This is a genomic window from Streptomyces sp. NPDC055966 (genome assembly GCF_042269865.1).
Classification (GTDB): Bacteria; Actinomycetota; Actinomycetes; order Streptomycetales; family Streptomycetaceae; genus Streptomyces.
This window is the reverse complement of sequence record NZ_JBHJYK010000001.1, coordinates 849673-906902: the sequence shown is the minus strand read 5'-3', so window position 1 is coordinate 906902 and position 57230 is coordinate 849673. Positions and strand designations below refer to the sequence as shown.

Annotated in this window: 49 protein-coding genes, 1 tRNA gene, 1 other RNA gene and 1 pseudogene (2 of these 52 only partly in view); 36 read left to right on the top strand and 16 right to left on the bottom strand. The window is 71.9% G+C overall.

Features of this window, described 5'->3' with window-relative positions:
- A protein-coding gene (locus ACFC8N_RS04225) for an FtsK/SpoIIIE domain-containing protein (protein ID WP_376286174.1) crosses the window boundary here: on the bottom strand, positions 1–3507 show its 5' portion. 54 nt of this gene lie to the left of the window's left edge; the window shows 3507 of its 3561 coding nt (coding positions 1–3507); the start codon lies at positions 3505–3507; its stop codon lies beyond the left edge, outside the window.
- Between the two features lie 316 nt (positions 3508–3823).
- On the opposite strand from ACFC8N_RS04225, the gene ACFC8N_RS04220 reads away from it, so the two are divergent.
- The 4 genes from ACFC8N_RS04220 (at position 3824) to ACFC8N_RS04205 (ending at position 9297) form a co-directional block, all read left to right on the top strand.
- Positions 3824–5485: a protein kinase gene (locus ACFC8N_RS04220; protein WP_356031685.1), complete on the top strand. Its 1662-nt coding sequence runs from the start codon at positions 3824–3826 to the stop codon at positions 5483–5485.
- Between the two features lie 143 nt (positions 5486–5628).
- Complete coding sequence (locus tag ACFC8N_RS04215) at positions 5629–6849, top strand: serine/threonine-protein kinase (RefSeq protein WP_356031683.1); 1221 nt, start codon at positions 5629–5631, stop codon at positions 6847–6849.
- A gap of 45 nt (positions 6850–6894) precedes the next feature.
- Positions 6895–8001, top strand: coding sequence for a peptide chain release factor 2 (gene prfB, locus ACFC8N_RS04210; protein ID WP_356031681.1), 1107 nt, complete (start codon positions 6895–6897; stop codon positions 7999–8001).
- 297 nt (positions 8002–8298) lie between these two features.
- Positions 8299–9297: a hypothetical protein gene (locus tag ACFC8N_RS04205; RefSeq protein ID WP_376286169.1), complete on the top strand. Its 999-nt coding sequence runs from the start codon at positions 8299–8301 to the stop codon at positions 9295–9297.
- Between the two features lie 120 nt (positions 9298–9417).
- On the opposite strand, the gene ACFC8N_RS04200 is transcribed toward ACFC8N_RS04205, so the two are convergent.
- Positions 9418–9609, bottom strand: a complete 192-nt coding sequence (locus tag ACFC8N_RS04200) for a hypothetical protein (protein ID WP_356031677.1) — start codon at positions 9607–9609, stop codon at positions 9418–9420.
- 261 nt (positions 9610–9870) lie between these two features.
- On the opposite strand from ACFC8N_RS04200, the gene ftsE reads away from it, so the two are divergent.
- The 5 genes from ftsE (at position 9871) to ssrA (ending at position 13855) form a co-directional block, all read left to right on the top strand.
- Complete coding sequence (ftsE, locus tag ACFC8N_RS04195; RefSeq protein ID WP_071377746.1) at positions 9871–10560, top strand: cell division ATP-binding protein FtsE; 690 nt, start codon at positions 9871–9873, stop codon at positions 10558–10560.
- 42 nt (positions 10561–10602) lie between these two features.
- Positions 10603–11520 (top strand): permease-like cell division protein FtsX, encoded by a 918-nt coding sequence (ftsX, locus tag ACFC8N_RS04190; protein ID WP_356031675.1) that lies wholly within the window; start codon positions 10603–10605, stop codon positions 11518–11520.
- A gap of 67 nt (positions 11521–11587) precedes the next feature.
- The gene (locus ACFC8N_RS04185) at positions 11588–12796 is read left to right on the top strand and encodes a S41 family peptidase (RefSeq protein ID WP_356031673.1); all 1209 of its coding nucleotides are present in this window, start codon (positions 11588–11590) and stop codon (positions 12794–12796) included.
- 57 nt (positions 12797–12853) lie between these two features.
- Positions 12854–13396, top strand: coding sequence for an SsrA-binding protein SmpB (gene smpB, locus ACFC8N_RS04180; protein ID WP_356031748.1), 543 nt, complete (start codon positions 12854–12856; stop codon positions 13394–13396).
- 90 nt (positions 13397–13486) lie between these two features.
- Positions 13487–13855: a transfer-messenger RNA gene (ssrA, locus tag ACFC8N_RS04175) on the top strand.
- 62 nt (positions 13856–13917) lie between these two features.
- Here the strand turns inward: ssrA and ACFC8N_RS04170 are convergent.
- Positions 13918–15120 carry an MFS transporter gene (locus ACFC8N_RS04170; RefSeq protein ID WP_376286164.1) on the bottom strand — a complete coding sequence of 401 codons (1203 nt, stop codon included), beginning with the start codon at positions 15118–15120 and terminating at the stop codon, positions 13918–13920.
- An 84-nt stretch (positions 15121–15204) separates the two neighbouring features.
- Between ACFC8N_RS04170 and ACFC8N_RS04165 the strand changes: the two genes are divergently transcribed.
- Positions 15205–16173 (top strand): LysR family transcriptional regulator, encoded by a 969-nt coding sequence (locus ACFC8N_RS04165; RefSeq protein WP_376286161.1) that lies wholly within the window; start codon positions 15205–15207, stop codon positions 16171–16173.
- A gap of 51 nt (positions 16174–16224) precedes the next feature.
- Here the strand turns inward: ACFC8N_RS04165 and ACFC8N_RS04160 are convergent, their stop codons facing one another.
- From ACFC8N_RS04160 to ACFC8N_RS04150, 3 genes are all read right to left on the bottom strand, one after another.
- Positions 16225–17313, bottom strand: a complete 1089-nt coding sequence (locus ACFC8N_RS04160; RefSeq protein WP_356031667.1) for an ABC transporter substrate-binding protein — start codon at positions 17311–17313, stop codon at positions 16225–16227.
- An 85-nt stretch (positions 17314–17398) separates the two neighbouring features.
- Positions 17399–18277, bottom strand: a complete 879-nt coding sequence (locus ACFC8N_RS04155; RefSeq protein ID WP_362821297.1) for an ABC transporter permease — start codon at positions 18275–18277, stop codon at positions 17399–17401.
- Positions 18274–19113, bottom strand: coding sequence for an ABC transporter ATP-binding protein (locus tag ACFC8N_RS04150; protein ID WP_356031663.1), 840 nt, complete (start codon positions 19111–19113; stop codon positions 18274–18276). The genes ACFC8N_RS04155 and ACFC8N_RS04150 overlap by 4 nt, the downstream gene beginning before the upstream one ends.
- Positions 19114–19349: 236 nt before the next feature.
- On the opposite strand from ACFC8N_RS04150, the gene ACFC8N_RS04145 reads away from it, so the two are divergent.
- From ACFC8N_RS04145 to ACFC8N_RS04130, 4 genes are all read left to right on the top strand, one after another.
- Positions 19350–21005: a sensor histidine kinase gene (locus ACFC8N_RS04145; protein WP_362821296.1), complete on the top strand. Its 1656-nt coding sequence runs from the start codon at positions 19350–19352 to the stop codon at positions 21003–21005.
- Positions 21002–21691 carry a response regulator gene (locus ACFC8N_RS04140; protein WP_376286156.1) on the top strand — a complete coding sequence of 230 codons (690 nt, stop codon included), beginning with the start codon at positions 21002–21004 and terminating at the stop codon, positions 21689–21691. Before ACFC8N_RS04145 ends, ACFC8N_RS04140 begins: the two co-directional genes overlap by 4 nt.
- A gap of 139 nt (positions 21692–21830) precedes the next feature.
- Positions 21831–23201 carry a NarK family nitrate/nitrite MFS transporter gene (locus ACFC8N_RS04135; protein ID WP_376286153.1) on the top strand — a complete coding sequence of 457 codons (1371 nt, stop codon included), beginning with the start codon at positions 21831–21833 and terminating at the stop codon, positions 23199–23201.
- A gap of 99 nt (positions 23202–23300) precedes the next feature.
- A complete protein-coding gene (locus ACFC8N_RS04130; RefSeq protein WP_376286150.1) occupies positions 23301–24455 on the top strand; it encodes a uroporphyrinogen-III synthase in 1155 nt (384 codons plus the stop codon).
- Between the two features lie 16 nt (positions 24456–24471).
- Here ACFC8N_RS04130 and ACFC8N_RS04125 read toward each other — a convergent pair whose 3' ends face one another.
- Genes ACFC8N_RS04125 through ACFC8N_RS04115 form a run of 3 tightly spaced genes read right to left on the bottom strand, consistent with a single transcriptional unit; the run spans position 24472 to position 25588 of the window.
- Complete coding sequence (locus ACFC8N_RS04125; protein ID WP_376286147.1) at positions 24472–24723, bottom strand: hypothetical protein; 252 nt, start codon at positions 24721–24723, stop codon at positions 24472–24474.
- A complete protein-coding gene (locus ACFC8N_RS04120; protein ID WP_376286144.1) occupies positions 24720–25076 on the bottom strand; it encodes a hypothetical protein in 357 nt (118 codons plus the stop codon). The genes ACFC8N_RS04125 and ACFC8N_RS04120 overlap by 4 nt, the downstream gene beginning before the upstream one ends.
- A 17-nt stretch (positions 25077–25093) precedes the next feature.
- Positions 25094–25588 carry an ATP-binding protein gene (locus tag ACFC8N_RS04115; RefSeq protein WP_362821291.1) on the bottom strand — a complete coding sequence of 165 codons (495 nt, stop codon included), beginning with the start codon at positions 25586–25588 and terminating at the stop codon, positions 25094–25096.
- Between the two features lie 214 nt (positions 25589–25802).
- Between ACFC8N_RS04115 and ACFC8N_RS04110 the strand changes: the two genes are divergently transcribed.
- The 4 genes from ACFC8N_RS04110 (at position 25803) to ACFC8N_RS04095 (ending at position 29564) form a co-directional block, all read left to right on the top strand.
- Positions 25803–26654: a helix-turn-helix domain-containing protein gene (locus ACFC8N_RS04110; protein WP_376286141.1), complete on the top strand. Its 852-nt coding sequence runs from the start codon at positions 25803–25805 to the stop codon at positions 26652–26654.
- Positions 26655–26664: 10 nt separating this feature from the next.
- Positions 26665–26847, top strand: a complete 183-nt coding sequence (locus ACFC8N_RS04105) for a DUF397 domain-containing protein (RefSeq protein WP_356031646.1) — start codon at positions 26665–26667, stop codon at positions 26845–26847.
- A gap of 412 nt (positions 26848–27259) precedes the next feature.
- Positions 27260–28336 carry a hypothetical protein gene (locus tag ACFC8N_RS04100; protein WP_376286138.1) on the top strand — a complete coding sequence of 359 codons (1077 nt, stop codon included), beginning with the start codon at positions 27260–27262 and terminating at the stop codon, positions 28334–28336.
- 109 nt (positions 28337–28445) lie between these two features.
- On the top strand, positions 28446–29564 hold the full coding sequence (locus tag ACFC8N_RS04095; RefSeq protein WP_376286135.1) for a hypothetical protein: 1119 nt from the start codon (positions 28446–28448) through the stop codon (positions 29562–29564).
- Positions 29565–29733: 169 nt separating this feature from the next.
- On the opposite strand, the gene ACFC8N_RS04090 is transcribed toward ACFC8N_RS04095, so the two are convergent.
- From ACFC8N_RS04090 to ACFC8N_RS04080, 3 genes are all read right to left on the bottom strand, one after another.
- Positions 29734–30228 carry a hypothetical protein gene (locus ACFC8N_RS04090; RefSeq protein WP_376286133.1) on the bottom strand — a complete coding sequence of 165 codons (495 nt, stop codon included), beginning with the start codon at positions 30226–30228 and terminating at the stop codon, positions 29734–29736.
- 240 nt (positions 30229–30468) lie between these two features.
- On the bottom strand, positions 30469–30633 hold the full coding sequence (locus ACFC8N_RS04085; RefSeq protein ID WP_362821286.1) for a hypothetical protein: 165 nt from the start codon (positions 30631–30633) through the stop codon (positions 30469–30471).
- A gap of 71 nt (positions 30634–30704) precedes the next feature.
- On the bottom strand, positions 30705–32066 hold the full coding sequence (locus tag ACFC8N_RS04080; RefSeq protein WP_376286130.1) for a S1 family peptidase: 1362 nt from the start codon (positions 32064–32066) through the stop codon (positions 30705–30707).
- A gap of 259 nt (positions 32067–32325) precedes the next feature.
- Here ACFC8N_RS04080 and ACFC8N_RS04075 point away from each other — a divergent pair, with 259 nt between their 5' ends.
- The 6 genes from ACFC8N_RS04075 to ACFC8N_RS04050 all read left to right on the top strand — a co-directional run bounded on the left by ACFC8N_RS04075 (position 32326) and on the right by ACFC8N_RS04050 (position 39489).
- Entirely contained in the window at positions 32326–32919 is a 594-nt protein-coding gene (locus tag ACFC8N_RS04075) for a CGNR zinc finger domain-containing protein (RefSeq protein ID WP_376286127.1), read from the top strand.
- Positions 32920–33176: 257 nt separating this feature from the next.
- Positions 33177–33764 carry a sigma-70 family RNA polymerase sigma factor gene (locus tag ACFC8N_RS04070; protein WP_079173430.1) on the top strand — a complete coding sequence of 196 codons (588 nt, stop codon included), beginning with the start codon at positions 33177–33179 and terminating at the stop codon, positions 33762–33764.
- Between the two features lie 50 nt (positions 33765–33814).
- The gene (locus ACFC8N_RS04065) at positions 33815–34594 is read left to right on the top strand and encodes a zf-HC2 domain-containing protein (RefSeq protein WP_356031632.1); all 780 of its coding nucleotides are present in this window, start codon (positions 33815–33817) and stop codon (positions 34592–34594) included.
- 92 nt (positions 34595–34686) lie between these two features.
- Entirely contained in the window at positions 34687–37089 is a 2403-nt protein-coding gene (locus ACFC8N_RS04060) for a HelD family protein (protein ID WP_376286124.1), read from the top strand.
- Positions 37090–37444: 355 nt separating this feature from the next.
- Positions 37445–38860 carry an NAD-dependent malic enzyme gene (locus tag ACFC8N_RS04055; protein ID WP_356031628.1) on the top strand — a complete coding sequence of 472 codons (1416 nt, stop codon included), beginning with the start codon at positions 37445–37447 and terminating at the stop codon, positions 38858–38860.
- Between the two features lie 347 nt (positions 38861–39207).
- Positions 39208–39489 (top strand): HU family DNA-binding protein, encoded by a 282-nt coding sequence (locus tag ACFC8N_RS04050; protein ID WP_023550134.1) that lies wholly within the window; start codon positions 39208–39210, stop codon positions 39487–39489.
- Positions 39490–39702: 213 nt separating this feature from the next.
- Here ACFC8N_RS04050 and murA read toward each other — a convergent pair whose 3' ends face one another.
- Positions 39703–41049 (bottom strand): UDP-N-acetylglucosamine 1-carboxyvinyltransferase, encoded by a 1347-nt coding sequence (gene murA, locus ACFC8N_RS04045; RefSeq protein WP_356031626.1) that lies wholly within the window; start codon positions 41047–41049, stop codon positions 39703–39705.
- A 334-nt stretch (positions 41050–41383) separates the two neighbouring features.
- Between murA and ACFC8N_RS04040 the strand changes: the two genes are divergently transcribed.
- Entirely contained in the window at positions 41384–41956 is a 573-nt protein-coding gene (locus ACFC8N_RS04040) for a YqgE/AlgH family protein (protein WP_362693203.1), read from the top strand.
- 29 nt (positions 41957–41985) lie between these two features.
- Entirely contained in the window at positions 41986–42273 is a 288-nt protein-coding gene (locus tag ACFC8N_RS04035; protein WP_356031622.1) for a DUF3039 domain-containing protein, read from the top strand.
- A 146-nt stretch (positions 42274–42419) separates the two neighbouring features.
- Here ACFC8N_RS04035 and ACFC8N_RS04030 read toward each other — a convergent pair whose 3' ends face one another.
- Positions 42420–42632: a hypothetical protein gene (locus tag ACFC8N_RS04030; RefSeq protein ID WP_376286119.1), complete on the bottom strand. Its 213-nt coding sequence runs from the start codon at positions 42630–42632 to the stop codon at positions 42420–42422.
- A 106-nt stretch (positions 42633–42738) separates the two neighbouring features.
- Here ACFC8N_RS04030 and ACFC8N_RS04025 point away from each other — a divergent pair, with 106 nt between their 5' ends.
- The 6 genes and pseudogenes from ACFC8N_RS04025 (at position 42739) to ACFC8N_RS04000 (ending at position 51611) form a co-directional block, all read left to right on the top strand.
- Complete coding sequence (locus ACFC8N_RS04025; RefSeq protein WP_376286116.1) at positions 42739–44373, top strand: beta-N-acetylhexosaminidase; 1635 nt, start codon at positions 42739–42741, stop codon at positions 44371–44373.
- 250 nt (positions 44374–44623) lie between these two features.
- Positions 44624–45517 carry an FAD binding domain-containing protein gene (locus tag ACFC8N_RS04020; protein ID WP_356036908.1) on the top strand — a complete coding sequence of 298 codons (894 nt, stop codon included), beginning with the start codon at positions 44624–44626 and terminating at the stop codon, positions 45515–45517.
- The gene (locus ACFC8N_RS04015; RefSeq protein ID WP_376286113.1) at positions 45514–47574 is read left to right on the top strand and encodes a (2Fe-2S)-binding protein; all 2061 of its coding nucleotides are present in this window, start codon (positions 45514–45516) and stop codon (positions 47572–47574) included. Before ACFC8N_RS04020 ends, ACFC8N_RS04015 begins: the two co-directional genes overlap by 4 nt.
- Positions 47571–49877 carry a molybdopterin cofactor-binding domain-containing protein gene (locus ACFC8N_RS04010; protein WP_356036904.1) on the top strand — a complete coding sequence of 769 codons (2307 nt, stop codon included), beginning with the start codon at positions 47571–47573 and terminating at the stop codon, positions 49875–49877. The genes ACFC8N_RS04015 and ACFC8N_RS04010 overlap by 4 nt, the downstream gene beginning before the upstream one ends.
- A gap of 63 nt (positions 49878–49940) precedes the next feature.
- Positions 49941–50311 (top strand): annotated as a pseudogene (locus ACFC8N_RS04005) (hypothetical protein).
- Positions 50312–50450: 139 nt separating this feature from the next.
- Positions 50451–51611, top strand: a complete 1161-nt coding sequence (locus ACFC8N_RS04000) for an SUKH-4 family immunity protein (RefSeq protein WP_356036902.1) — start codon at positions 50451–50453, stop codon at positions 51609–51611.
- Between the two features lie 19 nt (positions 51612–51630).
- On the opposite strand, the gene ACFC8N_RS03995 is transcribed toward ACFC8N_RS04000, so the two are convergent.
- A tRNA-Cys gene (locus ACFC8N_RS03995) sits at positions 51631–51702 on the bottom strand.
- Between the two features lie 174 nt (positions 51703–51876).
- On the opposite strand from ACFC8N_RS03995, the gene ACFC8N_RS03990 reads away from it, so the two are divergent.
- From ACFC8N_RS03990 to ACFC8N_RS03975, 4 genes are all read left to right on the top strand, one after another.
- Positions 51877–53325, top strand: coding sequence for an MFS transporter (locus tag ACFC8N_RS03990; RefSeq protein ID WP_376286110.1), 1449 nt, complete (start codon positions 51877–51879; stop codon positions 53323–53325).
- A 199-nt stretch (positions 53326–53524) separates the two neighbouring features.
- Complete coding sequence (locus ACFC8N_RS03985) at positions 53525–55333, top strand: DEAD/DEAH box helicase (protein ID WP_356036898.1); 1809 nt, start codon at positions 53525–53527, stop codon at positions 55331–55333.
- Positions 55334–55619: 286 nt separating this feature from the next.
- On the top strand, positions 55620–56261 hold the full coding sequence (locus tag ACFC8N_RS03980; protein WP_356036896.1) for a helix-turn-helix domain-containing protein: 642 nt from the start codon (positions 55620–55622) through the stop codon (positions 56259–56261).
- A gap of 123 nt (positions 56262–56384) precedes the next feature.
- Complete coding sequence (locus ACFC8N_RS03975) at positions 56385–57176, top strand: hypothetical protein (protein WP_356036894.1); 792 nt, start codon at positions 56385–56387, stop codon at positions 57174–57176.
- 18 nt (positions 57177–57194) lie between these two features.
- On the opposite strand, the gene ACFC8N_RS03970 is transcribed toward ACFC8N_RS03975, so the two are convergent.
- Positions 57195–57230, bottom strand: the end of a protein-coding gene (locus tag ACFC8N_RS03970; protein WP_376286107.1) for a glycine betaine ABC transporter substrate-binding protein. Its footprint extends 921 nt past the window's final position; the window shows 36 of its 957 coding nt (coding positions 922–957); its start codon lies off the right edge, out of view — the gene reads right to left on this strand; it ends in the stop codon at positions 57195–57197.

The window sequence follows — 57230 nt, the reverse complement described above, 5'->3', positions numbered from 1 at the left end:
CGCGCTCGCCAGCAGCGCCAGGTCCGTCGGGCCGTTGCCCAGCTCCCGCACCGGACGGCGGGCCGGCGGGTCGCCCATGCGGGCCCAGTCCAGCGGGACGACCGTGGGCCGCTGGGTCGCGGTGCGCGGGATACGGCCCGTCACCCGGCCCGCCTGGAATCCGGTGGCCCGGCCGCCGGGGGCCGCCAACCGGCCGCGCCCCGGCGCCGGTTCGTCCGGACCCGTCGTCGGGGCGTCCAGCACGACCCGCAGCGTGGCCCGGCGCGCCGGCTCCGTCTCCGCCGTACGGCCCCCCGCACCGGCCGCCGCCACCAGGTGCACGCCGAGCCGCTCGCCCTCCCGGGCCACCGCCTCCAGCGCCCGCATCACCGACCCCGCGGCCGGCCGGCCGGGCGAGCCGAGCGCGGGCGAGACCAGCGCGTCCAGATCGTCGACGACCACCACGAGCCGGGGCAACGGCGGTGCCGCCTCGGCCCGCCCGCGCGCGGCGGCGCCCGGCCGCAGCCGCAGGGTGGAGCTGGGCGGGGCCTCTATGTCCCCGGAGGAACCGGCCGAGGCCGTGCGCTGCGCCACGATACGGCCCGACAGCGTGCGCCCCGCGTGCCACTCGGCGAAGTCCGACCGGCCCAGCAGCTCCGCGCGCCGCTTCAGCTCGGCGGCCAGCGACTGGGCGAACTCCCGCATCCGCACGGGGTCGTTGGCGATGAGGTGGGTGGTGACATGCGGTATGTCGGTGCACGCGCGCAGCCCTTCACCGCGCCCGGCGCCGCCCCCGGCCCCGTCCCGCCCGTCGATCAGCACGACGCCCAGCCGGTCCGGCCGCTCGGCGGCGGCCAGCGAGGCCACCAGGGAGCGCAGCAGCTCCGTACGACCGCTGCCGGCCGGCCCCTCGACCAGCAGATGCGGCCCGTCGGCCACCAGGTCGGCGGTGAGCGGCCCGCGCGGCCCGGCACCGAGCACCGCCCGCGCCCGGCCGCCGAGCGCCTGCGTGTCGTCGGCGGCGTCCGCCCAGCGCGCCATCAGCGACGCCGGGGTGGCCCGGGCCAGCCCCAACTCGTCCAGCAGGCGGGCCGACTGGGGCAACGGCGTGGCCACGCGCGCGTGCGGCTCGACGACCGGGCCGTCCGGGCGCAGCGGCGCCAGCGCCCGCGCGAACCGCTCCGCCCAGGCGCCGGAGACGGCGTCGACGGCGGCGAGCACCCCGGGACCCACCGGCCCGCCGGGCGCGACCCGCACCAGATGCAGCGCGGTCGCGACGTCCCCGCCGAGCAGTGCCACGGCACCGCAGTGCCGCAGAGTCGGCGTCGCCGAGCAGGCCGCCTCGTACGTCGCCGCCACGGGGGACTCCGCCGACGCGGGGCCGGTCTCTGCGAGACACACCACGTGCACCCCGACCCGCGGCCCGGCCACGGCCAGCCGCGCGAGAGCTTCCCGCAGGGCGGTCCCGCCGGGGTCGCCGTCCACGACGACGACCGTGTAGGGGCCGGGGAAACCGCCGGCACCGGCGAGATCCGCGCCGTCCTTCGCCCAGGAGGGGCGGCGCTCGGCGGCGGGGAAGCCGGTGTGCCCCGGGACGCCGGGCAGGGGGTGGCCGGCCGCCTGCTCATGGGCGGGCAGGCCGTGGGCCACGGCGGCCGAGCCGTGGGCGGACCGGCGCGGCGCGGGTGAGGGCGAGCCGGACGGGGGGAAGCCCGGGGCGTCCGGCGCGGCGTCCCGGACCAGGGCGGCGGACGTACCGGAGGCGCCGGGTGCGGCCGGGCCGCCGGGGCGGGCCGCGGTGCCTGGGGCTGCGGGCGCGCCCGCCGGGGTGCTCCGGGCGGGCGGACCCGCCGGTGAGGTCGTGGCGAGGGGCTCCGGGAGCGTGGCGCGCACGGCTGCGGCGCCCGGCGCTGTGCCGCCGGTGCCGGGCGCCGGGGCACCGGCGGGGTGGGCCGCGCTTCTGCCGGTGGCCGTGTGGTCGTCCAGCCGGCGCAGCAGTTCCTCCGCGCGGGCCGCGGCCTGCTCGCGGTCGTAGGCCAGCAGGAGGCGGCAGTCCTGGCCGTGGCCCGGCCGTACGTGCGGGAGCCAGCCCAGCCAGGACCACTCGGCCGTGCGCTCCTCGACGGGCCGGGAGCGGTCGGCGCTGATCAGCACGATCTCCAGCAGATCGGGGGAGTGCATCGCGGCGAGCTGGGCCAGCACCGCGCGGGCCAGCCCGGACAGCCGGGGGCGCGGACCGGCCAGGCCCAGCGAGCCCGCCTCGCGCAGCGCCGCCGTCACCGGCACGGCAGGCAGCAGGCCCGAGCCGTCCGGCGCGCTCCGGTCGGCCGTGCCGACCCGTACGGTCAGCGCCTCCGGGTGGCCCGGCCCGCGCTCCCACAGCCGGGGCCCGGGACCGAGCGCCGTCAGCAGCAGGGCGGCGGGATCCGGCCAGGTCTCCGGCTGCCGCGGGGCGTCGGCCACGGGGGCGGTGCCGGGGGAGCGGTCCACCTCGGTGTCGTACGACTCCGCGCCCTCCGGGTGCTCCGCGCGGCCCCCGGCCAGGCGCCGGGCCCACTTGCCGAGCCCGCGGCGCCGGGCGCTGTGCGGGGCGTCGGTGCCCCGGACCGGGGTGTTCTTCCGGCCGCCGCCCGGCGGTTCCTCGCCCGCCCCGGCGATGCCGAAGCGCCCCGCGTGCGTGTCCCCGCCGAAAGCCGTGTCGCGCGCGCTCTCGATCCGCGGCGCCCCGCCCTGCCCGGGCACCAGGGGTGACTCCGCACGCCCGTGCTCCGGTCCCGCACCCCCGGAGACACCGCCGTCGGCGCGGGCGCCGCCCGCGTCCGGCGAGGTGTCCGGGGCGCTGTCGTGCGCCGCGTCGCCGGTGACCCGCAGGCACCCCTCCCCGTCCGGCACCGTGTCCACCCGCGCCCCCGGCCCGGCGGCCGGGGTGACCCGCAGGGCCGACTCGCCGATGCGCAGCAGCCCTCCGGCCGGGACCCGCACCGGCCGCTCGCCGATCCGCACGCCGTCGAGCGCCGTGCCGTTCGTGGAGCCGAGGTCGGCGACCGAGACGCGGCCGTCGGCGCCGACCGTGACCGCGCAGTGCAGCCGGGAGACGTCGGGGTCGTCCAGGGGGACGTCGGCGTCGGCCGAGCGGCCCACGCTGATCCGGCCGCCGTGCAGCAGATGGACCCCGCCCGCGTCCGGACCCGCGACGACGTGCAGCTGGGTCGGCGCGTCGTCCAGCTCGGGGTGCGGCTCGGCCGCCGCGGGAGCGCCGAGGGACAGCACGGCGCCGTCGACCAGCGGGGGCTCGCCGAGGGTGCAGCGGCGCGGGTCCAGGCGCTCGGTGCCGGCGTACAGGACGAGGCCCGGGGCGGAGGCGGCCTGGCCCTGGCCGGCCTCCGTGCCGACCGCCCCGGCCAGCGCGGACGCGACCGCGGCCAGATCCGTGCCCGTGGGCGCCGTGACCAGCACGTCGCGGCTCGCGGCGCGGCCCCGCTGCGGGGCCGGGCCCAGCGGGTCTACGACGGTCAGCCGGATCTGCATCCCCACCCCAACACGAGCACGTCGGCCAGTACTGGAAGGCATCCTCGCACCTGCCACTGACACCGCGCCCCGCACCCGGTAACAAGTGATCTTGATTGGTCGGCTCTGCCCCCAAAAGTGCCTGACCAATGGTTCGCCGGCGATCACTTGAGATCGGTCACGTCCGCTCCCCGGCAACCGACACACCGGTGCGCGCGTCTTTCCGTCGAACACATCGAACATCCTCGGGAACGCTTACGTAGTGCCAAGGAAGGCGGCACTACAGTGGGTCGGAACACCGGCAGTGAAGGCAAGCAAGCAGCAGGGAGCGCGTGACGTGCGGCCAGTCGGCAGCAAGTACCTGCTTGAGGAGCCGCTCGGACGCGGCGCCACAGGCACCGTCTGGCGTGCCCGCCAGCGGGAGACCGCGGGCGCGGAGGCGGCTGTGCCCGGGCAGCCCGGCGAGACGCTCGCGATCAAGGTCCTCAAGGAGGAGCTGGCGAGCGACCCGGACATCGTGATGCGCTTCCTGCGCGAGCGCTCCGTGCTGCTCCGGCTCACCCACCCCAACATCGTCCGGGTCCGCGACCTGGTCGTCGAGGGTGATCTGCTGGCCCTGGTCATGGACCTCGTCGACGGCCCCGACCTGCACCGCTACCTGCGCGAGAACGGCCCGCTCACGCCGGTCGCCGCCGCGCTGCTGACGGCCCAGATCGCCGACGCGCTCGCCGCGAGCCACGCCGACGGGGTCGTACACCGCGACCTGAAGCCCGCCAACGTGCTGCTCGCGCAGAACGACGGCCGGATGCACCCGATGCTGACCGACTTCGGCATCGCCCGCCTCGCCGACTCCCCGGGACTGACCCGCACCAGCGAGTTCGTCGGCACGCCCGCGTACGTGGCGCCGGAGTCCGCCGAGGGCCGCCCGCAGACCTCCGCGGTCGACATCTACGGCGCCGGCATCCTGCTGTACGAGCTGGTCACCGGCCGCCCGCCGTTCTCCGGCAGCACCGCGCTCGAAGTCCTGCACCAGCACCTGAGCGCCGAGCCGCGCCGCCCCTCCACCGTCCCGGACCCGCTGTGGACGGTCATAGAGCGCTGCCTGCGCAAGAACCCCGACGACCGGCCGAGCGCCGAGAGCCTCGCGCGCGGGCTGCGCGTCGTCGCCGAGGGCATCGGCGTGCACGCGAACGCGGCGCAGATCGCGGCCGCCGAGGGCGTGGGCATGCTGCTCGCCCCCGACCCGGCGCCGACGGCCGTACCGGGCGTGCCGGGCGCCGCCGATCCCACCCAGGTGCTGCCGACGAACGCCCCGCAGGCGTACGACCCGAGTGCCGCGACGAGCGTCCTGCCGCACACCGGCGGCCCGGCCGGCGCCGCCGACCCCACCGCCGTACTGCCGAACACGGGGGCCCCCGACCCGACGGCGGTGCTGCCCGGCACCGGCCCGCAGGGACAGCAGCCCGACCAGCCGCACCCCTGGCAGAACCAGCTGCGTGCCGCCCGGGACCGCAACGAACAGACGCAGGTCCAGTACCTGGCCCCGGAGGACGACCCGCTGCGCCACCGGCCGCAGCGCCAGGTCGCCCGGCCCCAGCAGCAGCCGCGCCAGGCTCCCCAGGCCCGTCCCCAGCAGCCGCAGCCGCGCGGCCGGCAGCAGGGCTACCAGCAGGGCTACGGCTACGGACAGCAGCAGCCCCAGCAGTACGCCCCGCCGCAGCAGCCGCAGCGGTACGCCCCGGAGCCGCAGCGCCCCGCGCGCGAGCCGCGGGAACCGCGCCGGCGCAGCGCCAACCCGATGAAGATCCCGGGACTCGGCTGCCTGAAGGGCTGCCTGTTCACGATCGTCATCCTGGTCGTGGCGAGCTGGCTGATCTACGAACTGACCCCGCTGCACACCTGGATCGGCCAGGGGCGCAGCTACTGGCACGAGGTGAGCCACTGGGTCGGCCAGGTCAGCAAGTGGGCGAAGGACCTCGGCGGCTCGTCGGGCAATTGATCCCGGAACGCCCGCAACCCGACCGCGAGTTTGCGGATTTGTCGACATCTGGCGGGTGATTTCCGTCTCCGCGGTGAAGGTTGGCTCCTCGGACGCGTAGTTTTGACGACACCACGCGACAACGCGCGCCTGTAGGAGCAGTCTTGGCACGGAAGATCGGCAGCCGGTACACCGCGAACCAGATCCTGGGGCGGGGCAGCGCCGGCACGGTGTGGCTGGGCGAGGGACCGGACGGACCCGTCGCCATCAAGATGCTGCGCGAGGACCTCGCCTCCGACCAGGAGCTCGTCGGACGCTTCGTCCAGGAGCGCACCGCGCTGCTCGGCCTGGAGCACCCGCACATCGTCACCGTGCGCGACCTCGTGGTCGACGGCAACGACCTGGCTCTGGTCATGGACCTGGTACGCGGCACCGACCTGCGCACCCGGCTGGAGCGCGAGCGGCGACTCGCCCCCGAGTCGGCCGTGGCGATCGTCGCCGACGTCGCCGACGCGCTCGCGGCGGCCCACGCCGCCGGGGTCGTCCACCGGGACGTCAAGCCCGAGAACGTCCTCCTCGACATGCAGGGGCCCCTGGGGCCGGGCGGGTCGCACCCCGCCCTGCTGACGGACTTCGGCGTCGCCAAGCTGATCGACTCGCCGAAGCGGACCAAGGCCACGAAGATCATCGGCACGCCGGACTACCTGGCCCCGGAGATCGTCGAGGGCCTGCCCCCGCGCGCGTCCGTCGACATCTACGCCCTCGCCACCGTCCTGTACGAGCTGCTGGCCGGCTTCACCCCGTTCGGCGGCGGCCACCCGGGCGCGGTGCTGCGCCGCCATGTCACCGAGACCGTCGTCCCGCTGCCCGGCATCCCCGAGGAGCTGTGGCAGCTGATCGTGCAGTGCCTGGCCAAGGCGCCCGCCTCCCGGCTGCGGGCCTCGGAGCTCGCGGCACGGCTGCGCGAGCAGCTCCCGACGCTGGCCGGGATGCCGCCGCTGGAGGTGGACGAGCCGGACCAGGCCGAGGAGCCGGCGGAGCAGGAACCGGCGGCCGCGCCGGCCGAGCCGGCCCGGCGCCGGGGCGCGGTCTCGCTGGTGCCGGGCGCCAAGCCGGACTCCAACCGGGACACGCACACCTCGATGCGGGTGCCGGGCCCGGACGAGCTGGCCGGCGGCGCCCACGGGACCGCGCGCGCTCCCCGGGCCACCGGTGCGCCCCGGCCGGGTTCGGCCCGCCACCGGGCGGTGGTGCGCCGGCGCCGGATCACGCTCGGTGTGGCCGGGGCGGTCGTGGCGGCGGTGGTGGGCGTCGGCGCCTACGCGGCCTCCTCCTCCGGCGACGACGGGCCGGCCCGGGACACCCACAGCACGCAGGCGCCCTGACCGCGCCCTGCCCGGGCTCCTTGCCACAGCCGTTACGCTGGAGGCGTGGCAGTCGTCGATGTATCCGAAGAGCTGAAGTCCCTCTCCTCGACCATGGAGTCGATCGAGGCCGTCCTGGACCTCGAAAAGATGAGGGCAGATATCGCCGTGCTCGAGGAGCAGGCGGCCGCGCCGTCCCTGTGGGACAACCCGGACGAGGCGCAGAAGATCACCAGCAAGCTCTCCCACCTCCAGGCCGAGGTCAGGAAGGCGGAGGCGCTGCGCGGCCGGATCGACGATCTCGCCGTCCTCTTCGAGATGGCCGAGGAGGAGGACGACCCGGACACCCGTGCCGAGGCCGAGTCCGAGCTGGCCTCCGTCAGGAAGTCGCTGGACGAGATGGAGGTCCGCACCCTCCTGTCCGGCGAGTACGACTCCCGTGAGGCGCTCGTCAACATCCGCGCCGAGGCCGGCGGTGTCGACGCCGCCGACTTCGCCGAGAAGCTCCAGCGCATGTACCTGCGCTGGGCCGAGCAGCGCGGCTACAAGACCGAGCTGATCGAGACGTCGTACGCCGAAGAGGCCGGCATCAAGTCGACGACCTTCGCCGTCCAGGCGCCGTACGCCTACGGCACCCTCTCCGTCGAGCAGGGCACGCACCGTCTGGTGCGCATCTCCCCCTACGACAACCAGGGCCGCCGTCAGACCTCCTTCGCGGGCGTCGAGGTGCTGCCCGTGGTCGAGCAGACCGATCACATCGAGATCGACGAGACCGAGCTGCGGGTCGACGTCTACCGCTCCTCCGGCCCCGGCGGCCAGGGCGTGAACACCACCGACTCCGCGGTGCGGCTGACCCACCTCCCCACCGGCATCGTGGTCTCCTGCCAGAACGAGCGCTCCCAGATCCAGAACAAGGCCACGGCGATGAACGTCCTCCAGGCCAAGCTGCTGGAGCGCCGCCGCCAGGAGGAGCAGGCCAAGATGGACGCCCTCAAGGGAGACGGCGGCAACTCCTGGGGCAACCAGATGCGTTCGTACGTCCTGCACCCCTACCAGATGGTCAAGGACCTGCGCACCGAGTTCGAGGTCGGCAACCCGGAGGCCGTGTTCAACGGCGAGATCGACGGGTTCCTGGAGGCCGGCATTCGCTGGCGCAAGCAGCAGGAGAAGTGACTTTGTCGACATGACAACTGCCGCCCGCGAGGTGGCAGTTGTTGTTATGTCTGGGTTTTACGTCACAGTTACAGGTTCCAAGTCGCCGCATAAGCGCCCTCAACGGACAATGCGCCCGCAATGCCCTTGACGTTGCTTTGAAGAATGGGAAGAGTTGCACGCGGCATGCGTACTTGAGGGGCGCATGTGAACCGGGGGAATGAGTTGACGCGCTTCGTCACCGGCTGCCTCCCGTCGATCACGGCAACGCCCCACGCGCCGCCTCATTGACGAACAGCTACTGGGGGTAGCAACCATATGACGAAGAAGACGCGGATCCGGGTCGCGCGGATAGCCGCGGGCGCCGTGATCGCGGCCGGTGCGTCACTGACCGCAGCCGGCGCGGCCTCCGCCGCGGGCATCGATGTCCAGGCCGGCCCGATCAGCCTGGGCGTGCACACGGACGCCGGGAACGACAGCGGCGGCACCGACGGCGGCTGCCCGGTGGCGGTCTGCACCACCGGCGGCACCACGACCGGCGGAGACTCCTCGACCGGCGGTTCCAGCACCACCGGCGGCGACTCCACCACCGGCGGGGACTCCACCACTGGTGGCACCTCTACCACTGGTGGCACCTCCACCACGGGCGGTGACTCCGGCACCGGCGGTTCCAGCACCACCGGCGGGGACTCCTCGACCAACGGCGGCGTCACCATCGGTGGTCTCGTCACCGGCGGCGACAGCTCCACCGGGGGTTCGAGCAGCACGGGTGGTGACAGCGGCACCGGCGGCACCAGCTCCACCGGCGGTACCAGCTCCACCGGTGGTGACAGCGGCACCGGTGGCTCCAGCAGCACCGGCGGCTCCAGCACCACGGGCGGCTCCAGCACCACGGGCGGCTCCAGCACCTCGGGTGGCAGCTCCACCGGTGGCACCAGCACCTCGGGTGGCAGCTCCACCGGTGGCACCAGCAGCACCGGTGGCACCAGCACCTCGGGTGGCAGCTCCACAGGCGGCACCAGCTCCACCGGTGGCTCCGGCAGCACCGGCGGTTCGAGCAGCACCGGCGGCAACAACGACAAGCCCCAGGGCGGCAACAACAACGCCACCCAGGACCAGGGTTCCTCGAACCTGACCGACACGGGCTCCGACAACGGCAACAAGGCCCAGGCCCAGGGCGGTGACAAGCAGCTCGCCGAGACCGGTGCCGGTCCGACCGAGTTCCTGCTCATCGGCGCCGCGACGATGATCGCCGGCGGCATCGGCTTCCGTGTGCTGCCGCGTCTGATGAACGGCCGGGGCGGCGCCGCCGCCTGACCGTGACCCCAAGGTCACACCGCGTACGCACGCCGTACGCGCAAGGGCCCGGAGCTTGGCGCTCCGGGCCCTCGGTCGTCTCTACGGCGTTCTCGCGCTCTTCGCGCCGACCGCGCCGATCTACGCGGTCTGGTGCGCCAGCAGCGCCACCGCGGTGATCAGCACCGCCAGCAGCGCGATCAGCGCCATCGGGTTCACCCCGCCGAGGAAACCCTCCTGCTGAAGTCGCGCGCGGTTGGCACGGCACACCGGGCACCGGCCCTCGCTCACGGGCGCCGCGCAGTTCGCGCACACCAGCCGGTCGTACGTCATGCGCTCGCCCTCCTTGCACCGGTCATCACTTGTGAAACGTTCATAGGAACGAGAACGTTCCCACTCCACTGTGCCAGGTTCCCGCAAGCGGTGCGCAGGGCACCGGGAGAGCGGGCGGAAGCACGGGAGGGAACACGGGACGCAAACAGGTCGCGGTACAAAAACGTACAAGTCTTGCCCAAGCTCTCCCCGCGACTGCACTTGCACACCCGGGTCGCGTATGGTCACGCTCATCTACCCCCGGCGACCCGTGGTGCATCCGTGATCCGATTCGACAACGTCTCCAAGGTCTACCCCAAGCAGAACCACCCCGCACTCAGGGATGTCTCCCTGGAAGTGGAGAAGGGCGAGTTCGTCTTCCTCGTGGGGTCCTCCGGCTCCGGAAAGTCCACCTTCCTGCGGCTGATCCTCCGCGAGGAGCGGTGCAGCCACGGCCAGGTGCACGTGCTGGGCAAGGACCTCGCGCGCCTCTCGAACTGGAAGGTGCCGCAGATGCGCCGCCAGTTGGGGACCGTGTTCCAGGACTTCCGGCTCCTGCCGAACAAGACCGTCGCGGAGAACGTGGCCTTCGCCCAGGAGGTCATCGGCAAGTCCCGCGGCGAGATCCGCAAGTCCGTGCCGCAGGTGCTCGACCTCGTCGGGCTCGGCGGCAAGGAGGACCGCAGGCCCGGCGAGCTGTCCGGTGGTGAGCAGCAGCGCGTGGCCATCGCGCGGGCCTTCGTCAACCGGCCCAAGCTGCTCATCGCCGACGAGCCCACCGGCAACCTCGACCCGCAGACCTCCGTCGGCATCATGAAGCTGCTCGACCGCATCAACCGGACGGGCACGACCGTCATCATGGCGACGCACGACCAGAACATCGTGGACCAGATGCGCAAGCGCGTCATCGAGCTGGAGAAGGGCCGCCTCGTTCGCGACCAGGCCCGCGGCGTCTACGGCTACCAGCACTGACACTGACCGCACCCTGTTCCCGAAAGGCCTGAAGAACCCGCCATGCGCGCCCAGTTCGTCCTGTCCGAGATCGGTGTCGGTCTCCGCCGCAATCTGACGATGACGTTCGCCGTCATCGTCTCCGTCGCCCTGTCCCTGGCCCTCTTCGGCGGCTCGCTGCTGATGAGCGACCAGGTGTCCACCATGAAGGGCTACTGGTACGACAAGGTCAACGTCTCGATCTTCCTGTGCAACAAGCACGACGCGGAGTCGGACGCCAACTGCGCCAAGGGCGCGGTCACCGATGACCAGAAGAAGCAGATCCTCGACGACCTGCACAAGATGACCATCGTCGAGAAGGTGTCGTACGAGTCGCAGGACGAGGCCTACAAGCACTACAAGGAGCAGTTCGGCAACTCCCCGCTGGCCAGTTCGCTCACGCCGGACCAGATGCAGGAGTCGTACCGCATCAAGCTGAAGGACCCGCAGAAGTACCAGGTCATCGCGAGCGCCTTCAACGGGCGTGACGGCGTGCAGTCGGTGCAGGACCAGAAGGGCATCCTGGACAACCTGTTCCAGCTGCTGAACCTGATGAACCGCGGCGCGCTCGGCGTGATGGCGATGATGCTGATCGTGGCCCTGCTGCTGATCGTCAACACCGTGCGCGTCTCGGCGTTCAGCCGCCGGCGCGAGACCGGGATCATGCGCCTGGTCGGAGCCTCGGGCTTCTACATCCAGGCGCCGTTCATCATGGAGGCCGCGGTCGCCGGACTCATCGGCGGCGGCCTCGCCTGTGTCGCCCTGGTGGTCGGCCGGTACTTCACGATCGACCACGGCATGGACCTCGCCCACAAGCTCCAGCTCATCAACTTCGTCGGCTGGGACGCGGTGTTGACGAAGCTGCCGCTGATCCTCGCGACGAGCGTGCTGATGCCCGCGCTGGCGGCGTTCTTCGCGCTGCGCAAGTACCTGAAGGTGTGACGCATGCCAAGAGGGCCGTACGGGCATCTGCCCGTGCGGCCCTTTGCGTTGTCCTAGACTCACGGCCATGTCAGGCCGAGAACTGTGCCGAGACCTGTTCTGTCCGCCCCGCCGCATCCGCCGCGGGGCCGCCCTGACATTGGTCTTCGCCGGCGTCCTGGTCACCGGCGCCGCCACCGGCTCCTTCCCGGAGACCATCGACACCGTCCCCACCGCGCACGCGCGCAGGTCCGCCGCCGGCCCGTCGCACCCGACCACCCGGCACGAGGACGTCCAGAAGGCCGCCGCCGACGCGATGGCCGACGGCAAGTCCCCGATGGAGGCGGCCGAACGGGCGGTCAGCCGCAGCGGCGACCGCTGGGGCGCGGTCTACTCCGAGGGCGAGTACCAGGAGTTCCAGGAGGCCCTCGACGGCAGATACACCGGCGTCGGCCTGTCGGCGGGCCGCGAGCAGGACGGCCGGATCGAGGTGACCAAGGTCCAGCCCGACTCGCCCGCCGCCCGCGCCGGCATCCGCCAGGGCGACCGGCTCATCAGCGTCGACGGCGGCAGGGTCGACGGCCGCCCGGTCACCGACGTGGTGTCCTTACTGCGCGGCGACGCCGACGACGCGGCCGCCGGTACGACCGTCACGCTGGGCCTGCAGCGCGGCACACGCACGTGGACCGAGAAACTGCGCCGGGCCAGCCTGTCCACCGACTCGGTGACCGTCTCCCAGCTGCCCGGCGGGGTCACCGTCATCAGGATCGCCGCGTTCACCAGGGGCTCCGGCGACGCCGTGCGCGCCGCGGTCCGAGCCGCCCCCGCCGACGGCGGGATCATCCTCGACCTGCGCGGCAACTCCGGCGGACTGGTCAACGAGGCCGTGGAGACCTCCTCCGCCTTCCTCGACGGCGGCCTCGTCGCCACGTACGACGTCGACGGCGCCGAGCGCTCCCTGCACGCCGACCCCGGCGGTGACACCGGCCGGCCCCTGGTCGCCCTGGTCGACGGCGGTACGATGAGCGCGGCCGAGATGCTCACCGGCGCCCTCCAGGACCGGGGCCGCGCGGTGGTGATCGGCTCGCGCACCTTCGGCAAGGGCTCCATCCAGATGCCGACCACGCTGCCCGACGGGTCGGTGGCCGAGCTGACCGTCGGCCACTACCGCACCCCCTTGGGCCACAGCGTCGACGGCCGCGGGATCACCCCCGACCTGGATGCCGGGCAGACCGACGGACAGGCCGCCGTGGAGCGGGCCGAGACCGTGCTCACCGGCCTGGGCGACCCCGATTAAAGGCTGGCCGCACGACCCCTCCGTAGTGCGAAAATGGACGGCACTATGAGCAAGGGAATGTACGTACCCAAGGAGTCCCAGCCCAAGCAGGGCGGCGGGGCCGCCAAGGCCAGGGACGGCGAGAAGGGCGGCAAGCGCAAGATCGTCGCCCAGAACAAGAAGGCCCGGCACGACTACGCGATCATCGACACCTACGAGGCCGGGCTCGTGCTGACCGGCACCGAGGTCAAGTCGCTGCGCGAGGGACGGACGTCGCTGACCGACGGCTTCGTCCAGATCGACCGGGGCGAGGCGTGGCTGCACAACGCCCACATCCCGGAGTACCACCAGGGCAGCTGGACCAACCACTCCGCGCGCCGCAAGCGCAAGCTGCTGCTGCACCGCGAGGAGATCGACAAGCTGGAGTCCAAGGCCCAGGAGACGGGTCACACGATCGTGCCGCTCGCCCTGTACTTCAGGGACGGCCGCGCGAAGGCCGAGATCGCGCTCGCGCGAGGCAAGAAGGAGTACGACAAGCGGCAGACCCTGCGGGAGAAGCAGGACCGGCGCGAGTCGGACCGCGCCATCGCGGCGGCGAAGCGGAGGCAGCGCGGCGTGTAGGCCGGGAATACGGTGGCATCGGCGTGGGTTGGTCACGTACGATGGCACCAACACCGGTTGAACGCGGTGTGCGCATTGAAAACACAACATGGGGATGATCGGTTTCGACAGCGGCTGTCGAAGCAGGGGAAGCGTGTCGAGGAAGCGGCAATGATCTCGTAAACCATATGTCGCAAAAAATAATCGCCAACACCAAGCGCGATTCCTTCGCCCTCGCTGCCTAAGTAGCGACTTGCGAAGTGTCAGCCCGGGGCTGTTCCCGACCCGGATCCTGGCATCAGCTAGGGAACTAAACCTTGATCCCGGTCACGGGGTGAAGAGGGAAATCCAACAGTGACTGAGCCCGTCGGCGACTTGTTCGCGTGATCGCCGGGGCTGAGAAAATCACAGCGAACTGCACACGGAGAAGCCCTGATTCCGCACCGTTGGACGCGGGTTCGATTCCCGCCATCTCCACCAACCCCCCCAGGGGGTACCCCATGTGGGCAAAGGCCCCGTCGCTTCGAGCGGCGGGGCCTTCGTCATGCCGGCGCACGGCGGGCCGAAGCGCTGTGGACGAGCAGCGCGAGCGTGGCCGCGGCGGCCGGGACGGCGAGGGCGGCGCCCGGGGAGAGGTGCTCGGCCGCCCAGCCGCCGGTCGCCGAGCCGCAGGCGATGCCCGTGAGCAGCCCGGTCACCACCAGGCTCATGCCCTCGTTCAGTCGGCCGGCCGGGGTGCGCCGCTGCACCAGGGTCATCGCCGTCACCATCGTCGGCGCGGTCGCCATGCCCGCGACCAGCAGCGCGCCCGCGAGCGCCGGCAGCGAACCGGCCACCCCGGCCGCCACCCACGGCAGGGTCATCAGGACGGCCATGGCGGCCAGGCAGTGGCCGAGCCGCACCCCCGCGGGCCTGCGCGCCCCGAACACCAGGCCCGCCGCGCACGAGCCCGCCGCCTGGAGCGCGAGCACGGCACCGGCCACCGCGCGGTGCCCGTGCGCGTCGGCGAAGGCGATCGTGCCGACCTCCATCGAGCCGAACACCATGCCGGTCGCGACGAAGCAGGCCAGCAGCGGCCGGATGCCGGGGCTGCGCAGCGGCGACGGCGCCTTCGAACGCGCGCCGACCGGCGGCTCGGTGGCGCGCTGCGCGGTGAACAGCAGCATGCCGGCGAGCAGCAGCACCGCCCCGGTGAGCGTGCCCGCCTCCGGGAAGAACGTGCCGGTCAGGAAGGACGCGAGCACCGGGCCGAGCATGAAGCACAGCTCGTCGGCGGCCTGCTCGAAGGCGTTCGCGGTGTGCAGCGCACCGGGGTCGTCGCGCAGCAGATGGGCCCAGCGGGCGCGGGACAGGCCGCCGATGTTGGGGGTGGCCGCGGTCGCGGCGTAGGCGGCGAACAGGGTCCAGTCGGGAGCGCCGAAGCGCACGCACAGCAGCAGCGCGAGGCTGCCGAGCACGGAGAGCAGCGTGGCCGGCACGGCGACCCGGGCCTGCCCGTGCCGGTCGATCAGCCGGGCGATCCAAGGACCGGCCAGCCCGGTCGCGGCGAGCCCGGTCGCGGTGACGGCGCCGGCGAGGGCGTACGAACCCCGGGACCCGGCGATCATCACGACGGCGCTCACGCTGAACATGCCCATGGGCAGCCGGGCGAGCAGATTGCCGGTGGTGAACGCGCGGGTGCCGCGGAGGGAGAAGAGCCGGCGGTAGGCGCTGCGGCGCGCCGGCGTGGACAGGGCGGAGGACATGGATGCACCCTCGCCCAGGGCGGATCAAGGGGTCCAACACCTGCTCGGCGCCCATTCACGCACCCGTGTTGTAAGTTCGCGGTCATGCCCGCCCACCTGGACCCGAGACTGCTGCGCGCCTTCGTCGTCGTCGCCGAGGAGCTGCACTTCACCCGGGCCGCCGCCCGGCTGTACGTCGCCCAGCAGGCGCTCAGTCGCGATGTGCGGCGGCTGGAGCGGGAGTTGGGCGCCGAGCTGTTCCTGCGGAGCACACGGCAGGTGACGCTGACGGCCGACGGCGAGCGCCTGCTGCCGTACGCGCGCCGGGTTCTTGAGGCGCAGGACGAACTGCTGGCGGCCTGCACGCCCTCGGGGCAGGCCCGCCCGCTGCTGGTGGACCTCAACTCGCCGGGCCTCGTCACCGGTCGCCGGGTTCTGCACCGGGCCCGTGAACTCGCCCCCGACTGCGAGCTGATGGCCCGCTACGAGAGCGGCCTGACCGGAGCCGCCGAACAGATCCTCTCGGGCCGCCTGGACGTCTCCTTCGGCCGGTTCGCCGGGCTGGACCCGGCGCTGCGGTCGGGGCTGGAGCGGCAGCCGGTGCGCTACGAGCCGATGGCCGTCGTCCTGCCCGAGGAACACCCCCTGGCCGCGCTGCCCGGGATACCGGTGGCCGGGCTGGCCGGGGAGACGGTGTACGCCGGTGCCGGCAATCCGCGCACCCCCGAGTGGACCGACCTGGCGTCCCGGCTGTTCGAGGAGTACGGCATCCGGCTCGCCCCGCCGCTGCCGCTGGCCGTCGGGGACGAGGAGTTCGAGCGGATCATGGGCAAGACCCGGTATCCGGTGCTGGCCGTGGTGGACTTCCCGGCCCTGCCCCGCACGGTCCGCCGCCCGCTCGTCGACCCCGTCCCGCTGTCGCCGGTCTCGCTGGTGTGGCGCAGGGGCCTGGTCCATCCCGGGCTGGACGCGCTGCGCGCGGCGGCGGCGCAGATCGCGGCGGCGCAGGGGTGGCTGCGGCGGCCGGAGGGGAGCTGGCTCCCGGCGACGGACGAGATGACGACGACCGGCTGACGGGGCCACCGGGTCGTCTTTGACCGGGTGGCCCCGTCAGCGGATCGAGGATCAGCCGTTCGCGCCCGCCGGGGTCGTGGTGGTCTTCAGGCCCTCCAGCTTGTTGGCCTGGATCACGAAGTCGTTGGTGAACGTCTTGCTCAGGTCGATCGAGGAGGTGGCGTTGCCGACCATCACCTCGGTGGCCAGGACCGTCTTCGGGCCGCCCGCCGGCATGAGACCGTCCGGGAGGAACTGCCCCTTGTCCTGGTTCAGGGCCGTGATGTAGTCGGCCTTGGTCACCAGCTGGTTCTGCACGAACGACTGCGGCAGCTTGTCGGCGATGTCGGCCGCGCTGTGTGTGTTGATCCAGTGCATGGTGGCCACGAGGGCGTCGACGACCTTCTGCGTCGCGTCCTTGTGCGAGTTCACCCAGTCGGTACGGGCGATGACGCTGGCGGCCGGCCAGGCGCTGCCCAGCGCGGCGGTGGCGCCCTGGGTGGTGGCCAGGTCGATCGCGGAGGTGCCGACGCCCTTCTTCTCCATCGCGGCGACCGTCGGCTGCGTCGTCATGACACAGGCGGTCTTGCCGTTCTGGAGCGCGGCGACGGCGGTGGAGCCCGCGCCGACGCCGATCCGGCTGAAGTCGCTGGTCTTGAGGCCCTTCTTGGCGGCCAGGAACTTGGTGAGGGTGTCGGTGCCCGAACCCAGGTCGGTGACGCCGAGCGTCTTGCCCTTGAAGTCGGCGGCGGAGTGGACGCCGCTCTTCGGGGTGCACATCTCCCGCTCGCCCGGCGCTCCGGACAGCTGGATGACGTCCTCGACGGCCTTGCCCTTCGCCTGAAAGTCGATCGTGTGGTTGTACCAGGCGCCGGCCATGTCCACCTGGCCGGAGGCCATGGCGTCCTCGGCGCCGGTGCCGCCGTCCTGCTCGGTGCTCAGCACGACGTTGACGCCGTACTTCTTGTAGAAGCCGAGCTGCTCGGCGAGCTGGTAGGGCAGGTAGATCTGCTTGTCGATGCCGCCGACCATGATCTTGACGGTCGGAGTGCCGCCGGAGCCGGACGAGCCACCGGAGCTGCCGGAGCTGCTGGAACACGCGGTGGCCGCGCCGAGGGTGAGGGCGGTGACGATCGATGCGGTGAGGACTCTCTTCAGCATGGCGGCTCGTACCTTTCGGACATGCGAGGGGGACGCGGGAAGGAAGGAGAAGAAAGGGGGAGGGGGAGGAGGAAGTCAGGGGCGGTCAGAGGGAGTTCGCCTCGGTGGGGGCCGGCGGGCGCCAGGACAGCAGCCGGTGTTCGAGCTTGCCGATCAGCCACTCCGCGCCCAGCACGATGACCGCGATGACGAGCATCGTGGCGAACACGCCGTTCGGGTCGAAGTTGTTCTGCGCGGTCTTGATGACGAGACCGAGGCCGCTCTGCGCGCCGAGCACCTCGCCGACCAGCGCGCCGACGATGGCGAAGCCGAAGGCGCTGTGCAGGCTGGCGATGATCCAGGTGAGCGCGGAGGGCACGATGACGTGCCGGATGATCTGCATCTGGGAGGCGCCGAGGACCCGGGCGTTGGCCAGGATGTTGCGGTCGACCTCGCGGACGCCCTGGAAGGCGTTGAAGAAGACGATGAAGAACACCAGCACGGCGGCGAGCAGGATCTTCGGGGTGACGCCGATGCCGAAGGCGACGATGAAGATCGAGCCGAGGACGATGCGCGGGATGGCGTTGACCATCTTGATGTAGGGCCCGAGGACATCGGACAGATAGCGGCTCTGGCCGAGGGCCACGCCGACGACGACTCCGGCGACGGATCCGACGGCGAAGCCGACGAGCGCTTCCTGGATGGTGGTCCAGATGTTCGCGTAGAAGGAGCCGAACTCGGTGCCGTGCTGGAAGAGGTCGACCAGTCGCTTCCAGATGCCGGAGGGCTGTCCGAAGAAGAACGGGTCGACGATGCCCCAGGTGGTGAAGGCCTGCCAGCCGCCGATGACGAAGACCGCGATGCCGATGCGGCCCGCCCAGACCGACGCGACCCGCCGCCGGGCGGCCTGCTTGGCGGCTGCCGCCGCGGAGGACTGCTTGCCGCCCGCGACCTGCGCGGCGGAAGCGGTGGACGTCGTACTCATGCCTTGCCTCCTGCGGTGCGTGCGTAGGCGCGCTCGACCTCTTCGCGCAGCGTTTCCCAGATCTGTTGCTGGAGTTCGATGAAGCGGGGCTGGAAGCGGATCTCCTGCACGGAGCCGCGCGGGCGCGGCAGGTCGATGTCGAAGACCGCCTTGACCGAACCGGGGCTGGAGGTCATCACGACGACCCGGTCGGCGAGCGCCACGGCCTCGTCGAGGTCGTGGGTGATGAAGATGACGGACGGCCGGATCTGCTCCCACAGGCCCAGCAGCTCGGTCGACATGATCGCCTTGGTCTGCACGTCCAGGGCACCGAACGGCTCGTCCATGATCAGGATCTTGGGTTCGTTGATCAGCGCCGCGGCCATGGCCACGCGCTTGCGCATACCGCCGGAGAGCTGGTGGGGGTAACGGTCCTCGAACCCGGACAGTCCGACCCGGCGCAGCCAGTCCCGGGCGGCGGTCTGCGCCTGCTGCTTGGGCACGCCCCGGAAGACCGGGCCCATCAGCACGTTGCCGAGGACGGTCTTCCAGGGCAGCAGCGCGTCCGCCTGGAACATGAAGCTGACGCCGTCGGTGATGCCGTCCACCTCGCGGCCGCCGACCTTGACCGAGCCCTCGCTGGGCCGGTCCAGGCCGGACACCATGCCCAGGGTGGTCGACTTGCCGCAGCCGGTGGGGCCGACCACCGCGCAGAACTGGCCGGGCTCCACGGTGAACGACACGCCCTGCAGCGCCGTGAACACCTCACCGGCAGGCGTCAGGAATCGCTTGGTGAGCCCGGATATCTCGATGTGCGCGTCCTCGCGCACCGCCGCACCGGCACTGCTGGAAGCCATGGGGAGCGGTCTCCTTTCCCCTCGGGGTTCGAGGTGAAGGCAGACGCTAGAGGCCACCCGGTGTTACGTCGCTGTTTCACAGGTATCCCGCGATAGCCGCGTAACCAGGAGTTCTGCTCGTTCTGCTCAGTGAAACGGGGCTGGGCAGAATTCCGGCCATCAGGCACAATCACGCCACCACGGGTCCGGCGCAGGGCCGGCCCGGCACCAACCGGAACAGGGGCGATGAGGCACCTGTGACACCCATCCGCATACGGATCGGGCGCGGCGGGAGGGGGAGACTGTCCGCGCGGATCCTCGTCAGCCAGCTCGCCATCCTGGCGCTCACGGGCGTCATCGGCTTCGCCCTGTTCGCCTTCGCGCAGCGCTCCGCCCTCGACCGCACCTACGAGGAGCGGGCCGTGGCCATCGCCAAGACGACGGCCGCCGACCCGCAGATCCGGCGGGCCATGCAGGACGGCGGCGGCGCCGTCGTCCAGGCCGTCGCCGAACGCATCCGGCAGTCGTCGGGGGCGTCGTACGTCGTGGTCATCGACCTGCACGGCATCCGCCACTCGCACCCCATGGCGCAACTGGTCGGCTCCCCGGTGGCCGAGCCGCTCGTGGCGCGGGACGGCCAGCCGCACGTCGGCACCGACCAGGGCGCGACCGGGCGGTCCGCCAACGGCAGGGTCCCGCTGTACGGGCCGACGGGCGAGCTGGTCGGCGAGGTGTCGGTGGGAATCCCGGAGAACGACGTCATCGGCGAGCTGTGGCACGAGCTGCCCACCTTCGCCGTGTACGCCGCGATCGCCACCGCGCTCGGGGCCGCGGCCGCGTTTCTGCTGGCCAGGCGGCTGAAGCGGACGACGTTCGGGCTGGAGCTGGAGGAGATCGCCGGGCTGCTGCAGGACCGCGAGGCGATGCTGCACGGCATCCGTGAGGGCGTGCTCGCCTTCGCCCCGGACGGCAGGATCAGCGTGGTCAACGACGAGGCCCGCCGTCTGCTCGGTCTCGGCACCGCGCTCGGCAGCACCCTGGACGAGGTGCTGCCCGACGGCCGACTGCGCCGCGCCCTGGACGGCACCCTGACCGGCACCGACATCAGCGTCCTGACCGACGAGCACTGTCTGGTCGTCAACCGGATGCCGGTGACCCTGCACGGCCGCGCACTGGGCGCGGTGGTGACCGTCCGCGACCGCACCGAACTGGTCGGACTCCTCAGGGAGTTGGACTCCGTACGCGGTCTGACGGACGCCCTGCGCGCCCAGCAGCACGAGTTCACCAACCGGATGCACACGCTCGCCGGGCTGCTGGACATCGGGGCGTACGACGACGCGTACGACCTGGCCGTCGAGTCGGCCGGCGCCGGGCAGGCGCTCACCGAGTTCGTGCGGGGGCGGATCGGCAACCCGCTGATGGTCGGCCTGGTCGTGGCCAAGACCACGGTGGCCGCCGAACGCGGCGTGTGGGTCGAGCTCGCCGACGACTCGGCGCTCGGCGCGGACCCGCCGCAGCTGCGCCTGCTGCTGACGATCGTCGGCAACCTGCTGGACAACGCGATCGACGCGGCGGGCGACGGACCGCCCCCGGCGGACGGACGCACGGTCCGCCTCACCCTCACCGAGGGCGGGCGGGGCACGACGGTGCGGGTGGCGGACACCGGCCCCGGCATCCCGCCCGGCGCCCACGAGTCGATCTTCGAGGACGGCTGGTCGACCCGCCCCGACCGGGGCACCGCCCGGCGCGGTCTGGGCCTCGCCCTGGTCCATCGCCTGGTGTCGCGGCACGGCGGCACGATCACCGTCAGCGAGGGCCCGGGCGCGGTCTTCACCGTACGACTGCCGGACCCCGCCGTGCCGCCGAAGAACAGATTCGCCGAGGCGCTGCCCGTGGGAGGTGACCGCCGATGATCCGCACGCTGGTCGTGGACGACGACTTCCGGGTCAGCCGCATCCACTGCGACTACGTGTCCCGGGTGCGGGGCTTCGAGGTGGTGGGCGAGGCGGCCACGGTCGCCGAGGCGCTGGCGGCGGCCCAGGAACTGCGCCCCGACCTCCTGCTGCTGGACATCTTCCTGCCCGACGGCAGCGGACTGGACGTGCTGCACCGCCTCACCGGGGACGCGGGGGGCGCCCGCCCCGACGCCTTCGTGATCACCGCGGACCGCGACATCGCCTCCGTCCGCACGGCCATGAAGCTCGGCGCCGTCGGCTACCTGGTCAAGCCGTTCGGCGCCGCAGACCTGGCCGAGCGGCTCACCTCGTACCGCGAGCTCCAGCACCGCGTCGACACGCTCGGGGAGACCACGGAGACCGAACAGGCCGATGTGGACGCCCTGTTCAGCGCGGTCCGGCCGCCCGCCGTTCCCCGGGTCCCGGCCAAGGGCCACTCGGCGCCGACGCTCGCCCTCGTCCAGCAGACGCTGCGCACCGCCCACCGCGATCTGTCGGCCGCCGAGGCCGCCGAACTGACCGGCGTCTCCCGGGCCACGGCCCAGCGCTACCTCTCCTACCTCGTCAAGGAGGGCATGGTCCGCCTCGTCCTCCGCTACGGCGCGACGGGCCGGCCGGAGCACAGGTACCGGATCGCGTCGTAGGGCGTCGTGGGCCCTCACGCGGCCGTCCCTCGGCGAGTGAGAGCAACGTTCCCTTCCGGTCACCCACAGCCACAGCGCGGAAACTCCCGCTCCCTACCTTCGGGCTCAGTGTCGTGCAGCCGGAGCCCGTGGAGGAGCGATGACAGCCCCAGCCGTACCCCGTCGCAGTGGCCGTTGGATCGAGCAGTGGGATCCGGAGGACGAGGGATTCTGGAGGGCGACCGGGGACCGGATCGCCCGCCGGAACCTGTGGTTCTCGGTGCTCTCGGAACACATCGGCTTCTCGGTCTGGACCCTGTGGTCCGTGTTGGTTCTGTTCATGGGGCCGAAGTACGGCCTGACTCCGGCCGACAAGTTCCTGCTGACCTCGATGGTCACGCTGGTCGGTGCCGTCGTCCGGGTCCCGTACACCTTCGCCGTCGCCGTCTTCGGCGGCCGCAACTGGACGATCATCTCGGCGGGCCTGCTGCTGGTGCCGACGGCGGCGGCGTACGCGGTGATGGAGCCGGGCACGTCCTTCACGACGTTCCTGCTGGTCGGCCTGCTGGCGGGCATCGGCGGCGGCAACTTCGCGTCCTCCATGACCAACATCAACGCCTTCTTCCCGCTGCGGAAGAAGGGCTGGGCCCTGGGCCTGAACGCGGGCGGCGGCAACATCGGCGTGCCGGTCATCCAGCTCGTCGCCCTGGCGATCATCGGCGCGAACGGCGGCCCGCGGCTGCTGCTGGGCATCTACATCCCGCTGATCGTCGTGGCGGCCGTCCTGGCGGCGGTCTTCATGGACAACCTGGCGACGGTGAAGAACGACACCGGCGCGGCCAAGGACGCGGCCCGGGACGCCCACACCTGGATCATGTCCTTCCTCTACGTCGGCACGTTCGGCTCGTTCATCGGCTACAGCTTCGCCTTCGGCCAGGTGCTGACGAACCAGTTCGGCCGCACCCCGCTCCAGGCGGCGTACCTCACCTTCATCGGCCCGCTGCTCGGCTCCCTGATCCGCCCGGTGGGCGGCCGGCTCGCCGACCGCTACGGCGGCGCCCGCATCACGCTCTGGAACTACGTGGGCATGGCGGTCGCGACCGCCGTCCTGGTGGTGGCGAGCATGCAGAAGTCCCTCCCCCTGTTCGTCTCGGTCTTCGTCGTCCTGTTCGTGCTGAGCGGTCTCGGCAACGGCTCGACGTACAAGATGATCCCGGGCATCTTCCAGGCGAAGGCGCTGGCCAAGGGGCTGACGGGCGAGGAGGCGGTGGCGTACGGCCGCCGTCTGTCCGGTGCCTCCATGGGCCTGATCGGCGCGGTGGGCGCGCTCGGCGGCGTCGGCATCAACATGGCCTTCCGGCAGTCGTTCCTCTCCTACGGCTCCGGCACGGGCGCGTTCGTCGCCTTCCTCGCCTTCTACGGTGTGTGCTTCGCGCTGACGTGGGCCGTATACCTTCGCCGCCCGGCGGGGCGGGCGGTGACGGAGGAGACTGTGGAGACAAAGCCGCAGCTCAGCTACGCGGAAGTGTGACGTAACACCAGTGCAATGAGGCCGAACCGAGCCTGTCACGCGCCGTTGACAGGCTCGTAGGGCGTACCGGCAGGGGCGTGCCGGTCGGCGAGGAGAGCCATGTACCACGAAGACCAGCAGCATCCCGAGCACGGTCCGCTCGCGGGATTCACCGTGGGCGTCACCGCCGCGCGCCGGGCCGAGGAGCTGAGCGCGCTGCTCCAGCGGCGCGGCGCCGCGGTCCTGCACGCGCCCGCCCTGCGGATCGTGCCGCTCGCCGACGACGGGGAACTCCTCGCCGCGACGAAGGAGATCATCGACCAGGCCCCGGACACCGTCGTGGCCACGACCGCCATCGGCTTCCGGGGCTGGGTGGAGGCGGCCGAGGGCTGGGGCCTGGGCGACCCTCTCCTCGCCCGTCTCCGGGAGGCGGAACTGCTGGCCCGCGGCCCGAAGGTCAAGGGCGCGATCCGCGCGGCCGGCCTGACGGAGGAGTGGTCCCCGTCCTCGGAATCCATGGCGGAGGTCCTGGACCGCCTCCTGGAGGAGGGCGTGGACGGCCGCCGTATCGCCGTACAACTCCACGGCGAACCGCTCCCCGGCTTCGTCGAATCGCTCCGGGCCGGGGGAGCGGACGTCCTCCCGGTCCCGGTGTACCGCTGGATGCCCCCGGAGGACACGACTCCGCTGGACCGTCTGCTGGGCGCGACGATCGCGCGCTCGCTGGACGCGCTGACCTTCACGAGCGCCCCGGCGGCGGCGTCGCTGCTGTCGCGCGCCGAGGACAGGGGCCTTCTCCCGGAGCTGCTCTCCGCCCTCTCCCACGACGTCCTCCCGGCCTGCGTGGGCCCGGTGACGGCCCTCCCCCTCCAGGCGCACGGCGTGGACACGGTCCAGCCGGAGCGCTTCCGCCTGGGCCCGCTGGTGCAACTGCTGTGCCAGGAACTCCCGGCGCGGGCCCGTTCGTTGCCGGTCGCCGGTCACCGGGTGGAGATCCGGGGCCACGCGGTCCTGCTCGACGGCGACCTGAAACCCGTCCCGCCGGCCGGCATGTCCCTGCTCCGCGCCCTCGCCCGCCGCCCGGGCTGGGTGGTCTCCCGCTCGGACCTCCTGCGCACCCTCCCCGGCGCGGGCCGCGACGAGCACGCCGTGGAGACGGCGATGGCCCGCCTCCGCACAGCCCTCGGCGCCCCGAAACTGATCCAGACGGTGGTCAAGCGCGGCTACCGGCTGGCCCTGGACCCGGCGGCGGACGCGAAGTACGCGGACGCGTGAGGCGAAGTGGCGCCACTCACACGTACGTCGCCTGGTGGATGTACAGGCACTCGTGCCGCGGGACGATCAAGTACAGGAAGAATCCGCCGGGGACATGGGCGACGTTGCCCTTCGGACCCGCTTCCTGGTACGAGGCGCCGTCGAGGTAGAACGCGGCCGCGGCCCGTACCAGCTCGTCGGCCTGCTTCTCGACCTCGGCGACGAAGGCGGGCGGAGCGCCGCCGATGACGTGCTCCTCGTTCGGGTCGTACTCCCACCGCCACGTCATGGAGACACCGCCTGCCGGGCCTCCGTCTCGACCGCGCGGAGTTCGGCCATGGCCGCGTGAAACGCGGGGTCGTCCTTGCTCTCCGTGTTGTGTACGGAGACAAGGGCGGCCTGGTAGCGGGAGCGCAGGTCAGGCCGCCGTTCGATCTCCACCTGCGCCTGCCAGTAGGTCAGCCAGTACTGGAGATGGCCGATCTTTCCGTCCTGGAGAGCGGCCCCGAGAGCCTGCTCCTTGTGCTGCTCCATTTCACCCAGTCGGTGCGGGGCGATGCGCGCCAGCGCGATGCGGACAGCCGCCGGAGTGCGCTCGGGGCGTGGAATCAGCTCATGGCCGTGGTCCGGTTGTGTCGTCATGAGGCGGCTCCCTGTGCTCACGCGCTCAGCTTCCTGCGCCCCACGGTACTGGGCGCCACGGGGATCGGCTGGTGTCCCACCTCGAACCACAGCAGCTTCCCGGCGCCGCGTTCCAGTGGTCCGTCACCGAGATGGAGGCCGCCCCAACAGTCGGCGTACTCCGGCACGAGCCGCAGCCCGCGCCCGCATTCGGCGTCCGCCGGGAGGGGCGGCAACCGGTCTTTCGGCGGCTCTCCGAAGGGGGCGGGGATCCGCGGATGACTGTCCCAGACCGCAACCCGAATCCGCCCGCCGACGAGGGCAGTGAGCCGTAGAGAAGCGGGCCCGTTGGTATGCCGGTACGCGTTGCTGACCAGCTCGGAGGCCAACAGCTCGACGGCGTCCAGCACTTCGGGTCTCCCATGCCCGCGGAGAACGGCCCGTACGGTCATACGTGCGACGCGTGCCGCGCGGGGATCATGGGGCAGGCGAAGGGCGTACACCCAGGTGTCGGGCAGGGATACGGTGCCCATGAAAACCTCCGACGAGAGAAGGGACTTCGGGCTCGCTCAACGACTCCGCCCGGCGGTGGCTCTGCCTGGAGAGGTGCGCTTCCGGCTTGTGGGCGAGGGGAGTTGGACGAGGTGGAACTCACCATAGGGCGTCGCGATGTCATAATTAACATCGAACGAGAGGAAGGCTTGATAATTCCTTCCTGTGGGTGACGCAATGACGAGAGAGGGTTCAGTGCCGCCCAGTACCATCCCGACCTTGCGCCAGCAGCGCCTCGGTGCCGAGCTGCGCAAGCTCAGGGAGCACTCCGGGCTCACGTCCACCGCCGCTGCGGGGCTGCTCGGTCTCAAGCAGGCACAGGTCAGCAACATCGAGTCGGGCCGTTACGCCGTGAGTGCCGACCGCGTACGCACCTTCGCCCGCACGTACAGCTGCGCGGACACGGAGCTGGTCGAAGCCCTCGCCGCGATGACCGGCGGGCGCAAGCGTGGCTGGTGGGACGAGTACCGGGATCATCTGCCCGTCGGACTGATCGACCTGGCGGAACTGGAGCACTACGCCCACGAGTTGAGGGTGGCCTTGGTCATCCACATCCCCGCCCTGCTACAGACCACGGACCACGCTCGCGCACTCTTCCGTACGGTCTTCCCGCCGCTCCACCAGTACGAGATCGAGCACCGCCTCACTCACCGCATGAAGCGACAGGCCATCCTTCACCGAGCCGAGCCCACCCCCTACACGGCGACCGTTCATGAGGCAGCCCTCAGGATGGGGTTCGGCGGCCGGGACGTAGCCCGGGCTCAGCTCGCGCACCTCTCGACCATGAGCGAACTCCCACACGTCACGCTCCGCGTGATCCCCTTCGGCGAGGCGAGCTTCCACGGCACCGGCCAGGGGATCGACTACGTCGCGGGAGCGGTGCCCCAACTCGACACGGTTCAGCTGGACTCCCACCACGGCTGCGAATTCCTGGACGGGGAGGCGCAGTTGGGCAAGTACCGCGCGGTGGTCGATCGTATGGCGGCCAGCGCTCTCAGTCCCGAAACCTCCCGAGACCTCATCCACCGCATCGCCCAGGAACTCTGAGGAACCCGCCATGCCCGAACTCACCTGGCAGAAGTCCACCTACAGCGGCGACGCCTCCAACTGCGTCGAAATAGCCCCCACCCCCACCACCGTCCACATCCGCGACTCCAAGACCCCCATCACCCCCCACCTCGCCGTCACCCCCACCACCTGGACGGACTTCGTCCAGTACGCGGCGAAAGCGGACAGCTGATCACCCCGAAAGGGCCTCTGCCCTTCCTGACCGCCAACCCGGCCAACCTGTGCGGTCACAGCAGTAGCTGAAGGCTCTGCGCGGGCGTGCACTCGGTGGGTACCCCCACGATCACCCTGTTCCCTTATCCAATGACCCAGCCGAGAGCTGTCGTCTTTTCGTGCTGGAGACCAGTAGTGCGTGCCCTCGGGTCGCTGCTTCAATCGGCTCCGCCATCAAGCCCCCGAACACGGAGGAGCTGGCGTAGATCTGCGCACATGGCCACGTCCTGCAGCGGGTGTTGTGGTGATCCCCGACAGCCCGGCGACGCCCGGCCCTGTGGCAGCCCGTGCCGCGGCAGCCGAGGCATTTCCTGTGGCGACTGGCGTGTGCACCGTTTCCACCCCCGGCCGACCCACAAAGGGAGAATTCGATGGCACAGACGTCTCTACGACGCTTCGCCGCAGGAAAAGCACTGGTCATAGGGGCCCTATTGGTCCTGGCGGCGCCAGGGGCCGCGTACGCCAACACCGTGAGCGTCACCGTGCGAACCCCCGGCGCCACCCTCGGACCCACAACCATCGACTCTTCGATCTCCACCAGTGCCCACTGCACCAACGGTCTCATCTCCGGCGGCGGGATCGACCAGGCCATCGGCACCGGTACGGGGGTGAACGGCAACCACGTGCTGGGCACCGAGCCCAGCTCGGACGGTGCCACCGAATACACCGGCTCGACCGGGGTTGTCGGTACCGACGTGACGTACTGGACAGCGAAGGGCGGCAGCGGAGGGCAGGTCAACTCCTCCTTCTCCACCACCCCTGACGCGGTGTGCCTCACCAGCAACCTGATCAGTCACACCCAGGTCGTCATGAACAAAGTCAACGCGCCCACCACCGCGACGACGACGGGTCTGGTGACGGCGACCTGCCCGGCCAACACGGCCCTGCTCGGTGGCGGCGCCCTGGTCGCACCTGGCAATACCGGAAACTTCAAGGCGATCGCCAGCTTCCCCACCTTCAACAACTCCGCGCACGACTTCGGCAAGAAGGCCGCAGCGAACGGAGAGACCAACCCCGACTCCTGGAGTGCCGTCGGGTGGGACAGCAGCGCCAACGCCGGCAACGAGACCTACGCCTACGCGGTCTGCAGCGGCAGCGGCATCAACGTCAGTGGTGTCACCGTGAACGTCCGCTACAGCGAGGCGAACGGCCCGAACACCGGGAGCACAGGCCAGAACACCACCGTCGGCTGCGGCGTCGGGGACGGAAACCTGGTGAGCGGGGGCGCCGCCATCAGCGGGGGCAACGTGACCACCACCGACTTCACCGGACCGGGCTCGGCCGGCGACCACCTCAACGGCAGCTTCCCGAGCGACTCCAGCGGCAACCCCGTCAGTGACGGGACCACGACGGCGGCGTCCTGGACGGCGTTCGCTCACACCGGCGGGATGACGTCGACGACCAACCACTCCGACGTCTGGGCGCTGTGCGCCAACGACGGCGTCTGAGCCACCGGCACCGTCGACCTGCGGGCGGGTACGCACCCTGGCAGCCCGCCCGCAGATCGCCCGGCCCGTCGCCACGTTCACCGCGTTGACACCAGAAAGGCAGAATCCGATGCAGAAGAGGCTTTCCCGGAAATCCGTCCTGGCGAAGATACTGATCCCGGGCGCCCTGCTCGCCGTGGCGGTGCCGGAGATCGCGTACGCCGACACCGCAAGCACCACCGTGACGACCCCCGGACCCACCATGGGCCCCGCAACGCCCTTCACCGGTGTCTCGTCCCACGCGGACTGCGGCCAAGGTCTCGTCTCCGGCGGCGGGATCGACCAGAACACCGGCAGCGACAGGGCAGGGAACGGCAACCACGTGATGGGTATCGCGCCCAGCCCCGACGGCGTCACCGAATACACCGGCACGACCGGGGTCGTCGGCACCGACGTAAAGCACTGGCTCGCATTCGGCGGAAGCGGGAGCAACTCCAGCCCCGAGTTCTCCACCACCCCCTTCGCGGTGTGCCTTTCCAGCAACCGGATCAGGCACACCCAGGTGGTCATGAACAAGATCGCCGGACCCTCCGAAGGACAGACGGCGAAAACCGTCGTGGCCACCTGCCCGGCCGGCACTCTCCTGCTCGGTGGCGGCGCCCGGACCACCCCCGCCGGCGTCGGCAGCCTCAAGCCCATCGCCGGCTTCCCCACCTTCGACGACGCCGCACACGACTTCGGCCAGAAGGCCGCTGCTGAGGGGGAAACCAACCCCGACTCCTGGACCGCCGTCGGAGGAATCGGCAGCGGACGCGACAGCGACAACACGACATACGCCTATGCGATCTGCAGTGGAGACGGCGTCAACGTCCGAGGCGTCACCACCACCGTCCACTTCCGCGAGCTGAGCGGCCCGACCACAGCGGGCACGAGCCAGACGGCAACCGTCGGCTGCACCGACCAGGCCGGGGAACGCGACAACGGGAGGGAGGACCACGTGTTGGTCAGCGGGGGCGCTGCCGCCAGCGGAGGCAACGTGACGACGACCGACTTCACCAAGGCAGGTTCGGGCGGAACCCACCTCATCGGAAGCTTCCCCAGCGACTCCGATGGCACGCCGGTCAGTGACCGGACCAGCACGGCCGCATCTTGGACGGCGGACATCCACGTCGGGGGATCCCCCTCACCGAACACCTACTCCGACGTCTGGGCGCTCTGCCTGAACCTCGATCGCGGGCACGACGAATGATCACGGCGGCCGTGTCGAGCACCACCTGACCGGCCCCACCGTGACGGCGAACTCGCGCCGGATGACGAGGAGTTCACCGACCGTCCGGCGATCGTGAAGCTGTGCGCCGCAATCCCTGGCGTGACCTCGTCCAGCGTCAAGCAAGGACGGCGACTCGCAGCCCCACCGGTCAGGAGTATGTCCAGCGCCATCTGCTCCCACTGGGGGCGCACGTGATGCTCGTGCCGGAGGCGTCCGTCGTCGTCGCTCCGTGGTCGCTGTTGCGGCAGAACTCGCCGGCGGAGTAGCAGTTCCCCGCGTTGGAGACGATGGGGCAGGTGCCTGATGCGCTCTGGCTGCCAGTATCGCCTGAGCTGCCGTCACCGGAACCGGAGCTGTTGTCGGTCGATGCCTGGGCGGTGACCGTCACCGTCGCCTCGACCGTCTTCGTCACGGTCGGTCCAGGCGCGGGCTTCGCGGTGGCTGTCGCCGTGGCGGTGACGGTGACGGTCGCGGTCGGCCGGGGCTGACTGGCCGCTGTCTTCACGCTGTTGCCGTCGCTGGGCCGGCCGCCGGCGCCCGCGCCGATTCCCAGGAGGAAGGCGAAGCCGATCACGGGCAGTACGTAGCGCTTCCGGGCCCACTTCGGAGCCGGGCGGACCGGCGGGGTGGGTGGCGGCGGCATGTATGGGCTGTATGGGCTGGTCATTCGTCCCCCCAGGAAGTTTTGGGAGCGACGAAGTTAGTCCCGTGGCGTGAGACATGTGACTGATGTGCGGAAGAGGTGATGAATCCGTGATGGTCGCGTGTGGCGGTCCGATCGTCTGTCACGGACTGACGTGATCGGCGACTTCGAGGAACTGCTCTTCGGCCAGGAGCTGGTCGCCTGCGTCGACTTCGATGGTGTATCCGGCGGCGTACCAGGTCACGGACCGCCGTTCTCGGGCAGCCCGGCGTGCCGCGGCACATCGCCGGGTACGGCCGCGTCGTAGGTGTGCGAGCGGTGCCGGAGTGCCCAGCCGGCCACGACCGCGATCAGGCAGACCAGTGCCACGGCCGCGCACAGGCGCCGTCGGCGTCTCTCGGTCACGGTCACGTTCCTCCGCGCGTGCGGTGGGCCGCCGATCCGGCTCGACGGCCCACCGGTCGCTCAGCCGGCGGTCACTGGGTGACCAGGGTCCAGTGCATGTCGTGCAAGGTCTGGGAGATCGGTACGAAGTACACGCCCTGGACACACCACGGCGTGCGCACGCCGCTGTCGAGGACGTACTCCGAGGACGGGCAGGTCACGGTGCGGTCGAGGGCCGTGATCATGCCGCGTGCCTCGTCCGAGGTGTAGTTGTTCGCGCCGGCGAAGACCGGACCGCCGCTGTCGCCGTTCGCCGCCGCGATGTGGTCCTTCGTGCGTGACGTGGAGTAGGCGAGGTCGGTGTCCGGCCGGTAGACGCCGTTCGCTCCCGTGACCCCGATGTCCGTCTCGGCGATCTGCACACCGCAGTGCACACCGGAGTTGGCGCCGTCGGTGCAGACGTAGTCGCCCACGTTGTTGTGGCCCCAGCCGCTGACCGGCTTGGAGTACCCGTCGGTCTCGCTCGCCGGGCCGTCGTACAGGCGCCCGGCCGACCGGCCGGAGGGCAACGTGATGCCCAGGGCGTCGTCCGAGGCGAGTCGCTGGGCGGCGTCGGTGGTGCCGATGACCTTGCCGCCCTGGTAGGTGTGCCACACACCGCCGCGACCGTCGCAGTGGTAGGCCGTGCTCAGCTCGTACTGCCCGCCGGACGTCCTGACGGCGAACGAGCTGGAGCAGATGCCCCCGCCCGGATTGCGTACGGCCGCGCCTCCCTGCCACGGGCTGCCGTCCTCCTGGCGCGAGGAGAGGTCCACGCTCAACGGCTGGTAGGCCACGGTGGTGCGGACCCCGGTCAGGCGGCCGGTGACCGCCGCGACCTCGCTCGACCGGTCCTGGCGGGCAGCCGACGCCAGCGGGTCCAGCCGGTCGCTCCTGCCCGCGCCCCGGTCCTCGTCGTAGCCGATCTGCAGTCCGCTTCCGTCGACCGCGGGGCCGACGCTCGTGATGCGAAGGGGCGCCGCGGCGCCGGGGAGGTGCAGATCGGCGGGGCGTCCGCCGTGCAGGAGCCTGTCGCGGGCCGCGTGCAGGTCGGCCTTGGAGTAGCGGGCCGGGAGGACGGAGGCGCGTACGCCCGCGGGCAGGTGGGCGAGGATGTGCCGCACCCGCTCGGGCGGGCTGCCCTTCCAGTGCAGGCGCAGGCTGTCGTGGAGGGGGTCGACCTCGATGTCGGCGAAACCGGGGATCCTGGCGCGGTCCGACTCGGACAGCCCCTCGGTGATCTGTCCGGCGATCTTGTCGAGCGTCTCCTGCCGCTTCTCGATCGCCGACGTCGTGAGCGCCGGTCGCGGCGACGCGACGGCGGAGGGGGCAGAGACGAAGGAGAGGGACAGGGCCAGCGCCGCGAGGGGGAGGGCTATGGCCGCCCGTCCGCGGCTTCTGCCGGATTGCTTCACGGGGACCTCGTTTCATCGGTGACGCACGGATGTGTTCGCCGTGAAAGAGAGCTGTGGGGGAACGGTGGTTGACTCGCCGCCCCGGTGAATTGCGGACAGGTCCGGAGGGAAGCCGGGGTGCGCGTCCCCGCGGGTGTGTTCGCGCATACGTGCGCGTCCAGCCGGTACGAGGGGTTCCGGCCCGGCGTCCGGGCGGGCACTGTGAAGAGGAGCCCTCACGGAGAGTCCCCACGGTTCCTGCCTAGGCGGTGACAGGCACATGGCACTGGGTACGGCCACGCCCCCGTACGAGTTGCGCTTCGACGCCGGACGCATCTGTCTCGATCTCCTCGCCACCTCGCATCCGGTCGAACGGCTGGACGGCGTCGGGGCGTTGCGTGCCTGGATCGGGGGTGTCGGACTGGTGCCGGGCGGTACGCCGCTGGCGCATGCCGAGGGGCACTGGGTGCAGGGGTTCAGGAAACTGCGGTCGTGCATCGGGCCGTTGGTGCGCGCTCCGCACCCCTTCGACACCGTCCCGTACGAACGCGCGCTGCGGCAGGTCAACGACCTCGCCCGGGCCGCGACCCCCGCGCCCCGCGCCGTACGCACGCACAGCGGGGACCTCGTACGGGAGTTGGCGGCCCCGCCCTCCTGCGCGGAGCTGCTCGCGCTCGTCGCCCGGGACGCCGTCGAGCTGCTCACCGATCCCGTCGCCCGGGCGGCCGTCCGGGAGTGCGAGGGCGACAACTGCTCGCTCGTGTACCTCGACACGTCCCGGGGGCGCCGCCGGCGCTGGTGCTCCAGCGAGGTCTGCGGGAACCGGGAGCGGGTGGCCCGGCACCGGCGGCGGGCCGCCCTCGCCCGTGCCTGAGCGGGGTGACGCCCCCTTTTCCCACGTGATTTGCGTAACACCGGGTTTCCCGGAGGTCCCGGCCGGGCAGCTCGGCCGTCCCGCGACCACCCCCGGCGATGTGTCGGAAATGTAAAGATCATGCGGTGGGAATGTGCGTGCATGTCCCGCTCGTCGCACCACCCCCAAGAAATCTGTGGCTTCCGTTTGAACACGTCACCCCTCGCTTCCGTACGGGTGGGCGAGCGACCGACTGGGGGAACCCCCGGACACCGGAGGTGGGCGTGCGCAAGGATGCGGCCGTGGCCAATGAACGTGGATCGAGGGCCCGACATCGCATGTCCTCATCACAGCCCTCGGAACCGGATGAGGAGCTGATGCGTGCGCTGTATCGAGAGCACGCCGGACCTCTGCTCGCGTATGTCCTGCGGCTGGTCGCCGGTGACCGGCAGCGCGCTGAGGACGTCGTACAGGAAACACTCATCCGTGCCTGGAAGAACGCCGGTCAGCTCAATCGGGCGACCGGTTCGGTACGCCCCTGGCTGGTGACGGTCGCACGCCGCATCGTCATCGACGGCCACCGCAGCCGGCAGGCCCGGCCGCAGGAGGTCGATCCGTCGCCGCTGGAGGTCATCCCCGCGGAGGACGAGATCGACAAGGCGCTGTGGCTGATGACGCTGTCGGACGCGCTCGACGACCTGACCCCGGCCCACCGGGAGGTCCTCGTCGAGACGTACTTCAAGGGGCGTACGGTCAATGAGGCGGCCGAGACGCTTGGCATACCCAGTGGCACGGTCCGCTCCCGGGTGTTCTACGCCCTGCGGTCGATGAAGCTGGCACTGGAGGAGCGGGGGGTGACGGCGTGATGAGCAACGGTTACGGGGGAGTTCAGGGATTTGGCCCTGGTGGTCCGGGTATGTCTGGGCCCATGAGTCCCGGTTCAGGATCTTCGGTGCCCAGCGAGCACGAGACGGTCGGCGCCTATGCCCTCGGGATTCTCGACGACGCCGAGGCAACCGCTTTCGAGGCCCATCTCGCGGGCTGCGAGTGGTGCGCCCAGCAGCTCGACGAGCTGGCCGGGATGGAGCCGATGCTCGCCGCGCTCGCGGATCTGCCGGGCTCCGGCAGCACGCCGTCGATCGGTGACTCGCTGTCCGCCAGGCCCACTCCGCGGCTGGTGGAGAGACTGGTCGACGAGGTCGCGGAGAAGCGTGCCCAGAAGCGGCGCCGCTCCTTCTACATGATCGCCGCGGCCGCCGCGCTGATCATCGCCGGGCCGCTGGCCGCCGTCGCCGCGAACAGCGGCGGCTCCGGCGGCGGGCAGGTGACGGCCTCGTCCGCGCAGACGACCTTCTCCGCCATGGCCGACAAGCAGTCGGCGACCGACGCGTCGTCCGGCGCCAGCGCGACCATCGGCACGGAGCAGAAGGACTGGGGCACCCAGGCGGTCCTGGAGCTGAAGAACGTCAAGGGCCCGCTCAAGTGCTCCCTGGTGGCCGTCGCGAAGAACGGCCAGCGCGTGACCATGTCGTCGTGGTCCGTCCCGGACTGGGGCTACGGCATCCCGGACGCGAAGACCGAGGAGTCCAAGAAGCCCCTGTACATCGGCGGCGCCACGGCCTTCAAGCCGAACGAGATCGACCACTTCGAGGTCGTGACCTTCGACGGCAAGAAGCTCGTGCAGGTGGGCGTATGACGCCCGCCGCGGCCGCTACGGCCGTGCCGTAGCTTTGACGGGCCCCCTTCGCGTACGGTTGACGGCTGCTTGGCACGTCAGAAGGGGGCCCGGTGGCCGCTCAGGTTCAGCAGTCCGCGGTCGGCTCGGTACACGGCGCACACGATTCCGTCCGTGACCGGGAGATCAGCGTCGAACAGGAACACCTGGACCGGGTGTACCGGCGTCTTGAGGAGAAGATCCACGAGGCCGAGTTCCTGATGAACGACGCGGCCCAGCGCGGCCAGGTCGGCACCCCGGGCGCGCTGGCCGAGCGCGACGCCCAGGTCTTCCGCGCCGGCATCCACCTGAACCGGCTCAACAACGAGTTCGAGGACTTCCTCTTCGGGCGGATCGACCTCCTGCTCGGCAAGGACGGGAAGAAGGGGCCCGACGGGGCCTACACGGCGGTGGAGCCGGCCGAGGGCGCCGTGCGCGAGGACGGCACCGCCGACATCGCCGAGACCCTGCACATCGGGCGTATCGGCGTCCTGGACGCGGACTACGCGCCGCTGGTCATCGACTGGCGGGCGCCCGCCGCCGCGCCGTTCTACCGCTCCACCCCGGTCGACCCCGGCCGGGTCGTGCGGCGCCGGGTCATCCGGTCCAAGGGGCGCCGTGTGCTCGGCGTCGAGGACGACCTCATGCGGCCCGAGCTGACCGCCCGCCTCGACGGCCGGCAGCTGGCGGTCATCGGCGACGGCGCCCTGATGGCCGCCCTCGGCCAGGCCCGCAGCCACACCATGCGGGACATCGTCTCCTCCATCCAGGCCGAGCAGGACCTCGTGATCCGGGCGCCCGCCGCCTCGGTCACCTACGTGGAGGGCGGGCCGGGGACGGGCAAGACCGCCGTCGCGCTGCACCGGGCCGCCTATCTCCTCTACCAGGACCGGCGGCGCTACTCCGGCGGCATCCTCATCGTCTCGCCGACCCCGCTGCTCGTCGCCTACACCGAGGGCGTGCTGCCCTCGCTCGGCGAGGAGGGGCAGGTCGCCATCCGCGCGATCGGCTCGCTGGTCGACGGCGCCGAGGCCACGTTGTACGACTCCCCGTCCGTGGCCCGCGCCAAGGGTTCGTACCGGATGCTGAAGGTGCTGCGGAAGGCCGCCCGGGGCGCCCTGGAGCTGGGCACCCCCGCGCCCGCGGAACAGCTCGCCCTCGACGCCCCCGACGAGGACGAGGACACCGGGCGGTGGACCGCGGCCGCGACCCCCACCCGGCTGCGCGTCGTCGCCTTCGGGCGGCGCCTGGAGCTGGAGGCGGCCGATCTGGACCGCGTCCGCCGGACCGCCCTCGGCGGCACCGCGCCCGTCAACCTGCTGCGCCCGCGCGCCCGCAAGCTGCTGCTGGACGCCCTGTGGGCGCAGTCCGGCGGGGCCGCCCGGCACTCCGACCCGGAGCTGGCCGCCGAGCTGCGCTCCTCCTTCGACGAGGACGTCACCTCCGAGGACTCCTTCACCGGCTTCCTCGACGCCTGGTGGCCCGAGCTGACCCCGAGGCAGGTCCTCGCGGCCATGGCCGACGAGAAGCGGCTCGGCCGGTGGGCGCGCCGGATCCTCAACCCCGGGGAGGTCCGCAAGGTCGCCCGCTCCCTGAAGCGCGACGGCCACTCCGTGCACGACATCGCCCTGCTGGACGAGCTCCAGGCGATCCTCGGTGTCCCGGCCCGCCCCCGCAAGAAGCGCGAGCTGGACCCGCTGGACCAGCTCACCGGGCTGGAGGAGCTGATGCCGGTGCGCGAGGAGAGCCAGCGGGAGCGGGCCGAGCGCCTCGCCCAGGAGCGCACCGAGTACGCGCACGTCATCGTGGACGAGGCGCAGGACCTGACGCCGATGCAGTGGCGGATGGTCGGCCGCCGCGGCCGGCACGCCACCTGGACGGTCGTCGGGGACCCGGCCCAGTCCTCCTGGTCCGACCCGGACGAGGCGGCCGAGGCCCGCGACGAGGCCCTCGGCACCCGGCCCCGGCGCCGCTTCCAGCTCACCGTGAACTACCGCAACCCGGCCGAGATCGCCGAGCTGGCCGCCAGGGTCCTCGCCCTCGCGATGCCCGGCTCGAAGGCGCCGTCCGCCGTGCGGTCCACCGGTGTCGAACCGCGTTTTGTGACAACGAACAACGGACACAGCACTGTCGTACCGGACTCCCTGGAGCGGACCGTGCGCGCGGAGGCCGAGCGGCTGCTGGACCTGGTCGACGGCACGGTCGGCGTCGTCGTCGCCATGAACCGGCGCCAGGAGGCCCGGCGCTGGCTGGCCGGGCTCGGCGACCGGGTGGTGGCGCTCGGCAGCCTGGAGGCCAAGGGGCTGGAGTACGACGCGACGGTGGTCGTCTCGCCGGCGGAGATCGCCGACGAGTCCCCGGCCGGGCTGCGCGTGCTGTACGTGGCGCTGACCAGGGCGACCCAGCAGCTGACGGTGGTCTCGGGGGACCGGGACGAGCCCGACGCGGCCGGCGTGCCGGATCTGCTGAGGGACTGACTTTCCTGTGAACTCCCCGCAGGAGGAATGGCCCTGGGCATCCGTTTGTTAGCCTGGGTACGGCACCGGCCCGATCCAAGCCCCCGGGCCCAACCTTTGTCGCTACGAGCGACCACTTGCCGCGAGGCGAGCATGGCGGGTCGGTGTCGTACACGTGAGAGAGACCCACGTCAGTTGTGACGTGGGTCTCTTTCTTTGCCCGATCAACTCTCGTATGGTGGAAGTGGTTTTCCGAAACCAGGCACCGCTCATGAACAAAACGTCCGCAATCCGAGGCGACTATCACGTACTCACGGGTAGGTGCGACGATCGGACGGCACAACTCGCGACACGGTGAAAGCAGAGGAAGTCGGCCATGGCAACGGCGCCCAGCGTCTCCTACTCGATGACCATCCGGCTGGAGGTGCCCGCGAGCGGAACCGCCGTCTCGCAGCTCACCACCGCTGTGGAGTCCTCCGGAGGCTCGGTGACCGGCCTCGACGTCACCGCGTCCGGCCACGAGAAGCTCCGTATCGACGTCACCATCGCGGCCACCTCCACGGCCCACGCGGAGGAGATCGTCGAGAAGCTCAAGGGCATCGAGGGCGTCACCCTCGGCAAGGTCTCCGACCGTACGTTCCTGATGCACCTCGGCGGCAAGATCGAGATGCAGTCCAAGCACCCCATCCGCAACCGTGACGACCTGTCCATGGTCTATACGCCGGGTGTGGCCCGCGTCTGCATGGCGATCGCCCAGAACCCCGAGGACGCCCGCCGCCTCACCATCAAGCGCAACTCCGTTGCGGTCGTGACGGACGGCTCCGCCGTGCTCGGCCTCGGCAACATCGGCCCGAAGGCCGCGCTGCCCGTCATGGAGGGCAAGGCGGCCCTCTTCAAGCGCTTCGCCGGCATCGACGCCTGGCCGATCTGCCTGGACACCCAGGACACCGACGCGATCGTGGAGATCGTCAAGGCGATCGCCCCCGGCTTCGCCGGCATCAACCTGGAGGACATCTCCGCGCCGCGCTGCTTCGAGATCGAGGCCCGCCTGCGCGAGGCCCTCGACATCCCCGTCTTCCACGACGACCAGCACGGCACCGCGATCGTCGTCCTCGCCGCCCTGACCAACGCCCTGCGCGTCGCGGACAAGGCCATCGAGAACATCCGGGTCGTCATGTCCGGCGCCGGCGCGGCCGGTACGGCCATCCTCAAGCTGCTGCTCGCCGCGGGCGTCAAGAACGCCGTCGTCGCCGACATCCACGGCGTCGTGCACGCCGGCCGCGCGGACCTGGTGGACGCCCCGGCCGGCTCGGCGCTGCGCTGGATCGCCGACAACACCAACCCCGAGGGCCTGACCGGCACCCTGAAGGAGGCCGTGCGCGGCGCCGACGTCTTCATCGGCGTCTCCGCCCCGAACGTCCTCGACGGCGACGACGTGGCCGCCATGGCCGACGGCGCCATCGTGTTCGCGCTCGCGAACCCGGACCCCGAGGTCGACCCGGCGGTCGCCCGCCAGACGGCCGCCGTCGTGGCCACCGGCCGCTCCGACTTCCCGAACCAGATCAACAACGTGCTGGTCTTCCCGGGTGTCTTCCGCGGCCTGCTGGACGCCCAGTCCCGCACCGTCAACACCGAGATGATGCTCGCCGCCGCGAAGGCTCTCGCCGACGTGGTGACCGAGGACGAGCTGAACCCGAACTACATCATCCCGAGCGTCTTCAACGACAAGGTCGCGGGCGCGGTCGCGGGCGCGGTGCGCGACGCGGCGAAGGCCGCGGGCGCGACGGTCTGACCGACGCTCCAGGGGCCGCCCGGGTGACAGCCGAAAGGCGCCCGGGCGACGCCCCGGTGACGGCGTGTCGTACTGTGCAGGGGCTGTGAGGATCACCACGGCGGCCCCTGCATCGGCGCGTCGTGGAACCGGCCGGTGCCGGGCGCGCTCTAGGGTGACGCCGAGCGGGCGCTTTTCGTGTGACTCCCCAGGGTGTTCTCACGACTCCTACGGGTGCCGGATTGGCTTTCCCGCCGCAGGTAGGGGCAGGATGCCACTCTGGGCGCGAGCGCATCGGCATCGCAGTGCCTCGGGCGGCACCGCCGCATGGCACACCCCAACGGCAAGAAAAACACGGGAGTAACAACATGAACCGCAGTGAGCTGGTGGCCGCGCTGGCCGATCGCGCCGAGGTGACCCGCAAGGACGCCGACGCCGTGCTGGCCGCGTTCGCCGAGACCGTCGGCGAGATCGTCGCCAAGGGCGACGAGAAGGTCACCATCCCCGGCTTCCTGACCTTCGAGCGCACCCACCGTGCCGCTCGCACCGCGCGCAACCCGCAGACCGGCGAGCCGATCAACATCCCCGCCGGCTACAGCGTGAAGGTCACCGCGGGCAGCAAGCTCAAGGAAGCGGCCAAGGGCAAGTAAGCGCTCCGCTTCGAGCGCCGTCCACCGGAGCGCCGTTCGACGTGAGCGCCGTGGGCAGTGTCGTCGTCTGTGGCTGGTCGCGCCCACGCGGCGGAGCCGCAGATTGACACAGCCCCGCGCCCCTTCGGGGCGCGTCCACAGCGGGCGTGGACAACGACAATGGGGCGGCCCCTTTCGCCAAGGGGCCGCCCCATTGTCATGTCGTGACAGTGCTCAGCCGAGCGCCTTGCCCGGCAGCTCGACCTTCGCGCCCAGCTCGACGAGCTTCTCCATGAAGTTCTCGTAGCCGCGGTTGATGAGGTCGATGCCGTGGACGCGGGACGTGCCCTCGGCGGCCAGGGCGGCGATGAGGTACGAGAAGCCGCCGCGCAGGTCGGGGATGACCAGGTCGGCGCCCTGCAGCTTGGTCGGGCCGGAGACGACCGCGGAGTGCAGGAAGTTGCGCTGGCCGAAGCGGCAGTCGGAGCCGCCGAGGCACTCGCGGTAGAGCTGGATGTGGGCGCCCATCTGGTTCAGGGCCGAGGTGAAACCGAGGCGGGACTCGTAGACCGTCTCGTGGATGATGGACAGGCCCGTGGCCTGGGTGAGCGCCACCACCAGCGGCTGCTGCCAGTCGGTCTGGAAGCCGGGGTGCACGTCCGTCTCCAGCGCGATGGACTTCAGCTGGCCGCCCGGGTGCCAGAAACGGATGCCCTCGTCGTCGATCTCGAAGGCGCCGCCCACCTTCCGGTAGGTGTTCAGGAACGTCATCATCGAGCGCTGCTGGGCGCCGCGGACGTAGATGTTGCCGTTGGTCGCGAGCGCGGCCGAGGCCCAGGAGGCGGCCTCCAGGCGGTCCGAGAGGGCGCGGTGGGTGTATCCGCCCAGCTTGTCCACACCGGTGATGCGGATCGTGCGGTCGGTGTCCATCGCGATGATCGCGCCCATCTTCTGCAGCACGCAGATGAGGTCCTCGATCTCCGGCTCGACGGCCGCGTTGGACAACTCGGTGACACCCTCGGCCAGTACGGCCGTCAGCAGCACCTGCTCGGTCGCGCCCACGGAGGGGTAGGGCAGGCGGATCTTCGTGCCGCGCAGCCGCTGCGGCGCCTCCAGGTACTGCCCGTCCGCCCGCTTCTCGATGGTCGCGCCGAACTGCCGCAGCACGTCGAAGTGGAAGTCGATGGGCCGGCCGCCGATGTCGCAGCCGCCGAGGCCCGGGATGAAGGCGTGGCCGAGACGGTGCAGCAGCGGGCCGCAGAAGAGGATCGGGATACGGCTGGAGCCGGCGTGGGCGTCGATGTCGGCCACGTTGGCGCTCTCGACGTGCGTCGGGTCGAGGACCAGCTCCCCGGGCTCGTCGCCCGGACGGACCGTCACCCCGTGCAGCTGGAGCAGGCCGCGCACGACGCGCACGTCACGGATGTCCGGAACATTGCGCAGTCGGCTCGGACCGCTGCCCAGCAGGGCGGCGACCATGGCCTTCGGTACGAGGTTCTTCGCACCGCGGACACGGATCTCGCCCTCCAGCGGGGTGCCGCCGTGGACAAGCAGTACGTCGTCAGAGCCGTTGACGGTCATGAATCTCGCGTTCCGATGAGATGGGCAGGGGGCGGCCGATCACTGTTGCGCGCGGGCCGGGAGAGACAGCGTAGTCGCCGATCACCCCCCGTTCGTAAGCCCAAGGACCGCCAAGACTCGTCATAGCTGTGTCACAACACGAACCGTTCCCTTTCGGGCACATGGGGTCACCGCGGCACACGTGCGCCGGGCCCGCTTCCCTGCGCCCGCCCGTCTCCCACCACCGCCCTCAAACGAGGCCTTTGCAGGCCGCACCATCGGATTCATGCTGCGCCCCCCTGAATGCCCCTCATCGGCTCCCCACACCGGTCGAAGATGCGGGATCATGTCTGGCATGACCGAGGTGTCCTCGCTCACAGGGCGGCTGCTCGTGGCAACACCCGCCCTGGCGGACCCGAACTTCGACCGCGCGGTGGTGCTCCTCCTCGACCACGACGAGGAGGGCTCCCTCGGTGTCGTCCTCAACCGCCCCACCCCCGTGGACGTGGGCGACATCCTGGAGGGCTGGGCGGACCTCGCCGGCGAGCCCGGAGTGGTCTTCCAGGGCGGGCCCGTCTCGCTGGACTCGGCACTCGGCGTCGCGGTCATCCCGGGCGGCGCGGCCGGCGACCGCACCCCGCTCGGCTGGCGCCGGGTGCACGGCGCGATCGGCCTGGTCGACCTGGAGGCCCCGCCGGAGCTGCTCGCCTCGGCCCTCGGTTCGCTGAGAATCTTCGCCGGGTACGCGGGCTGGGGCCCGGGCCAGCTGGAGGACGAGCTGGTCGAGGGCGCCTGGTACGTGGTCGAGTCCGAGCCCGGGGACGTCTCCTCGCCGGCCCCGGAGCGGCTGTGGCGCGAGGTACTGCGCCGCCAGCGCAACGAACTGGCGATGGTGGCCACGTATCCGGACGACCCTTCGCTCAACTGATGGGTGTGAGCTTCAGTACCCTGGGCGGTATGAGCACTCTTGAGCCCGAGCCCGGGGCTGGTACGGGGACCCTCGTAGAGCCGACACCACAGGTGTCCCACGGCGACGGCGACCACGAGCGCTTCGCCCACTACGTCCAGAAGGACAAGATCATGGCGAGCGCCCTCGACGGCACCCCCGTCGTGGCGCTGTGCGGCAAGGTGTGGGTGCCCGGCCGCGACCCGAAGAAGTACCCCGTGTGTCCCATGTGCAAGGAGATCTACGAGTCCATGGGCAGCGGCGGCGACGACAAGGGCAAGGGCGGCGACAAGAAGTAGTCCCCACCGCCTGAGGTTTCCAGAGCCCTCGGGGCGCGTTCTCGGCGCGCCCCGAGGGCTTTCGCGTGTCACGAAGTGGTGGAGACCTCTTGTCGGCATGTCCCCGTTGTCCTTAGCCTTCAAGCTTGTTGTGCAGAGTGAAACGTTCATTGCGTATGCTGCAACGAAGCTCGGAGGATCACTCCATGGAGTTCGGCTCCGCCGGTGATGGCGATACAGCCCGCGCCCCTTGACTCACGCTCCCGATCTCTTCCTCCCGGCGGGTGTTCGGGCAGCGAGAATTCGACCGCTATTTCGGCAACAGATTCCGCTTCCATCTCGGCATGGAACGGCTTCCTGTTCGCCAAGTCCTTCACCATCGGCGCCCCCTCGCAGCGACCCTGCCGACGGCCCTGCCGGTGTTCTCCTTCGTACTCGTACAGCGACGTCCGGTCTCCGGACCGGGCGGAGCGGTAAAGGACTGAGATGGTTGATGTGATTCCCGCACCCGCGAGCATCGCCCGGAACGCCTCCGGTCACGCGCGCGTGGACGCCGGCACGGCACTGCAGACCCTGCCCGGCGCGGAGGGCACCGCGCGCTGGCTGCGGGCCGCCGTGGGCGCGGCGACCGGACTGCCGCTGCCGGAGGACTCCGTGCGCCCGAACCGGATCGTGCTGGGCATCGATCCCGGCCTGCCGCCCGAGGGCTACCGCCTCGTCACCGACACGCAGCCCTTCCGTATCGAGGGCGGCAGCCCCGCCGGAGTCTTCTGGGGTGCCCAGACCCTGCGTCAGCTGCTCGGCGCCGACGCCTTCCGGCGGGCGCCGCTGCGGCGTGACCGGGTCTGGGACGTGCCCGCCGTCACCGTCGAGGACAGCCCGCGATTCCGCTGGCGCGGTCTTCTCCTCGACGTCGCACGGCACTTCATGCCCAAGGAAGGCGTGCTGCGCTATCTCGACCTGATGGCCGCGCACAAACTCAACGTCTTCCACTTCCATCTGACCGACGACCAGGGCTGGCGCATCGAGATCAAGCGCTACCCGAAGCTGACCGAGACCGGCTCCTGGCGGACGCGGTCGAAATTCGGTCACCGGGCCTCCCCGTTGTGGGAGGAGAAGCCGCACGGCGGTTACTACACCCAGGACGACATCCGGGAGATCGTCGCCTACGCCGCCGAACGGCATATCGCCGTCGTCCCGGAAATCGACGTACCGGGCCACTCGCAGGCCGCCATCGCCGCGTACCCGGAACTCGGCAACGCCGACGTCATCGACACCACCGCCCTCACCGTCCTCGACAACTGGGGGATCTCGTCCAACGTACTCGCCCCCACTGACAACACGCTGCGCTTCTACGAGGGGGTGCTGGAGGAGGTCCTGGAGCTGTTCCCGGCCGACGCTGCGCACTTCTCGCCGTTCGTGCACATCGGCGGCGACGAATGCCGCAAGGAGCAGTGGACCGAGTCGGTCACCGCGAAGAACCGGATCGCGGATCTCGGACTCACCGACGAGGACGCGTTGCAGTCGTGGTTCATCGGGCACTTCGACGCCTGGCTCTCCGCGCGCGGGCGGCGGCTGATCGGCTGGGACGAGATCCTGGAGGGCGGGCTCGCCGAGGGCGCCGCGGTGTCCTCCTGGCGCGGCTACGGCGGCGGGATCGCGGCCGCGCGGGCCGGCCACGACGTCGTCATGTGCCCCGAGCAGTACGTGTATCTGGACCATCGTCAGGCTCCGGGCGAGGACGAGCCGGTGCCGATCGGCTTCGTACGCACCCTGGAGGACGTCTACCGGTTCGAACCGGTTCCGGACGGGCTGAGCGAGGCCGAGGCACGGCATGTGCTGGGCACCCAGGCCAACGTCTGGACCGAGGTGCTGGAGGACACCGCGCGCGTGGACTACCAGACCTTCCCGCGGCTCGCGGCCTTCGCCGAGGTGGCCTGGAGCAGCCTGCCCGCCCCCGGGGAACGTGACTTCGCCGGCTTCGAACGCCGAATGGCCGCCCACTACGCGCGACTTGACGCCCTCGGGGTCGCTTACCGGCCACCCGCCGGGCCCCGGCCGTGGCAGAAGCGCCCCGGCGTCCTCGGCCGCCCGATCGAGGGGGCGCCGCCGAACAGGTGACCGTACCGAACACGCGGTGAAAAGCGCGCCAAGAGTCACCGAAGAGTGTCAATCGGTGCGCATTGGGGAAGCCGCGCCAAATCACCCCATCTCCGTGTTGAGATGGGCGAATGCCTCCTAGTGCCTGCTAGCGGACCCCCGCGTTCGGCCCTTGCGAAGATGTGCCAGAGTTGCCACGTCCGCCCTGTGAGCACGTACCGTACGGCCACACAGGTGGGACCAGGTGGGGCAGCGGGAAGGGGCAGCCGGTTTGACCACGCACGCACCGCAGGCGGCGCAGGCCGTCACGCTGCCCACGACGCTGGACGAGGCGGTGGCGGCCCTCGGCGCCACGCCCACCGCCGTGCCCGTCGCGGGCGGCACCGACCTGATGGCCGCCGTCAACTCCGGCCAGCTCAGGCCCGCCGCCCTGGTGGGCCTCGGGCGGATCAGCGAGATCCGCGGCTGGCAGTACCAGGACGGCCACGCGCTGCTCGGCGCGGGCCTCACGCACGCGCGTATGGGCCGCCCCGACTTCGCGGCCCTGATCCCGGCGCTCGCCGCCGCCGCGCGCGCCGCGGGCCCGCCGCACATCCGCAACGCCGGCACCCTGGGCGGCAACATCGCCTCGGCCGCCCCCACCGGGGACGCGCTGCCGGTGCTGGCCGCCCTGGAGGCGACGCTGATCATCGCGGGCCAGGGCGGAGCCCGCCGGGAGATCCCGGTGTCGCACCTGCTGGCCGGCATGGAGATGCTGCGCGGCGGCGAACTCATCGGCTACGTGCGCGTACCGCTGCTGCACGCCCCGCAGGTCTTCCTGAAGGCGACCGGGCGCACCGGACCGGGCCGCTCGCTGGCCTCCGTGGCCCTCGTCCTCGACCCCGCCCGGCGCGGAGTGCGGTGCGCCGTCGGCGCCATAGCGCCGATGCCGCTGCGGCCGCTGGAGGCCGAGCAGTGGGTCGCGCAGCTCATCGACTGGGACAACGACCGCGCGCTCGTGCCCGAGGCCCTCAGCGCCTTCGGCGAGTACGTCGCCGCGGCCTGCATCCCGGACCCGGCACCGGAGTCCGACGGCTCGGTGCCCGAGCTTCCGCCCGCCGTACTGCACCTGCGGCGCACCGTCGCCGCACTGGCCCGACGAGCACTGGGGAGGGCGCTGTCGTGACCGCCGACGACCGGCACGGAGAGGGCACGCCCCAGGGCGGGGGCCGCTGGGACCCGCTGCCCCAGGGCGACTACGACGACGGCGCCACCGCCTTCGTCAAGCTCCCCGAGGGCGGCATCGACGCCCTGCTGTCCGGCGACAGCCCGCTGGCCGCGCCGGGGCACGGCTACGTGCCGCCGCAGATCGCGGTCGCCCCCGGCACCGGCGACGCCGCGGCGCCCGGCGCCTGGACCGCGCCCGCGGGCGGCACCGAGTGGCCCGACCCGAACGCCGTGCCCCGGACGCCGGGCGGGGACGACCGGTTCACCTACGAGCCCGCCGCCACCCAGCAGTGGACCTTCGAAGACCCCGCCGCCCCCGCCGCCCCGGCCGTCCCCGGACACGACGTCACCGGGCAGTGGTCGATCCCCGTCGCCGAAGGCGATCTTCCGGACGAATCGGGCGAGTTCACCACGTCGTCCCTGGTCGAGCAGTGGGGCGGCGGCACCCCGCCGGCCACCCTGCCCGGCGGCGCGCCCGCGCCCTGGGCGACCCAGGACACCGGCGGCCCCTGGGACCAGCACACCGAAGGCGGGCAGCCCCCGGCCGCCCGCCCGCTGCCGGACCACACCGGCGCGCACCCGGCGGGCGGTTCCCCGGCGCAGGCGTACGCCGGGGAGCGGTACGGGCACGAGCAGGCCGGTCACGCGCCTACGGAGCACGCGGAACACCGGGACGCGGGGCACACCGAGCCCGAGCGGGCCGAGCGGGCGGACGCCGGTTACGCGGACGCCGGTTACCCGGAGGCCGGTCACACCGGCGAGTTCACCGGCTTCACCGAGGCCGCCCCTGCCGCGGAGCCCGCCGAAGCGGCCCTGCCCGCCGAACTCCCGGCTCCCGCCGGGCCCGTGGCGCCGCGGGCCGCCTCGGCGGCGGCGCCGGACCCGAACGGCCGGGACGGCCACGCCGGCCACGGCGCTCCCGCCCCCGCGGAAGCCTCTGGGCGCCCCGCTGACGGCCCCGCGGGCCACGAAGAGCCCGAGAGGCCGACCGAGGCGCGGCGGACCGCGACAGCGCCCGCCGAGCCCGCCACGGAAGCCGCCGACGCCGTGGATGCCATGGACGCCGCGCGGGCGACCGCCGCCCACGAGGACGACCAGGCCGCCGACGCGCCCGGGACCGCCGTTCCGGCGACGGACGACACGCCCGACACGGGCACCGAGGGCACCGAGGAACCCGCCGGCGAGGACCACGCGCCCGCGCGCGAGGCGGCCCTCGCCGAGGAGCACGCCGCGCCGCTCCCGCCCGCCGACGACCACCCCCTCGCCTCCTACGTGCTGCGCGTCAACGGCACCGACCGTCCCGTCACCGACGCCTGGATCGGCGAGTCGCTGCTGTACGTGCTGCGCGAGCGGCTCGGCCTCGCGGGCGCCAAGGACGGCTGCTCGCAGGGCGAGTGCGGGGCCTGCAACGTCCAGGTCGACGGCCGGCTGGTCGCCTCCTGCCTGGTCCCGGCGGTCACCGCGGCCGGCAGCGAGGTGCGCACCGTCGAGGGCCTCGCCGCCGACGGACGGCCCTCCGACGTGCAGCGCGCGCTCGCCCGGTGCGGCGCCGTGCAGTGCGGTTTCTGCGTGCCCGGCATGGCGATGACCGTGCACGACCTGCTGGAGGGCAACCCCGCGCCGACCGAGCTGGAGACCCGGCAGGCGCTGTGCGGCAACCTGTGCCGCTGCTCCGGCTACCGGGGCGTCCTGCGGGCCGTCCAGGACGTCGTCGCCGAGCGCGAGGCGGCACACGCCCCGGCCGGCGACGGAACGGACGCGGACGAGGCGCGCATCCCGCACCAGGCGGGCCCCGGCGCGGGCGGGGTCCACCCGTCGGCGTTCGAGGCACCCGGCGCGTTCGACCCACCGCGGACCGGCCACGGCGCAGCGGACGGCCAGCACGGCCACGACGGCTACGGCGACACGGCGGACGCGTACGGCACGCCTCCGTACGGCACACCGGGACCGCAGGGTTCGTACGACCCGCACGGCACGCACGACCGGCACTACGGCCAGGACGGAGGCCAGGTGTGAGCAACGAAGCGGCCACGGCGCCCACCGCCGCGGAACCCGACGCCGAGGACGAGCCGTCGCACGGCCTCGGCGCGTCCCTGACGCACGCCGACGCCCGCGCCAAGACCGAGGGCACCTTCCCGTACGCCGCCGACCTGTGGGCCGAGGGGCTGTTGTGGGCGGCCGTCCTGCGCTCGCCGCACGCGCACGCGCGCATCGTGAACATCGACACCACGCACGCGCGTGAGATGCCCGGCGTACGCGCCGTCATCACGCACGAGGACGTGCCCGGCACCCCGCGCCACGGCCGGGGCACCCCCGACCGCCCGGTGTTCGCCTCCGAGGTCGTACGCCACCACGGGGAGCCCATCGCCGCCGTCGCCGCCGACCACCCCGACACCGCGCGGATGGCCGCCGCCGCCGTCATCGTCGAGTACGAAGTACTCGATCCGGTCACCGACCCGGAGCAGGCCTTCGAGGCCGAACCGCTGCACCCCGACGGCAACTTGATCCGGCACATCCCGCTGCACCACGGCGACCCGGAGGCCGCCGGCGAGATCGTGGTCGAGGGCCTGTACCGCATAGGGCGCCAGGACCCGGCCCCCATCGGCGCCGAGGCCGGCCTCGCCGTGCCCCGTCCCGACGGCGGCGTGGAGCTGTACCTGGGCTCCACCGACCCGCACGCCGACCGCAACACCGCCGCGGCCTGCTACGGCCTGTCCCCCGATCGGGTGAAGATCGTCGTCACCGGGGTGCCGGGCGCCACCGCCGACCGCGAGGACCAGGGCTTCCAGCTCCCGCTCGGCCTGCTCGCGCTCAGGACCGGCTGCCCGGTGAAACTCACGGCCACGCGCGAGGAGTCCTTCCTCGGCCACACCCACCGCCACCCCACCCTGCTGCGCTACCGCCACCACGCCGACGCCGAGGGCAGGCTGGTGAAGGTCGAGGCGCAGATCCTGCTGGACGCGGGCGCGTACGCCGACACCTCCGCCGACTCCCTCGCCGCCGCCGTGTCCTTCGCGTGCGGCCCGTACGTCGTCCCGAACGCCTTCATCGAGGGCTGGGCCGTACGCACCAACAACCCGCCCTCCGGCCATGTGCGCGGTGAGGGCGCGATGCAGGTGTGCGCCGCCTACGAGGCCCAGATGGACAAGCTGGCGAAGAAGCTGGGCGTGGACCCGGCCGAGCTGCGCCTGCGCAACGTCCTCGCGACGGGGGACGTCCTGCCGATCGGCCAGACGGTGACCTGTCCGGCGCCGGTCGCCGAACTCCTCCAGGCGGTACGGGACTTCCCGCTCCCGGCGCTGCCCAAGGACGAGCCCGAGGAGGACTGGCTGCTGCCCGGCGGCCCCGAGGGCGCGGGCGAGCCGGACGCGGTGCGCCGGGGCGTCGGCTACGGCCTGGGCATGGTGCACATGCTCGGCGCGGAGGGCGCCGACGAGGTGTCCACGGCGACGGTGAAGGTCCACGACGGCGTGGCGACGGTGCTGTGCGCGGCGGTGGAGACCGGCCAGGGCTTCACGACCCTCGCCCGCCAGATCGTCCAGGAGACCCTCGGTGTCCAGGAAGTCCATGTGGCCCCGGTCGACACCGACCAGCCGCCGGCCGGCGCGGGCTGCCGGGGCCGGCACACGTGGGTCTCGGGCGGCGCGGTGGAGCGGGCGGCGAAGATGGTCCGCACGCAACTCCTCCAGCCGCTCGCCCACAAGTTCGGCATGTCCACCGAGCTGCTCCAGATCACCGACGGCAAGATCACGTCGTACGACGGCGTCCTGTCGACCACCGTCACGGAGGCGATGGAGGGCAAGGAGCTGTGGGCCACGGCGCAGTGCCGCCCGCATCCCACCGAGCCGCTGAACGCCGCCGGCCAGGGCGACGCCTTCGTCGGACTGGCCTTCTGCGCGATCCGCGCGGTGGTGGACGTCGACATCGAGCTGGGCTCGGTGCGGGTGGTGGAGCTGGCGCTCGCCCAGGACGTCGGCCGGATCCTGAACCCGGCGCAACTGGCGGCCCGGATCGAGGCGGGCGTCACCCAGGGCGTGGGCATCGCGCTCACGGAGAACCTCCGCACGCCGCGTGGCCTGGTCCGGCACCCGGACCTGACCGGATACGCCCTGCCGACCGCCCTGGACGTGCCGGACATCCAGATCGTGAAGCTGGTCGAGGAGCGGGACGTGGTCGCGCCCTTCGGCGCCAAGTCGGTCAGCGCGGTCCCGGTCGTGACGGCGCCGGCGGCGATCGCGTCCGCCGTCCGCGCGGCCACCGGCCGCCCCGTCAACCGCCTCCCGATCCGCCCGCAGGCGGCGGTGGCGACGGACCGCTGAGCGGCGGTACCGGATGACCGGCGGCCCCGGGTGATCGACGGGGTGGCCGTCGCCACGGGCGTGATGGCGGCCGACAGGCCGACGGTGGCACAGCTGCTCGCCGGGGGTGCCTCCACGCCCTTCAGGCAGTGGGGGAGCCTGCCACGCGCGGCGCACGTCCGAGGCGACGTGCCGCTCGACTCAGCCTGCTGAGGCGCCTGTCGGCGGCCACGGCGGACGCGTACGCCGGGGCCGGCTTCACGGCGGTGGTGCAGGACGTCCTGCCGGGCGAGGACCTGACGGCGTGCACCGGCCTGATCTGCACCCGCCACCTGGACGCGGAACTGCGCCGGCGCACCCCGCGCATCGGCCTGTGGCTGGACACGTCCCGGTGGACGCCGGAGCAGGCGGTCGCGGCGATCCTCGCCGGCGCGCAACGTGCGCGGGTCGCCTGACGTCCCCTCTGGCGAGGGGCGTTGTCAGTGGGGCGGCGTAGTCTGCGGAGCAGTGGGGCCGCAGCGCTCCGGGACGTACGCCGGGCAGTCACGGACGTGCGTCGGGTCACTGACGGGGACGGACGATCGCGGGGGAGCGATGAGCACGACCGACACCGGGTTCACGGCGATCACGCTGACGGAGGCGGAGCTGGACCGCTACGTCACACACGCGCCGACGCGCGGCCTGCTCGGCGGCGCCGGACTGCCCGTGGACACCGACCTGCTGACCTTCTCCCCGCTGCGCACCCACGGCCTGCGCACGCTCGCCGACGCCGCCGACGCCCCCTTCCGGCTGGCGGAGGAGCTGCGCGGCCGGCTGGTCATCGGCGAACTGCTGAACCCGGCCGGCATGGAGCGCGAGTCGATCCTGCTCGACGGCGACACGGGCGAGATCACCACGGCCTACCTCTTCGACCCCTCCGAGCCCCGCCCCTTCGCGCCCTCCCTCGCCACGCTGCTGCGCTTCGCCGCGGTCACCGAGGAACTGGCGGGCCTGCGCGGCCGTTTCGCCTCTCTTGCGGGCCGGTACGGCCCCGAGACGGCCGCCGAGGCGACGCGCCGCCTGCTGTCCCTCTTCGAGGAGGGCGCGAACGGCGCGATCCCGCCGTACTGGAAGGCGGCGGCCCTGATCCGCCCGCTCGCCCTCGTCGCAGGCGCCGGCGCGGCCCGCGGCCTCACCCTGGACGTCCCCGCGCGCGTCCTGGACCAGGAGTTCGGACCGGGCCGGGTGACCCGCTACGAGGAGGTCGACTTCCCCCCGACGCTCACGCACGAGCCGACCCGCCGCTTCCTGTGCGAGACCGGCCTGCCGGAACGGGCGGTGCTCTTCTCCTCGGACACGGACGTCCCGCTGCCGACCCTGCGCGAGTACTACACGCAGGAGCGCCCGGGCGACTTCCCCCTGGGTGAACTCCCGGCCCACGCCGACCACTTGATCCGCCTCGGCCATCTGCTGGAGGACACCGGCCTGCTGGTCGACGGCAGAACGGGCGCGGTCCTGACCTTCAGCGAGCCGGACGCCACACTCCAGCCCCTGAACACGGACGTCTCGACCCTCGCCTTCACGCTCTGGCTGCTGCACCACGAGCGCGCCATCCACCGCCACCTGCACCACGAACTGACGGCCCTGGCCTACGAGGACCTGGCCGCGGCCATGCTCCACACCCTGACGGCCGTGGACCCCACGGGCACGACCCCCGGCTCGGACTGGCACTACTGGACGGAGGCCTTCCAGGACGAAGCGGGCGGAGTGCTCTGAAGCACCCCGCCCGGGAAAGAGGCCGTGGCGGGAATCGAACCCACGTAACTCGCTTTGCAGGCGAGCCCCTCAACCACTCGGGCACACGGCCGTGTTCGTGGGAATGAACTTACGGGGGGTGGCGGGCGGGCTCAAGGGAGGCGCTGGGGTTGCAATGCGACTGCCATGCGGCGTTCATGAAGCAGGGGGTGTACGACCAAGATCGCAGGTCGGACCGGTCTCCCGACAGGGGTGAAAGTCGTTTGCGGGCCTTACGCTGACGGGCATGACCGCCCTGGAGCCCCGCGACGCCGATGTCGTGACCGAAGCCGCCGAGACCGACCCCCGCAGCGGACCGGACAGCGTGCTGAGCCGGGCGTACCGGGCGCTCAGCGTCGGGATCGTCTCCGTCGTGCTGCTGATCGCGTTCGAGGCGACCGCCGTCGGGACCGCGATGCCGGTCGCCGCGCGGGAGCTGGACGGGGTGGCGCTGTACGCGTTCGCGTTCTCCGGCTACTTCACGACCAGCCTGTTCGGCATGGTGCTCTCGGGCCAGTGGTCCGACCGGCGCGGTCCCCTCGGGCCGCTGAGCGCCGGCATCGCGGGCTTCGCCACCGGGCTCGTCATCGCCGGCACCGCCCGGAGCATGTGGGTGTTCATCCTGGGGCGGGCCGTGCAGGGGCTCGGCGGCGGACTGGTGATCGTGGCGCTGTACGTCGTCGTCGGCCGCGCCTACCCCGAGCGGCTGCGGCCCGCGATCATGGCGGCCTTCGCGGCGGGCTGGGTCGTCCCCTCCATCGTCGGCCCCCTCGCCTCCGGCGCCGTCACCGAACACCTCGGCTGGCGCTGGGTCTTCCTCGGCATCCCCGTCCTCGTCGTCCTCCCGCTCGCCCTCGCCCTGCCGCAGATACGGCGCCGGGCGTCCGGCCCGGTGCGGAAGGACCAGGCCGCCGGGTCGTTCGACCGGCGGCGGATCCGGCTGGCCCTCGGCATCTCCCTCGGTGCCGGCCTCCTCCAGTACGCCGCGCAGGACCTGCGGCCCCTCGCCGTACTCCCCGCGCTGGCCGGTGCCGCCCTCCTCGTGCCCGCCGTCCTCGGGCTCCTTCCGCGCGGCACCTACCGGGCCGCCCGCGGCCTGCCCTCCGTCGTGCTGCTGCGCGGGCTGTCCGCCGGTTCCTTCATCGTGGCCGAGTCCTTCGTGCCGCTGATGCTCGTCACCCAGCGCGGGCTGTCGCCGACGCTCGCCGGGTTCTCGCTGGCGGCGGGCGGCGTGACCTGGGCCCTGGGCTCGTATCTGCAGTCCCGGCCGCGCATGGCGCCGTACCGGGAGCGGCTGATGACCGCCGGGATGGTGCTGGTCGCCGCCGCCGTCGCCACCGCGCCCAGCGTGCTCGTGCACGCCGTGCCCGTCTGGACCGTCGCCGTCGCCTGGGCCTTCGGCTGTCTCGGCATGGGCCTGGTGATCTCCTCCACCAGCGTGCTCCTGCTCCAGCTGTCCGCCCCGGAGGAGGCCGGCGCCAACTCCGCCGCGCTCCAGATCTCCGACGCCCTGGCCAACGTCGTCCTCCTCGCCGCCACCGGTGCCGCCTTCGCGGCCCTGGGCGGCGGAAGCGCCGCGGCCACCGCGGCCACCACCGCCGGCGGCCCCCCTCCCCTCGCCTTCGCGGCCGTCTTCCTGCCGATGGCGGGGGTGGCGCTGGTGGGGGCGTGGGTGACCCGGCGACTGCGGGCCTGACGGCGATCGTGCCGGGGAGCTCGCGGCCGGTCCGGCTGCCGATCACGCCGGTGATCACCGCGGCTGTGATGTGGATCCCACCCACGGGCGACCCGGCCTCGTCCGGGCGTTGACGGTGGTGCGGCGCCGGTAGGGTGGCCCGGTTGTCATACGTAGCCGAGCGCCGAGCCCCCAGAACGAGCCCCAAAAAACGGAGACCGTGACTACCACCGCCGCTTCCGCTTCCTCCGCGTCGTCGTCCCACCACCTCTCGCCCGCCTTCCCCGGCCGGGCCCCCTGGGGTACCGCCAGCAAGCTGCGTGCCTGGCAGCAGGGGGCGATGGAGAAGTACGTACAGGAGCAGCCGCGCGACTTCCTCGCCGTCGCCACGCCCGGCGCCGGCAAGACGACCTTCGCGCTGACGCTCGCTTCCTGGCTGCTGCACCATCACGTCGTGCAGCAGGTGACCGTGGTCGCGCCGACCGAGCACCTGAAGAAGCAGTGGGCCGAGGCCGCGGCCCGTATAGGCATCAAGCTCGACCCCGAGTACAGCGCCGGACCGCTCGGCCGGGAGTACGACGGGGTCGCCGTCACGTACGCCGGTGTCGGCGTGCGGCCCATGCTGCACCGCAACCGCGTCGAGCAGCGCAAGACCCTCGTCATCCTCGACGAGATCCACCACGCCGGTGACTCCAAGTCCTGGGGCGAGGCGTGCCTGGAGGCGTTCGAGCCCGCCACCCGCCGGCTCGCGCTGACCGGCACGCCGTTCCGCTCCGACACCAACCCCATCCCCTTCGTCACGTACGAGGAGGACAACGCCGGCATCCGGCGCTCCGCCGCCGACTACACGTACGGCTACGGCAATGCCCTCGCCGACCACGTCGTCCGGCCGGTCATCTTCCTGTCCTACAGCGGCCAGATGCGCTGGCGCACGAAGGCCGGTGACGAGATCGCCGCCCGGCTCGGCGAGCCGATGACCAAGGACGCGGTCAGCCAGGCCTGGCGGACCGCGCTCGACCCGCGCGGCGAGTGGATGCCCAGCGTGCTGCGCGCCGCCGACCAGCGGCTGACCGAGGTCCGCAAGGCCATCCCGGACGCCGGCGCGCTCGTCATCGCCTCCGACCAGGACTCCGCCCGCGCCTACGCCAAGCTGATCCGCGAGATCACCGGGACGAAGGCCACGCTCGTGCTCTCCGACGACGCCGGGGCGTCGAAGAGGATCGACGACTTCAGCGCGAGCGACGACCGGTGGATGGTCGCCGTCCGGATGGTGTCCGAGGGCGTGGACGTGCCCCGGCTCGCGGTGGGCGTGTACGCGACGACCATCTCGACTCCTCTCTTCTTCGCCCAGGCCGTCGGGCGCTTCGTGCGGTCCCGGCGGCGGGGCGAGACCGCGTCCGTGTTCCTGCCGACCGTGCCCGACCTGCTGACCTTCGCCAATGAGATGGAGAAGGAGCGGGACCACGCCCTCGACAAGCCGAAGAAGGAGGGCGAGGAGGACCCGTACGCCGAATCCGAGAAGGAGATGGAGGAGGCGAACAAGCAGCAGGACGAGGACACCGGCGAGCAGGAGCAGTTCTCCTTCGAGGCGCTGGAGTCCGAGGCCGTCTTCGACCGGGTCCTGTACGACGGTGCCGAGTTCGGCATGCAGGCGCACCCGGGGAGCGAGGAGGAGCAGGACTACCTCGGCATCCCGGGGCTGCTCGAACCCGACCAGGTGCAGCTGCTGCTCCAGAAGCGGCAGGCCCGGCAGATCGCGCACAGCAAGAAGAAGCCGGACGCCGAGGCCGATCTGCTCGAACTGCCCGCCGAGCGGCGGCCCGTGGTCTCCCACAAGGAGATGATGGAGCTGCGCAAGCGGCTCAACACCCTGGTCAGCGCGTACGTCCACCAGAGCGGCAAGCCGCACGGAGTGATCCACACCGAGCTGCGGCGGGTCTGCGGGGGCCCGCCGAGCGCGGAGGCGACGGCGGGACAGCTGAAGCAGCGGATCGACAAGGTGCAGGAGTGGGCCACGCGCATGCGGTGACGCTGCGCCCCGCACCCCGTATCCGGACGAATCACGGCAGGCCGGATCCGCTCTTGCCCGGATTCTGGACGGAGACTTCCGCTCAGCGAACCAGCTTCGCTACTGTCCCGCTACGCACACGCCCCGTGGCAGCGTCGCCGCGGAGCGCAGCCGTGAAGCGACCTTGGCCCGGAGCCGCCGGAGCCGTTCTGCCGATCGGCGGCCTCTGAACGCGTCGCCGACGGGACTCGGCCACGCATCCGCCGCTCAGGGGCCCGCCGGCCTCACCACCAAAGGAGTGGGCGTCGTGACCGCGGAGACCTCCCAGACGCTCGACCGGGGACTGCGTGTCCTGAAGCTGCTGGCCGACACCGACCACGGGCTGACCGTCACCGAGTTGTCCAGCAAACTGGGCGTGAACCGTACCGTCGTGTACCGGTTGCTCGCCACCCTGGAACAGCATGCGCTCGTACGGCGCGACCTGGGCGGACGAGCCCGGGTCGGCCTCGGGGTGCTGCGGCTCGGCCGCCAGGTGCACCCGTTGGTCCGGGAGGCCGCGTTGCCCGCGTTGCGCTCGCTCGCCGAGGACATAGGCGCGACGGCCCATCTGACCCTGGTCGACGGTGCGGAGGCGCTGGCCGTCGCCGTGGTCGAGCCGACGTGGACCGACTACCACGTGGCGTACCGGGCCGGTTTCCGGCACCCGCTGGACCGGGGGGCGGCGGGCAAGGCCATCCTGGCCGCCCGGCAGCCGTCCGCCGCCGATCCCGGGTACACGCTGACGCACGGGGAGCTGGAGGCCGGGGCCAGCGGGGCCGCCGCGCCGCTCGTCGGGGTCACCGGGGTCGAGGGCAGCGTGGGCGTGGTGATGCTGGCGGACTCCGTGCCGGAGCGGGTGGGGCCGAGGGTGATGGAGGCCGCCCGGGAAGTGGCCGAGGCCCTGCGCTGAGCGCGTGGCGGTACGGACGTACCGCGCGCCGGGACCCGTGCACGGCGTGCGGCGGACCCGGTGCGTACGCCGTACGGGACACGTGGCGCGGGCGACCGGGGGCGGTCACGTTAGATTGAACCCGTGCTCTCACGTCTCACTCGTCCCCAGGCCGTAGCCGTCTGCGCGCTGCCCGTCGTGGCCCTGCTCGCCACGGCGGCGTTCGCGCCCCTGCCGTTCTCGGTGGCCCAGCCCGGGATGACCGCGAACGTGCTGGGCGCGAACCAGGGCACCCAGGTGATCACCGTCTCCGGCGCGCCGGTGCGCAGGACCAGCGGGCAGCTGCGCATGGTCACCATCCAGGCGACCGGTCCGGACGCCCGGGTGTCCTTCCTGGACGTGGCCGACAACTGGTTCCGCACCGACCGGGCCGTGATGCCGCGCGACGCCGTCTACCCGAGTGGCGGCAGTGTCAAGGAGATCGAGCAGCACAACCAGGCGCAGATGCAGCAGTCCCAGGACGCGGCGACCCGGGCGGCGCTGACGTACCTCGGGCTGAGCGCCGGCAAGGTCAAGGTCACGCTGAAGCTCGCCGACGTGGGCGGACCGAGCGCGGGCCTGCTGTTCACCCTGGGCATCATCGACAAGCTGCACGGCGACGGCAACGGCGGCGACCTCACCGGCGGCCGGAACATCGCCGGCACGGGCACGATCGACGCCGACGGCACCGTCGGCGCGGTCGGCGGGGTGGCCCTGAAGACCCGGGCCGCCCGGCACGACGGCGCGACCGTCTTCCTGGTCCCGAAGGACGAGTGCACCGACGCCAAGGCCGGCCTGCCGGGAGGCCTGCGCCTGGTCCCGGTCACCACGCTGAAGGGCGCGGTGAACGCCCTGAACGCCCTGGAGAGCGGCAAGGGTTCGGTCCCGAGCTGCTGAACGGCCGCCGCCGGGCCGCTACTTGACGAAGCCCTGCTGCCGCATCCAGTCCAG

Excerpts from the sequence above, each read along its gene's own strand:
- ACFC8N_RS04205 (WP_376286169.1), top strand. The coding sequence starts at position 8,299 with ATGACGAAGAAGACGCGGATCCGGGTCGCGCGGATAGCCGCGGGCGCC.
- ACFC8N_RS04200 (WP_356031677.1), bottom strand. The coding sequence starts at position 9,609 with ATGACGTACGACCGGCTGGTGTGCGCGAACTGCGCGGCGCCCGTGAGC.
- ftsX (WP_356031675.1), top strand. The coding sequence starts at position 10,603 with ATGCGCGCCCAGTTCGTCCTGTCCGAGATCGGTGTCGGTCTCCGCCGC.
- ACFC8N_RS04185 (WP_356031673.1), top strand. The coding sequence starts at position 11,588 with ATGTCAGGCCGAGAACTGTGCCGAGACCTGTTCTGTCCGCCCCGCCGC.
- smpB (WP_356031748.1), top strand. The coding sequence starts at position 12,854 with ATGTACGTACCCAAGGAGTCCCAGCCCAAGCAGGGCGGCGGGGCCGCC.
- ACFC8N_RS04170 (WP_376286164.1), bottom strand. The coding sequence starts at position 15,120 with ATGTCCTCCGCCCTGTCCACGCCGGCGCGCCGCAGCGCCTACCGCCGG.
- ACFC8N_RS04165 (WP_376286161.1), top strand. The coding sequence starts at position 15,205 with ATGCCCGCCCACCTGGACCCGAGACTGCTGCGCGCCTTCGTCGTCGTC.
- ACFC8N_RS04160 (WP_356031667.1), bottom strand. The coding sequence starts at position 17,313 with ATGCTGAAGAGAGTCCTCACCGCATCGATCGTCACCGCCCTCACCCTC.
- ACFC8N_RS04155 (WP_362821297.1), bottom strand. The coding sequence starts at position 18,277 with ATGAGTACGACGTCCACCGCTTCCGCCGCGCAGGTCGCGGGCGGCAAG.
- ACFC8N_RS04150 (WP_356031663.1), bottom strand. The coding sequence starts at position 19,113 with ATGGCTTCCAGCAGTGCCGGTGCGGCGGTGCGCGAGGACGCGCACATC.
- ACFC8N_RS04140 (WP_376286156.1), top strand. The coding sequence starts at position 21,002 with ATGATCCGCACGCTGGTCGTGGACGACGACTTCCGGGTCAGCCGCATC.
- ACFC8N_RS04135 (WP_376286153.1), top strand. The coding sequence starts at position 21,831 with ATGACAGCCCCAGCCGTACCCCGTCGCAGTGGCCGTTGGATCGAGCAG.
- ACFC8N_RS04130 (WP_376286150.1), top strand. The coding sequence starts at position 23,301 with ATGTACCACGAAGACCAGCAGCATCCCGAGCACGGTCCGCTCGCGGGA.
- ACFC8N_RS04125 (WP_376286147.1), bottom strand. The coding sequence starts at position 24,723 with ATGACGTGGCGGTGGGAGTACGACCCGAACGAGGAGCACGTCATCGGC.
- ACFC8N_RS04120 (WP_376286144.1), bottom strand. The coding sequence starts at position 25,076 with ATGACGACACAACCGGACCACGGCCATGAGCTGATTCCACGCCCCGAG.
- ACFC8N_RS04115 (WP_362821291.1), bottom strand. The coding sequence starts at position 25,588 with ATGGGCACCGTATCCCTGCCCGACACCTGGGTGTACGCCCTTCGCCTG.
- ACFC8N_RS04105 (WP_356031646.1), top strand. The coding sequence starts at position 26,665 with ATGCCCGAACTCACCTGGCAGAAGTCCACCTACAGCGGCGACGCCTCC.
- ACFC8N_RS04100 (WP_376286138.1), top strand. The coding sequence starts at position 27,260 with ATGGCACAGACGTCTCTACGACGCTTCGCCGCAGGAAAAGCACTGGTC.
- ACFC8N_RS04095 (WP_376286135.1), top strand. The coding sequence starts at position 28,446 with ATGCAGAAGAGGCTTTCCCGGAAATCCGTCCTGGCGAAGATACTGATC.
- ACFC8N_RS04090 (WP_376286133.1), bottom strand. The coding sequence starts at position 30,228 with ATGCCGCCGCCACCCACCCCGCCGGTCCGCCCGGCTCCGAAGTGGGCC.
- ACFC8N_RS04075 (WP_376286127.1), top strand. The coding sequence starts at position 32,326 with ATGGCACTGGGTACGGCCACGCCCCCGTACGAGTTGCGCTTCGACGCC.
- ACFC8N_RS04065 (WP_356031632.1), top strand. The coding sequence starts at position 33,815 with ATGTCTGGGCCCATGAGTCCCGGTTCAGGATCTTCGGTGCCCAGCGAG.
- ACFC8N_RS04055 (WP_356031628.1), top strand. The coding sequence starts at position 37,445 with ATGGCAACGGCGCCCAGCGTCTCCTACTCGATGACCATCCGGCTGGAG.
- ACFC8N_RS04050 (WP_023550134.1), top strand. The coding sequence starts at position 39,208 with ATGAACCGCAGTGAGCTGGTGGCCGCGCTGGCCGATCGCGCCGAGGTG.
- murA (WP_356031626.1), bottom strand. The coding sequence starts at position 41,049 with ATGACCGTCAACGGCTCTGACGACGTACTGCTTGTCCACGGCGGCACC.
- ACFC8N_RS04040 (WP_362693203.1), top strand. The coding sequence starts at position 41,384 with ATGACCGAGGTGTCCTCGCTCACAGGGCGGCTGCTCGTGGCAACACCC.
- ACFC8N_RS04035 (WP_356031622.1), top strand. The coding sequence starts at position 41,986 with ATGAGCACTCTTGAGCCCGAGCCCGGGGCTGGTACGGGGACCCTCGTA.
- ACFC8N_RS04030 (WP_376286119.1), bottom strand. The coding sequence starts at position 42,632 with ATGGTGAAGGACTTGGCGAACAGGAAGCCGTTCCATGCCGAGATGGAA.
- ACFC8N_RS04025 (WP_376286116.1), top strand. The coding sequence starts at position 42,739 with ATGGTTGATGTGATTCCCGCACCCGCGAGCATCGCCCGGAACGCCTCC.
- ACFC8N_RS04000 (WP_356036902.1), top strand. The coding sequence starts at position 50,451 with ATGAGCACGACCGACACCGGGTTCACGGCGATCACGCTGACGGAGGCG.
- ACFC8N_RS03990 (WP_376286110.1), top strand. The coding sequence starts at position 51,877 with ATGACCGCCCTGGAGCCCCGCGACGCCGATGTCGTGACCGAAGCCGCC.